The following is a 57,340-nucleotide window of genomic DNA, read 5'->3' as shown; positions in this document are numbered from 1 at the left end:
GCACGGTCACCTGGACGTCCTCAGTCCTGCCGATCGCCAGACTGCGGTAGGGCGCGGTGAGGAAGAAGTCGAACCCGGCTGCGCTGGATACCGCGGACCACAAACCGGCGGCCCGGATGCCGGTGGCCGACGCCGCCACGATGACCACCACGAGCGCCACCGCCGCGCTCGCGAGCGGCACGGTGACAGGTGCAGCGCTGACCAGGGCGCACAGGGCCAGCGGCGTGGCAGCGCAGGCGCCGATGACTACCGACCGGTGTCGGGCGATGAGCTGGTTGAGATCCATGCCTTCATGACGCCTCGACTGCGGCGGGGACGTCAAGGCTCTTGACGCGATCTGTATGCCGGGTCGTCAAGATCATGTCAACGACCGTCAGGGGGGCATCAAGGACAACCGCGCCGGGTCTCGGAAGTCCTTGAATGGGAACGTGATCGAGAACCTCCTGGCCGCTCTGCTCGGCATCGGCCTGCTCGCCTACCTCGGGTACGCCCTCGTCCGTCCGGAGCGCTTCTGATGTCCGACACGGTGAGCGGACTGCTCACGGTCGGCCTCCTCGTCCTGATGCTGGCGGTCGCCTACCACCCCGTCGGAGCCTGGCTCGCGGCGGTGTTCACGGACACCCGTCACTGGCGGCTGGAGCGCAGCGTCTACCGGCTGGTGAGGGTCGATGCCGACTCCGAACAGGGCTGGCGCGCCTACGCGACGAGCGTCGTCGTGTTCTCCGTCGTGGGGACGGTCGCCCTCTTCGCGCTGGTCGTCGCCCAGACCCACCTGCCGGGACGGCAGGGTTCGGCCGGCATGGGCCTGACGACAGCGCTCTGCACGGCAGTCTCGTTCGTCACCAACACCGACTGGCAGTCGTATGCCGGTGAGGTGGGCGCCACCCCGCTCCTCCAGACAGCCGGCCTGGCGGTCCAGAACTTCGTCTCTGCGGCGGTCGGCCTCGCGGTGGCGATCGCGCTGATGCGGGCCCTGGCCCGGCACAGCGTCGCGACCATCGGCAACTTCTGGGTCGACCTGGTGCGCGGTGTCGTCCGGGTCCTCCTGCCGGCCTCGCTCGTCGCCGCCGTCCTGCTGCTCGCCGGCGGCGTCATCCAGAACCTCAACGGTCCGACGACGGTCAAGGGCCTCGCCGGTGTCGCACAGGTTGTCCGTGGCGGCCTGGTCGCCTCACAGGAGGCGATCAAGGAGATCGGGACGAACGGCGGGGGCTACTTCAACGCCAACTCGGCCCACCCGTTCGAGAACCCCAACCCCCTCACCAACGTGTTCGAGATCTTCCTGCTGCTCGTCATCCCCTTCGCCCTGACGCGCACGTACGGGCTGGTCGTGGGCGACCGCCGTCAGGGGTGGGCGCTGGCCGGCTTCGCAGGCCTTCTCTGGGCCGGCGGGGTGGCCGTCACGACGTGGGCCGAGGTGCACGCCGCCGGCGCGGTGACCGGCTCCATGGAGGGCAAGGAGCAGCGGTTCGGAGTATGGGGCTCAACGCTTTTCGCCGCCTCGACCACCAGCACCTCCACCGGCTCGGTCAACTCGATGCACGAGAGCTACAGCCCGCTGGGCGGAGGGACCCTCGTGGCCAACATGGTCCTGGGCGAGATCTCGCCGGGCGGCGTCGGCTCCGGCCTCTACGGAATCGTCATCGTGGCGCTGCTCGCCGTGTTCGTGGCCGGCCTGATGGTCGGGCGCACTCCGGAGTACCTCGGCAAGGCGATCGGTCGGCGCGAGGTCACCTGCGCGGCGCTCTACGTCCTCGTCATGCCGGCGCTGGTGCTGGTCGGGACCGGACTGTCCCTTGCGATGGACGGTCCGAGGGCCGGGATGCTCGCCTCCGGGCCGCGCGGGCTCACCGAGGTCCTGTACGCGTACGCGTCCGCCGCGAACAACAACGGCAGCGCGTTCGCCGGCCTCGGGGCGGACACGCCCTGGTACAACCTGACGCTGGCCCTGTGCATGCTGCTCGGCCGGTTCGTCCCGATGGTGCTCGTGCTGCGCCTGTGCGGCCTGCTGGTCGAGCAGCGCAACCGTCCCGCCTCCCTCGGGACGATGCCCACCCACACCCCCCTCTTCGTCGGTCTGGTGACCGGCGTCGCGGTCATCCTCGCCGGGCTCACCTTCTTCCCGGCCCTGGCCCTGGGTCCGCTCGCTGAGGCCCTGTCATGACCGGCACCGTGCTGGCCACCGCTGGCCAGGCCTTCGCCAAGCTCAACCCGCGGCACCTCTGGCGGGCTCCGGTGATCTTCGTGGTGTGGGTCGGCTCGGTGCTCACCACCGGCCTGGCCGCCGTCGAACCCAGCGTCTTCAGCTGGTCGATCGCGTTCTGGTTGTGGGCCACGGTGCTCTTCGCCAACGCGGCAGAGGCGGTCGCCGAGGGCCGCGGCAAGGCGCAGGCTGCCAGCCTGCGGGCGGCGAAGCGCGAGACGACGGCTCGCCGTTTGCGAGCAGACGGCGAGGAGGAGACGGTGCCCGGCAGCGAGCTCACCATCGGCGACAGGGTCGTGGTCGACGCCGGGCAGGTCATCCCCGGAGACGGGGAGGTGGTGGAGGGCGTCGCCACCGTCGACGAGTCCGCCATCACGGGCGAGTCCGCGCCGGTGATCCGCGAGTCGGGGGGTGACAGGAGCGCCGTCACGGGCGGCACCACCGTGTTGTCCGACCGGATCGTCGTCCAGATCACGACGATGCCCGGGGAGAGCTTCATCGACCGCATGATCGCGCTCGTCGAGGGAGCCCAGCGCCAGAAGACCCCGAACGAGATCGCCCTCACGATCCTCCTGACGACCCTGACCATCGTCTTCCTCGTCACGGTGATGGCCCTGCAGCCGCTCGCGGTCTACTCAGGGCAGGCCCAGCCGGTCGTGGTCCTCGTGGCCCTGCTCGTCTGCCTCATCCCCACCACCATCGGCGCCCTGCTGTCCGCCATCGGCATCGCCGGGATGGACCGGCTGGTCCAGCGCAACGTGCTCGCCATGTCGGGGCGCGCCGTGGAGGCGGCCGGTGACGTCTCGACGCTGCTGCTCGACAAGACGGGGACCATCACCTTCGGCAACCGGCGGGCGACCGAGCTCCTCTCGGTGGGTGACGGGTCGGCGGGTGACGGGGCGGTGGGTGACGGCACCGACGTCCACGCCCTGCCCGACGCGGCATACCTGTCCTCACTGGCGGACTCCACGCCCGAGGGGAAGTCGATCGTGGACCTGGCCACGACGGAGTACGCCGTCAACGGAGGCCGCTCCGCGGGGGTCCTGGTGCGCGACGGGGCGCAGTTCGTCGAGTTCAGTGCGACGACGCGGATGTCAGGGGTCGACCTGCCCGACGGGGTGCGCATCCGCAAGGGTGCGGCCTCGGCGCTGCACGGCTGGGTGGAGGAGTCCGGTGGGAGCATCCCGTCCGCGGTGCGCGACATCGTCGACCGCATCAGCGCCTCCGGCGGGACACCCCTGGTCGTGGCCACCCGACACGGTGCCGATCCTGCTCGGGTCCTCGGTGTCGTCCACCTCAAGGACGTCGTGAAGCCGGGGATGCGAGAGCGCTTCGAGGTCCTGCGGCGCATGGGGATCCGCACCGTGATGATCACCGGTGACAACGCCCTCACCGCCGCCGCGATCGCGGGGGAGGCGGGCGTCGACGACTTCCTCGCGGAGGCCACTCCCGAGGACAAGCTGCGCCTGATCAGGCGTGAGCAGGAGGGTGGTCGCCTCGTCGCGATGACCGGCGACGGCACCAACGACGCGCCGGCACTGGCCCAGGCGGACGTCGGCGTCGCGATGAACTCCGGCACGTCCGCCGCCAAGGAGGCCGGCAACATGGTCGACCTGGACTCCGACCCGACCAAGCTCATCGAGGTGGTCGAGATCGGCAAGCAGCTGCTCATCACCCGCGGTGCGCTGACGACCTTCTCGATCGCCAACGACATCGCGAAGTACTTCGCCATCATCCCGGCGATGTTCGTCACGCTGTTCCCGGGCCTCGCCGCGCTCAACATCATGAGGTTGTCGTCCCCCCAGTCCGCGATGCTCTCGGCGGTCATCTTCAATGCCCTCATCATCCTGGCGCTGATTCCCTTGGCGCTCAAAGGCGTGCACTACACACCGGCCAGCGCCGCCGCCATGCTCCGACGCAACCTCCTGGTCTACGGCGTCGGCGGCGTCATCGCGCCCTTCATCGGTATCAAGGTGATCGACCTCGCGGTCTCCCTGCTGCCAGGTCTGGGGTGACCTGATGACCTCGTCACTGCGCAACCTCGTGGCCTCCCTGAGGATGTTGGGGGTCCTCACCCTCCTGCTCGGCGTCGTCTACCCCGCCGTCGTCTGGGGCATCGGCCGGGTCGCCTTCCCTGCCCAGGCCGACGGTTCGCTCGTGCGCCGGCACGGTGTCGTCGTCGGCTCCAGCCTGCTGGGTCAGCAGGTCACCGACCCGCGCTTCTTCCACGGCCGTCCGTCTGCCCCCGGGTATGCCGCCGGGGTCAGTGGCGGGTCGAACCTGGCCGGGACCTCGGCCGACCAGGTCAAGGCAGTGCGTGAGCGCTCCACGGCATACGGGGCAACGAGTTTCGGGGCCGTGCCGGCCGACGCGCTCACCGCCTCGGGCAGCGGTCTGGACCCGCACATCTCTCCCGACAACGCCCGCGCCCAGGCCAGTCGGGTGGCGGCCGCCAACGGCCTCGACCTCGCCGCGATGCTGCGACTGGTGGATGCGCACACCCAGGGCCGTTCGCTCGGCTTCCTCGGCGAACCCCGCGTGGACGTGCTCGAGCTGAACCTCGCCGTGCAGGCTGCGGCGGGGCGATGAGCCGACCGTCCTGCGCGCAGGCCGCGCGAGGGACGACAATCGGCTCATGAGCAGGGGAGTGCTGCGCGTCTACCTCGGGGCCGCGCCGGGCGTGGGGAAGACGGTCGCCATGCTCGCCGAAGGGCACCGTCGCCGGGACCGCGGCACCGACGTCGTCATCGGGATCTGCGAGAGCCACGGGCGGCCCTACACGGCGGCGCTGATGGACGGCCTGGAGCGGGTGCCGTTGCGCCCGGTGTCCTATCGCGACGGCATGTTCGAGGAGCTCGACGTGGCGGCCGTCCTCGCGCGGCGACCCGACGTGGTGCTCGTCGACGAGCTCGCCCACACCAACACCCCAGGCCCCGAGCACCCCAAGCGCTGGCAGGACGTCGAGGACCTGCTCGTCGCAGGCGTCGACGTGATCTCGACCGTCAACATCCAGCACCTGGAGTCGCTCAACGACGTCGTCGAGGCGATCACCGGGGTGCGGCAACGGGAGACCGTGCCCGACGAGGTGGTCCGGTCCGCCGACCAGATCGAGCTCGTCGACATGTCGCCCCAGGCGCTGCGCCGCCGGCTCGCCCACGGCAACGTGTATGCCGCGGAGCAGGTGGACTCCGCCCTGGCCAACTACTTCCGCGAGGGCAACCTCGCTGCCCTGCGCGAGCTGTCCTTGCTCTGGCTCGCCGACCGGGTCGAGGAGGGGCTCGACCGGTACCGGGCAGACCACGCGATCACCGAGCTGTGGCCCACCCGGGAGCGCGTCGTGGTCGCCCTCACCGGCGGACCGGAAGGGCGGACGCTGCTGCGCCGAGGCGCACAGATCGCGTCCCGCGCGGGCGGGGAGCTCCTTGCTGTCTACGTCACCCCTCCCGACGGCCTCGTGGACGCCAAGCTCGAAGCGCTGACCGACCTGCGCCAGCTCACCGTCGAGCTCGGCGGCACCTTCCACACTGTCAAGGGCCAGGACGTCGCCAGCGCGCTGCTCGAGTTCGCGCGAGGGGTTTCCGCCCGCCAGGTCGTCATCGGTGCCTCTCGCCGCCGCAGGTGGCAGGAGGTCCTGTCGACCGGGGTGGGTCGCCGTGTGGTCGAGGCCTCCGGGGACATCGACGTGCACCTGGTGACCCATGAGCTCACCCGCACCGAGCGGGCGCCGCTGCGCTTCGGCCCGGCGTTCGGGGCCCGCCGGACCGCCCTGGGCTGGACGATGGCTGTGGTCGGCACCGCCGGGCTGGCCGGCATACTCCAGGCGACGCCGGGGTGGCACGACCTGCCCCTGGAGGTGCTGCTCTTCCTGTTGCTCACGGTCCTCACCGCCCTGGTGGGAGGGCTCTGGCCCGCCCTTGCCGCAGCCGTCGTCAGCAGCCTGGCGATCAACTGGTTCTTCACCGAGCCGGTCCACACGCTCTCGATCTCCGACCCACAGAACCTGGTGGCGCTGCTGGTGTTCCTGCTCGTGGCCACCGCCGTCTCCTCGGTCGTCCACGTCAGCGAACGCCGGGCGGCCGCGGCCGACGAGGCGCGACGGGAAGCCGATGCCCTGGCGGCCTCGGCAGAATCCCTTCTGGGAGAACGCGACCAGCTCTCGGCCCTGCTCCGTCAGGCGGTCGACTTCTTCGCCGTCGACGGTGCGGCGGTCCTGCGCCGGGACAGCGTCCGCGACCCGTGGACCCTGGTCGAGGGGACCGACGGTTTCGATCTCGGTGCCGTCGCGAACGCCTCCGTGCGTGCCCCCGTCGACGACCAGCACGTCCTGGTCCTGCTGGGTCGCGTGCTCTCGGGGTCTGACCGTCGGCTCGTGTCGGCCTTCGCCTCGCGGGCGGGTGCGCTCCTGCACCGGGACGAGCTCGTGCGCCAGGCGCGGCAGGCTCGTGCCCTGGCCAAGGACAACCGCGCACGGACCGCCCTGCTGGCGGCCGTGTCCCACGACCTGCGGACGCCGCTGGCCAGCATCAAGGCCGCGTCCTCCAGCCTGCGCCAGGCTGACGTGGTCTTCAGCGACTCCGACCGGGCCGACCTGCTGGAGACCATCGAGGAGTCGACCGACCGTCTGACGGTCCTGGTCGCCAACCTCCTCGACATGTCCAGGCTGCAGAGCGGCTCGGTGGTGCCGCGGATGGGCCCCGTCGATGTCGACGAGGCCGTGTCACTGGCGGCCCGGCCGCTCCTGGACGGCGACCGGGTGCGCCTCAGCATGGATGGGGGGCTCCCGCCCGCGGCAGCAGACGCGGGCTTGCTCGACCGGGTGCTGGCCAATGTGCTGGAGAACGCCCTCAAGCACTCCTCGGCGGAGGTGGTCGTCCACGCGGGGGCGACGGGCAGCAGGCTGCAGATCCGGGTCGTCGACCGCGGCAAGGGCGTCCCGGAGGGTGCCAAGGACGCGATCTTCGCGCCCTTCCAGCGCTACGGCGACGCGCCCGCGGGCACCGGCGTGGGGCTGGGGCTGGCCGTGGCGAGAGGTCTCATGGAGGCGATGGGCGGCCAGATCGCCGCCGAGGACACCCCCGGGGGCGGCCTGACGATCGTCATGGAGCTGGACCGGTTCGCACCTGCTGAGAGGATGCCGCGGTGACCTCCATCCTGGTCGTGGACGACGAGCCCCACCTGGTCCGCACGGTGGCCATCAACCTGAGGGCGCGCGACTACTCGGTGGAGACTGCCGGCGACGGGCGCACGGCGCTGCAGGCCTTCCACGACGAGCGGCCCGACCTGATCGTGCTCGACCTCGGACTGCCGGACCTCGACGGCGTGGAGGTGCTGCGCAGGGTCCGGCAGACCTCGGACGTGCCTGTGATCGTCCTGTCGGCGCGGGCGGACTCGGTCGACAAGGTGGAGGCCCTCGACCTCGGCGCCGACGACTACGTCACCAAGCCGTTCGCCATGGACGAGCTCCTGGCGAGGGTGCGGGTCGCGCTGAGGCGCCGGGGTGAGGCGCCCGAGTCCACGGTGGCACCTGTGCGGACGCCGCACTTCTCCCTGGACTTCGCCGAGCGCCGTGCCGTCGTCGGCGGCGTCGAGGTCCGGCTGACGCCGACGGAGTGGAGCCTGCTGGAGACGTTGGCCCGCCGTCCGGGGCACCTCGTCAGCCAGAAGGACCTGCTGCGCGAGGTGTGGGGTCCGAGCTACGGCCGCGAGTCCAACTACCTCCGGGTCTATGCCAACCAGCTTCGCCGCAAGCTCGAACCGGATCCGGCCAGGCCTCGCTACGTGCTGACCGAACCCGGTCAGGGCTACCGCTTGGTCGTGACCGCGTGAGGATACCGGTCGACCTGGCCCACATGCTGGATTGCCTCTCCGTGGTGGCCTAGTCCGTTCGGCCAGATCTCCGCAGGCCAAACGTGCCAACCACCGTTCGATACCTATCCCCACCCCCCCTGCCCGCACGTATGTTGCCGTTCGCCCAAGTTTCGTCGTGAGGAAGGTGGCTCCGTGTCCAGACTGCAGTCGGCGGCTGGCCGTGTCCCCCAGAGCTGGTCGTTCGGTCAGTGGCCCCTCCGTCGGAAACTGGCCGCGGCCATCGTCCTGCCCGTGCTGCTGGCCTTCGTCTTCGGTGGCCTGCGCGTCAAGAACGACTTCGACTCCTCACGCAGCCTTTCGCAGGCCGCGGACAACGTCCTGGTCATCCGCCCCGTCGTCGAGTACAACCTCGCGGTCCAGGGCCTCGCCGCGTCCGACGGCGTCGGTGGTGCCGGGGTCGCAGCCGCCGTCACGAAGTACCAGTCCGCTGCCGCGAACCTGCGCAACGCCATCACGGCCAACGGCGTCCCTGACTCGGTGAAGGCCAGCATCACGAGCGCCCTGTCGCTCGGGCAGGCAGTGCGCACCGCCAAGACGCAGAACGGGTTCACCGACACCGTCATCGACAAGTCCGGCAACACCGCGACGCTGATGGCCACGGTCGTCAGCGACCTCGGCCTCAGCAACGACCCGGCCTCGGCCAGGCTCGTCGTGGCCCTGCAGGACGCCATCGCCGCGCAGCGCGCCATGACCGGGCAGCAGCTCAACCTCGCCAACACCGACGACGCCGCCGCCAACCTTCGCGCCATCGGTCAGGTCGGTGCGGAGACCGCGGCCCTGACGCGACTCCAGTCGGCCACGAGCGCAGACCAGGCCGGCCAGGTCCGCCAGCTCCTCAACGAGAACGGACGCCGCGGCTACACGCTCCAGCAGGAGTCCCCTGACAAGGCTCAGATCCTCGGGCTAGCCCCCATCATCGAGTCCAGCAACGCGGGCTACAGCAAGCTCATGCAAGGGCAGCTGACGGCGCTGGAGTCCACCCTGCGTCAGCGCGCTGCGGCGGACCGCAGCAGTGCCATCTTCAACGCCCTCGTCGTGATCGTGGCGCTGGCCCTGGCTCTGGCTCTCGTGCTGGCCCTCATCCGCTCCCTGCTCATCCCGATCCGCGCGGTGCGCCAGGGCGCCCTCGACGTCGCCAACGCGCGGCTGCCCGAAGCAGTTGCAGCCGTGCGTGACGGCGGCGACCTCCCGGAGTTCGTGCCGATCCCCGTGCACACCACCGAGGAGATGGGCCAGCTGGCCCGCGCCGTGGACGACCTCCACACCCAGGCGCGCTCCCTGGCCGGTGAGCAGGCGCGTCTGCGCGTCCAGGTCGGCAACATGTTCGAGACGCTGTCGCGTCGGAGCACGTCCCTCATCGACCAGCAGCTCAGCCTCATCGAGCGACTCGAGAGCGACGAGGAAGACCCCAAGCGTCTGCAGAGCCTGTTCCGCCTCGACCACCTCGCGGCCCGTATGCGCCGCAACAGCGACTCGCTCCTGGTGCTGGCTGGTACGTCCACCCGCCGTGGTGTGTCCGGCTCCGTCTCGGTGTCCGACGCTGTGCGCGCCGCCGTGTCCGAGGTCGAGAACTACGAGCGCATCGACATCGGTGACACCTCGAACGACCACGTCCTGGGTGCGGTCGGCTCGGACCTGATCCACCTCGTCGCCGAGATCGTCGACAACGCCCTCTCGTACTCGCCGCCCACCTCGCGTGTGTCGATCCGTGGTGCCCGCACGCCGGAAGGTGGCCTCCTGATCGAGGTCTCCGACCGTGGCCTCGGTATGCCGCCCAAGGACCTTGCCGCTCTCAACGACCAGCTCGCAAACGGCGGCGACATCACCGCGGACACCGCCCGTCGCATGGGTCTGTTCGTGGTCGGGAGCCTGGCGAAGCGGCACGGCATCGCCGTGCGGTTGCGCCGCAACGGTGACGACAAGCAGGGCATCACGGTGTCCGTTCACCTGCCGGCCGCCCTGCTGGCCGACAGCAGCCGTGGCGAGCGCCCCGCCCGTCCCGTTGCCGCCCCCGCGGGTGCCGACACCCCGCAGGTTCCCTCCGTCGCGACCCCGACCTCGGCTGTCGGTGGGACGACGAAGTCCGGCCTCCCCACCCGGGTCCGCGGCGCCAGCGGTGCCACGCCCAGCCCGGTGCCGGGTGCAGCCAAGAAGGTGCTGCCCACGCGGACCCCTGGGGCTCACGGTCCCGGTGCCGCGAATGGCATACAGACGCCTGCCAAGCCCGTCATCGAGGGCGCCGAGGCACGGGTCGACGAGAAGTCGTCCACCAACGGCCACGGCGTCGACGACAAGGTCCTCAACGGCTCGTCGGACAAGCCGGCAGTGAACGGCAGCTCGGCTGAGGACGCTCGTCCGACGGAGGCTGTCGCGACCGACGCCGCGGCATCGGCCCCCGAGGTCGCGCCGGCCCCCGAGGTCGCGCCGGCCCCCGAGGCCACCGTTGGCGATGGCCCGGACGCTACGGACGCTCCTGCGGCCCAGGCGTCGTCCGAGCCGCAGCGTTCGGCGGCCGGCCTGCCTGTCCGCAAGCCGCGGGCCACGGGGATCACCGAGTACCGCGAGTTCGAGGACGCTCCGTCCGCGGCGTCCGACGGGACCTCGGACGCGTCAGCGGACCAGGGTGGCGCCAAGTCGGCCGCTCCGGCCGCCAAGGCGAGCCGACTCAGCTGGCTCCCCGGCCGCAAGGCTGCCGCCGAGGCAGCCCGGCTCGAAGCCGAGGCAGAGCCGCGCCAGATGCCGTCCAACCTGTCGGCCTGGCTCGACCACCGCGCCAAGATCGTCGAGGCCGGCAAGGCCCGCGAGCTCGGGGCAGATGCCCCTGCGGCGGACGCCGACACCGCAGCGCAGACCGACGCGGTCGCCTCCAACTCGGTCGCCGCCGACTCGGTCGCCGCCGACTCGGGCATCTCCGACTCGGTCGAGGCGGTCGACTCGATCGGCTCGGCTGACGCCACCACCGATCTGCACGTGCCGGCCGAGTGGGTGGCCGAGGTCGCCGTCGCCGAGGCCGTTGCCGAGACTGACTCGGGTGTCGACCACGGCTCCGACGCGATCCTCGACGACGCCTCCGACAAGGCTTCCGACGATGACTCCGACGATGACTCCGACAGGGCGTCGGACGATGGCTCCCAACCCACGGACGACGCCCCGGCTGAGATTTCCGCCGAGGTGACGGCACCGGTCGACAGCATCGCCGTCGTCGAGGCGCCGACCACCGGACCGGCTGACACCACGCCGCTGCCCACCCGCGTCCCCGGGGCCACGTCCGCAGCTGCGGCCCAGGCCATCCCGACCGAGGTCACCAGCTCGCGGCCGGCCATGCGGGCGCACAACACGTCGTTCTTCGGGGCTCGTCGGGCCCGCGAGGCGGCCCCCGCCGCGTCGCTGGACGAGGAGCCTTCCGCAGAAGCCGACGTCATGACACCGGAGCCCGTGCTTGACGTAGTGACCGAGCCGGTCGCCGTCGTCGAGGCAGCCCCCGAGGTCACGGAGACCGCCGATATCACCCAGGTCGCCGAGGTCGCGGAGGTCGCGGAGGTCACCGAGGCCGCCCCCCAGGCCGACGAGGGCACCGAGGTCGTCGCGTCCACCGAGCCCGAGGCGGTCGAGTCTGAGCGTGTCGAGTCCGAGGGTGTCGAGTCCGAGGGTGTCGAGTCCGAGGATGGCGCCCCGCGCACCAACCTCAACGACACCCCCATCTTCCGGGCGATGATGTCGCGCTGGCTGACCGACGACACGTCCGTGCCCGCTGCCGCGGCATGGTCGACCAACGAGGCGGACAAGGCATGGTCCGCCGCAGCACGAAACGAGGAGACCGAACCCCTGAAAGAGTCCGCAGCCGGCCTCCCCATGCGACGCCCGGGCAGCTACCTGGTCCCCGGCGCCCTTGATGAGGTCGACGACAACCCCGCTGCCCCTGCAGCATCGCGACGCGATCCCGAGGCGATCCGTCGCAACCTCAACCGCCACAAGAACGGTGTGAGCTCCGCACGCACCGAGGCACAAGATGGAACACACCGAGAGGAAGCCGATGTACACCACTGACGCCATGGCCCAGCCCAAGGGCGAGTACGACTGGCTCGTGGCCAAGTTCACGACGGAGACCCCTGGCGTGTCACACGCCATCCTGGTGTCCGCCGACGGGCTCCCCATGGCCGCCAGCGAGCAGCTGCCCATCGACCGCGCCGAGCAGATGGCCGCAGTCGCGTCGGGGATGGCCAGCCTGGCATCGGGTGCCGCGCGCCTGTTCCAGGGCGGGACGGTGCTGCAGTCCGTCATCGAGATGGAGCTGGGCTACCTGCTCCTCATGAGCGTCGGCGACGGCTCGCACCTGGCAGCACTCACCAGCACCGAGTCTGACATCGGTCAGGTCGGCTACGAGATGGCGGTCCTGGTCGACCGCGTCGGCAAGATGATCGACGCGTCGGCCCGGACCCCGATGTCGGGCTAGACCCATGGCGCCAGACGGACGCGAAGTGTCGGCAGGCCCTCGCCTGGTACGGCCGTACGCGCTGACGTCCGGACGCACCGAGTCCGTGGTCGACCTTCCCATCGAGGCCACGTTCGAGGTGCTTCCCTCCGGACGCACCGCGACCTGGCCCGAGGGCGACCTCTCGGGGCGGATCATCGAGCTGTGCACGGCCAAGGAGTCGGTGGCCGAGGTCTCCGCAAAACTCCACATCCCCCTCGGCGTCGCCCGGGTGCTGCTGGGTGACCTGGTCACCGCCGGGCACCTCAAGACGCGCACGACCATCTCCGAGTACACGACATCCGACGAACGACGTGAACTGATTGAAAGGACACTCAGTGGACTACGCGCCCTCTAACCGCAACAGCGCCTCGACGAAGATTGTCGTGGCCGGCGGCTTCGGCGTCGGCAAGACCACCTTCGTTGGTGCCGTCTCCGAGATCGACCCCCTGCGCACCGAGGCTCTCGTCACCAACGAGTCCGAGGGCCAGGACGACATCTCCAAGGTGCAGCAGAAGCACACCACCACGGTGGCCATGGACTTCGGCCGCATCACCTTGGCCGAGAACCTGGTGCTGTACCTGTTCGGCACTCCTGGCCAGCGCCGGTTCTGGTTCATGTGGGACGACCTGGTCAAGGGTGCCATCGGTGCGGTCGTGCTGGTCGACGTCCGCCGCCTCGACGACAGCTTCGCCGCGGTGGACTACTTCGAGGCCAAGGGTCTGCCGTTCATCGTCGCTCTCAACCAGTTCGACGGGTCGCAGGAGTTCGGTCCCGACGAGATCCGCGAAGCCCTCGCGATCCCGTCGCACATCCCCGTCATCGCGGTCGACGCCCGTGACCGCGAGTCCGCCAAGCGGGCCCTGGTCCGCATCACGGAGTTCGCCCTGACGCAGCTCACCGGGGTGTCCGCCTCCGCCTGAGCCGAGTGCGTCTCCGGACGCGATGTTCGCCCCACGCCGGGTGCCCTGCGACGCAGCGGCACCCGGCGTGGTCGTGTCTACCGCCCCGTCAGGACCCCGGCGAGCCGCTCGACATCGTCCGGCCCCTCGAGGTCGGGCAGGCCCACGAAGACGGTCTGCACACCGCGCGACGCCAGCGCGACGAAGCGCTCGTGGTGCTGGGCCACCTCTCCCGCGTGATGGCGTCTCGCGTAGGTCGCAGCCGGGGTGCGACCACGCAACCGTTCGACCCTGCGCCAGGTGTCGTCGCGGTCGCGGCCGACGATGGGCAGGTCCAGCACGGTCACCGCCACGTCGTCAGGGTCCCGGCCCACGGTGCGGCAGTGGCTGCGCAGCACCTCGAGCTTGCGCTCGAGGGTGGGCAGGTCGCTGGGCAGGTTGCACGCGTCCGCGAGCTCCGCGGCGATGCGCAGGGTGCGCCGCTCACCGGCGCCGCCCACGATGATCTGTGGCTGGCCCACGGGGCGCGGGTATGCCGTGGTCTCGGGCAACGTGACGCGCTTTCCCTGGTGGGCCTTGGTGCCCTTGCCCCACAGTGCGCGGATCGTCTCGATCGAGGCCTCGAGCTGGTCGAGTCGCTCGGCGGGCGGGGGGAACGGCAGGCCGAACGCGAGGTGCTCGCGCTCCCACCAGCCCGCCCCCAGGCCCACGAAGGCCCTGCCCCCTGAAAGGACGTCAAGCGTCGCAACGGTTTTCGCGATGATGCCCGGGGCGCGGAAGGTGACGGGCGAGACGAGAGTGCCCAGCCGCAGCCGGGTGTCCAGGCCGGCGAGCAGTCCCAGGGTCACCCACGGCTCGGGGATGGGCTCCCACGCCCGGTCCACCTGGGGGATCTGGATGAGATGGTCCATCAACGCGATGCCGCTGAAGCCGAAGTGGTCCGCGGCCAGGACGACAGACCGAAGCCAGCCGGTCGGATCGGCGCCCCAGGGGAAGCGTGACAGCTGGATCACGACGTCCAGCCCGAGATCGCCCGCACCGGCCGTGGGGCCGGTCGGTGGCGTCGACCGCGGCACCGTCGACCGAGGCGCCGTCGAACTCGGGGATGCCGCCGCCGGCGCGCTCTCGGCGTCCGCGGCGGGTCCGGCCACGACGAGGACCGCGTCCCAGCCCTCCTCCGCGACCGCCGCCCGCACCAGACCGAAGCCGGCGAGCTGTCGGCCCAGGACAGCCGCCGGGACGGGTCGGTCGCGCCGGGAGTTCCGCTCGCGGCACACCGCGGGATCGGTGTCGAAAAGCACTGCAACACAGGGAAGTCCGGCGGCGCGCCCTTGTTCGCGCAGACGCTCGCGGAGGTCCGGGTCGAGGCCGAGGGTGTCCACGAGGACGGTGAGTCCGCGCCGGGCCCGCGCCGCAACGACCTGGTGCAGGATGGCGAAGGCGTCGGCCGAGGCGTCGAGGTCGAACTCGCCACTGCCCACCACCGCCCGCAGGGCATCCGACGAGACGATCTCCTGCTGCCGGTAGCGCTGCGCCGCCCAGGTCGACTTGCCGGCCCCGCTGGGGCCGACGAGCACGACGAGCGCCGGGTCGGGCAGCGTTGGGCCGGGCGGCGCGGGCCCTGCGCTCAGGCCTCTGCCCTCGGGGCGTGGCTCACCAGGCCGACGAGGTTGCCCTCGCTGTCGCGGATGAAGGCCATCCACTCGTCGCTGCCCGCCGGGCCCAGGCTGTCGTCCGTGTGGCTGAAGATCACGTGCGGCTCGGACTCGACGACGACGCCGTCGGCGCGGAGCTCCTCGACGCGGGTCGGGACGTCGTCGACCGCGAGGTAGAGCAGGGCCGAGCTGACGCCCTCCTCGAGGAGAAGCCTGGTGTCGCCGAGGCCGAAGAACAGCAGCCCCGGGGGGTCGAACCGGGCCAGGGGCGGCGACCCGAGCAGGCGCTCGTAGAAGGCTCCCGCTCGGTCCAGGTCCTCGGCGTGCTGGGCCACCTGTGCCAGTCCCGTCCCACCTGTCACCGCACCCACCTCCTGGGCGTGAATCTACTGCCGGACGGTGCGTCGCCGCTCGAGGATGACGGCGGCGACCTCCTCCGGTCGGGTCTCGGGCAGCCAGTGGCCGGCGTCCAGCTCGGTGAAGGTGTAGTCGGCAGCCACGTGGTCGCGAGTGCGCTCGGCGGCCGCTCGGCCCAGTGCGACGTCGTGACGGCCCCAGACGTAGGCCGTCGGAGTCGAGATCCGGGCGGCCGCTCGGGACTCCTCAGATGTCTTGCGGCGCAACGGGATCGCGCGGTACCACGCAAGCCCACCGCGGGCCATGCCCGGGCGGCGGAACCGCGCGGCATACCTCTGCACGTCCGGCTCGGGAAGGCCTGAGCGACGCAGCGCGGCGGGCAGTCGACGGCGCAGGACCAGCTCGGGCACGGTCGGGACCTGGAAGGCGGCCATGTACCAGCTCCGCCGCGCCTGGTCTGCGTGGCGCAGGGCCCAGGCGAGGGCGCGGTGATGGGGGGTCGAGACGACGGTGAGGCTGAGCAGGCGCTCGGGGTGGCGCTCGGCGAAAGCCCAGGCCACCGCACCGCCCCAGTCGTGGCCGACCAGGTGGACGCGGGTCTGACCCAGCTCGTCGAGCAGGGCTCGCACGTCGTCCACGAGCTCGGGCATGCGGTAGGCCTCGCGGCCCCGGGGGTGGGCTCCGGGGGAGTAGCCGCGCTGGTCGAAGGCCACCACGCGCAGGCCCTCGACGGTGAGCAGAGGCGTCACCTTCGACCACGCCTGCCGGTCCTGCGGCCACCCGTGCAGGAGGACCACGACCTCGTCCCCGATGCCGCTGTCCGAGACGTCGAACACCAGGCCGTCCCGCGAGAACTGCTCCATCCGGCGAACCTACCCGCGGGACCGGGGACGGACGAAGCCGCCATGATGGAGACGTGCCGACGTTCCACTTCCACCACCAGTGGCGCCTGCCGGCCGCCCCCGAGCGGGTCTACGAGGCCCTCGCGGACGTGGAGCGGTATGCCGTGTGGTGGCCGCAGGTCCGCTCGGCCGAACGCCTCGACGAGCACTCCGGGCGCACCGACATCCGCAGCTTCCTGCCCTACACGCTGCACCTGGTCCTGCGCCGCGAGGTGGAGGACCCGTCCACCGGTCACCTGCGGGTCGGGGTGAGCGGCGACCTCGAGGGATGGTGCGAGTGGCGAGTGCGCGCTGATCCCGAGGTCGCCACGATCGCCGAGTTCGACCAGGAGGCGGTCCTCACCCCGGCCCTGTTGGCCCGGACGGCGCAGGTCACCGGACCCCTGCTGCGCGCCAACCACGGCTGGATGATGCGTTCGGGGCGGGCCGGGCTGGCGGCCTACCTGTCGGCGCGTCCGTAGCCGGCGCGTCGCAAGCCGAGGCGTCCCGACCACCGCGACCCGTCGTCCTCGCGCGGACGACGGTGGGGGAGACTGGGGTGTGACCAGACCAGCCGCGCAGTTCCCCCTCGGAGGCCGTCGGGCGTGGCTGGTGTACGGCGCGTCCGTGGCGGTCTACATCCTGGCGGTGTTCCACCGCAGCTCGCTCGGCGTGGCGGGGCTGCTGGCGAGCGAGCGCTTCCACATCGCGGCCACCCAGCTGTCGGTGTTCACGATGGTGCAGCTGCTCGTCTACGCGGCGATGCAGATCCCGGTGGGCGCGCTGCTCGACCGGTTCGGGCCTAAGCGGCTGCTGTTGTGCGGCGTCACCCTGATGACGGTCGCGCAGCTGGGCTTCGCCTTCGCCGACTCGTTCGCCGTGGGGGTGGGTGCCCGGGTCCTCGTCGGGATCGGCGACGCGATGGTCTTCATCCCGCTGCTGCGACTCGTGGCCCTGTGGTTCCCCCCGATGCGCATCCCGATGGTCTCCCAGCTGACTGGTCTGCTCGGCCAGCTGGGGGCGCTGACGGCGGCGACGCCCCTCGTCTACGCGCTCCACCAGTGGGGTTGGACGCCTTCCTACGCCGGTGCCGCGCTGTTCGGCGTCGTCCTGGCGGCGATCGTCCTCCTCGTCGTGCGCGACTCCCCGAACCCCGACCACGAGCTCGACGAGGTCAAGGTCAGGGCACTGGCTCGCAGCGTGCGGGCCGCGTGGCGCACCCCCGGCACGCGGCTCGGCCTGTGGTCCCACTTCTCCGCCCAGTTCGGAGCGACGGTTTTCGCGCTGCTGTGGGGCTACCCGTTCCTGGTGGCCGGCCAGGGGCTGTCACCGAAGGTGGCCGGCATCCTGCTGATGCTGATGACCGTGACGACGGTGGTGACCAGCCCGCTGATCGGGGGCTTCGTCACCAAGTACCCGTTCTCCCGGTCGACCCTCATCCTCGGGATCGTCTTCTCGATCATGACCGTCTGGGCGGTCGTCCTGCTCTGGCCGGGGCGGGCGCCGCTGCCCTTGCTGGTGCTGCTCGTCATCGTCACGGCCGCCGGTGGTCCCGGATCGCTCGTCGGGTTCGACCTCGCACGCACCTTCAACCCGCCTCCGCGGCTCGGCAGCGCCACGGGGATCGTCAACGTCGGGGGCTTCCTCGCCTCCCTGTCGACCGTGACGCTGATCGGCATCATCCTCGACCGCGTGGCCCCCGGCGGCCCGAGCACCTACACCGTGGACACCTTCCGCGCCGCCATGTCTGTGCAGTACCTCGTCTGGGGTGCCGGCGTCATCCAGATCCTGCGGTACCGCCGCAAGACGCGTCGCGCCCTGCTCGAGAACGACCCCGACGCCTATGCCGCGCTGCGGGCCGGCGAGTCCATCACCCCCTGATCCCGGGCCTCTCACCTGCGAAAACGTGGAATTCGTTACCGATTCGTGATGGATTCTGGACAGATGATCGAAGGATTGCCGCAGCCTGCTGAAAAACATCGGTGTAACTCCCCGAACCACATGAGTGTCATTTCGCCCACGGGCCGGTAAGGCGTGGGATCTGTGTGACGAGAGTGCTCAGTGTGAAAAGGCGGCCTTAGTCTCGTGCGGCAGTCCCCACCCGTCCGGACACCGACCTCGAGAGGCATCCCCCGTGCTGAACGCCCACCCCGCACGTCGCGCGCTGCGCACCGGCGCGGTCCTCTCCATCGTGGGGATCCTGGCGGTCAGCAGTGCCATGTCCGCCTCTGCCGACCGTGGTCCGGTGTACCCGTCCAAGGCGCAGGTGGACCGGGCGAAGTCGGCTGTCGTCACCACGTCCGGCGAGGTCGCGAGCCTGGATGCGCAGTATGCCGCGGCGAGCGCCCAGCTCACGCAGGTGCAGGACAGTGCCGCGGCGGCCGCGGAGGCCTACAACGGGGCCCGCTACGCGCTCGACCAGCGGACGGCGGAGACCACCGCGGCGAAGAAGCGCGCCGCCCAGGCCCAGCAGCTCGCGGACGCCGCGGGCCTGCAGGTGCGTCGCTACGCCGCCACCGTCTACCAGCAGGGCGGCAACCTCGGTGAGCTCGAGGCCTACCTGTCCAGCACGGGCCCCCAGGACCTGATGGACCGAGCCACCGCCATCCAGGCCGTGAGCGACGCCAGGACGCGCACCCTCCAGCAGGCGGCTGCCTCGTCGATCGTCGCCGACACCATGCGTCAGCAGGCCGCCCAGGCCGAGGCGGCGCAGGCCAAGGCGGCAGCCGACGCCCAGGCCGCTCGCAACGCGGCGCAGGCCCGGGCGGACCAGGCGCAGGCGGCAACGGTCCAGATCCAGCAGCAGCAGCAGGCCCTCACCGTGCAGCTCGCCACCCTCCGCAAGACCTCGGTCGCCCTCGAGAAGCAGCGTCAGGACGGTCTCGCCGCGGCGGCCGCCGCGCGCGCCGCTGCCGCTGAGGCCGCGCGGCAGGCCCGCCTCGCCGCCGATCGCGCCAGGGCAGCCCGCAACGCCGCCGAGCGCAAGGCCGCCCAGCAGGCCGCCGCTCGCGCCGCTGCCGAGGCGGCGCGCCAGCGGGCGGCCGCCGAAGCGGCCCAGCAGGCCGCCCAGCAAGCTGCGCAGAACAAGCCCACCCCCAGGCCGCAGCCGGAGAACCCCCCGCCACCGCCGCCGTTGTCCACCGACGGTGGAGTTTCCGCGGTGCTCGCCTACGCCCGGGCCCAGGTCGGCAAGCCCTACGGATGGGGTGGCAGCGGTCCGGACTCGTTCGACTGCTCCGGCCTGACGATGCGCGCCTGGGAGCAGGCGGGGGTGAGCCTGCCCCACTACACGGGTGCGCAGTGGGACCAGACGTCGCGCGTCGCCATCAGTGACCTGCGCCCAGGCGACCTGGTCTTCTACGGCACCGACGGATCGTCGAGCCACCACGTGGGTCTCTACGTCGGCGACGGCCAGATGATCGAGGCTCCGCACGCGGGGGCCTACGTCCGGTACGCGTCGATCTACCGGTCGGACCTCATCTCCTACGGCGGCCGGCCCTAGCCTCGCCCCGCGGCAGCCCCACTCTCGCAGGGCGAGGGAGTCACGTGGTGGGTGACTTGGCCTCGGACATCGGCTCGGCGGAGACGTCGGGCATGCGCCAGCGAGCCGTGGTCATGCCGGCCTCCCTGGCTCGCTCGATGGCCTCGCGCACGACCTGCTCGGCCTCCTCGCGACCCGCCCAGTGGGCGCCCTCGACGGACTTGCCGGGCTCGAGGTCCTTGTAGGTCTCGAAGAAATGCTGGATCTCGAGGCGGTCGAAGCTGCTGACCTGCTCGAGCTCGGTGATGTGGGCCTGGCGGGGGTCGCCCGCCGGGACGCAGAGGATCTTGTCGTCGCCGCCGGCCTCGTCGCGCATGTGGAACATGCCGATCGGACGGACCCGCACGAGGCAGCCCGGGAAGGTGGGCTCCTCGAGCAGCACGAGCGCGTCGAGCGGGTCGCTGTCCTCGCCGAGGCTGTCCTCGACGTAGCCGTAGTCGGCCGGGTAGCGGGTGGAGGTGAACAGCAGGCGGTCCAGCCGGATCCGGCCCGTCTCGTGGTCGACCTCGTACTTGTTGCGGTGCCCCTGCGGGATCTCGATGGTGACGTCGAACTCCACGACGATGTCCCTTTCGTAGTGCGCATGCCTGGACGTGGTGCGCGTTCCTATGACCTAGGCTCGCCGCTAAGTGTTCCGTATGACGCAAGTCCAGTGCTGAGGGGGTCGAGTGCGTCGCATCCTGGCCGCCCTCCTGGCCTTCGTCGTGCTCGCGGGGACCTATGTGACCCTGGACGTGTTCGACCTCGTGCCCGGCATCCTGACCCGCGCCCAGCCGCAGGCCACGCCCACGGTGGTCCCCCCGTCCGGGGCCGGGACGCCGACCACCGTCGCGGTGCCCACCGTCGACGCCGGCGCCCAGCCGCTGCAACCCGCCTCGGCCAGCGCCCGCATCCCCGACCCGACAGCACTGGCCAAGGCGCTCGCGGCCGTCGTCGCGGACCCGGCACTACGGCCGGGTCCGGGCGTCGTGGTCCGTGACGCCTTCACCGGTCAGACGCTGCTGAGCAAGGCCGCGTCCAGGGCCCGGGTGCCCGCCTCGACGGCCAAGCTCCTGACTGCCCTCGCGGTCGACACGACGCTCAACCCGCTGGACACCCTCCCCACGACCGTGGTGCAGGGGACCCGGCCGGACCAGATCGTGCTGGTCGCGGGCGGTGACACGATGCTGGCCACGGGCAAGGGAGTCCCCACCGCCGTCGAAGGTCGTGCCGGCCTGGCAGACCTGGCCGAACAGGTCGCCTCGTCGCTGCAGGGGGCAGGGACCACGCAGGTCACCCTCCGCCTCGACACGACCTACGCCAAGGGTCCGCGCTGGGCCCCGGGGTGGAACCCGGTGGACGTGACGGACGGCTACACCGGTGGGGTCTCGATGCTCGGACTCGCGGGCCAGCGGGCCAGGCCGTTCAAGCCTGCTCCGCGCGACCCCGAGGCGGCGACCGCCGCGGCCTTCGTGGGCGCCCTGGCCAAGGTCGGGATCTCGGCCACCCTCGCCCCGGAGTCCACGTGGTCCACCCAGGTCCCCAAGGGCGCCACCGAGCTGGGGCGGGTGGAGTCGGCGCCCATCGGCGAGATCCTCGCTCTCGCCCTGGACGACAGCGACAATGCGCTCACCGAGGGGCTGGCGCGTCAGGCAGCCGTGAAGGCGGGGGGTGCGGCGACCTTCGCGTCCGCCGTCGCCTTCGTGCGCAGAACCGTCGAGGCGCGCGGGATCGACCTGACGGGTGCCGTGCTCAAGGACACCAGTGGGCTCACCGCGGGGCAGGCGATCCCGCCGCAGGTGCTCTCCGACGTGCTCCAGCTCGGGGCTGACGGGTCCGTGCCGGCGATGCAGGACACCATCTCCCGGCTGCCCGTGGCGGGCTTGACGGGCACCTTGGCGGACCGGTTCCACGCGAAGAGCACACGGGCCGTCGCCGGCCTGGCGCGCGCGAAGACCGGCACCCTCACCGGAGTCAGCGCGATGGCCGGCACCGTCATCGACGCCGACGGCCGGGTGCTGTCCTTCGTCGTCCAGGCCGACGGCATCCCGGCAGGGGTCGGAACGCTCAACGCCCGGGCTGCGTTGGACCGCTTCGTGGCGGTGCTCGCGGCCTGCGGGTGTCCCTGACCTACCGTGAGGGGATGACCGTGTCGCAGTCAGCAGCTCCGAAGACCACCCGCTACGTCGACTGGCAGTTCGCCAAGGCGACCGGCACGCGGCTGGTGCCTGCCGGACCCAAGGTGACGGGCGCGCAGGCGGCGGAGGTCGTCGCGTCCGTCCGGGCCGCCGCCCACCGCGCCCAGCAGCCCGTCGCGGAGACCGCTCGACTGCACGCCCCGGGCGACGCCCCCGGTCCCGTCATCGTCGACCGGCCCACCTGGATCTCGCTGAACGCCGACTCGATGTCGGCCCTCATGGACCCCGTCTTCGGCAAGCTCGTCGACGGCCAGAAGACACCGCCGAACAACGCCATCAAGGCCATCGGCGGCAAGGTCACCGGCGGCGAGGCCGGAGCGCTGCTCGCCTTCATGTCGAGCAAGGTCCTCGGTCAGTACGACCTCGCGCCGGGCGGCACACCCCAGCTCATGCTCGTCGCGCCCAACCTCGTCCAGGTCGAGCGCGAGCTCGGCCTCGACCCCGCCGACTTCCGGCTCTGGGTCTGCATGCACGAGGAGACCCACCGCGTGCAGTTCACCGCGGTCCCGTGGCTGCGCGACCACATGATCACCAGGGTCCGGACCCTCGCGAACGACCTGATGCCCGATCCTGAGACTCTGCAGGAGACGCTCTCGCGACTGGGCAAGCAGCTCCCCGACGCCCTCAAGAGCGGTGGCGCCGGCCTCACCGACCTCATCGCGTCGCCGCAGCAGCGTGCCGAGCTCGCCGGGGTCACCGCCGTCATGTCGCTGCTCGAAGGCCATGCCGACGTCGTGATGGACGAGGTCGGCCCCCAGGTCATCCCTTCGGTCGCGCACATCCGGAGCACCTTCAACGAGCGCCGCAAGGGCGTCGGCGCCTTCGACCGGGTGCTGCGGCGGCTGCTCGGTCTCGAGGCCAAGATGCGCCAGTACCGCGACGGAGCGGTCTTCGTCCGGGAGGTCACGGCGGCAGTCGGCACCGACGGCTTCAATCGCATCTGGGAGTCTCCCGAGACGCTCCCCCTGCCGGCCGAGATCGCCACGCCCTCGGCGTGGGTCGCGCGGGTCCACGGCTGACCGGATGCTGGCACGGACGCCCACCGTGGCCCCCTTGCCCCACGGGAGCCCGGGGTGACGGGACCGCACCCGGCCACCGCCGCGATCCGCGTCGCCGTCCGCGCCACCCTGGCCGAGTGCCAGCCGGGCGACCTGGTCCTCGTCGCCTGCAGCGGGGGCGCCGACTCGCTCGCGCTCGCGGCCGCGGTGGCCTTCGAGGCGCCCCGGCTGGCGGTCCGGGCCGGCGCGATCCTGGTCGACCACGGGCTGGCGGGGGAGTCGGCGTCGGTCACCACCCGGGCCGCGGAGCAGTGTGACGACCTGGGCCTGGCCCCGGTGATCCTGGCCCCCGTGCAGGTGGTCCCCGGCGCGGACGGCCTCGAGGCCGCTGCCCGCGACGCGCGCTACGCAGCCCTCGACGCCGCCGCCGACCAGCACGGTGCCCGCCTCGTCCTGCTCGGGCACACCCTGGACGACCAGGCGGAGCAGGTGCTGCTCGGCCTCGCCCGGGGCTCAGGTACCAGGTCCCTCGCCGGTATGCCGCGGGCCCGCGGCCGCTTCCGGCGTCCCCTCCTCGGGGTCACCAGCGCCCAGACGCGCGCCTCCTGCGCCGCGGAGCACCTCACCTGGTGGGACGACCCGATGAACGACGACCCGGCCTACACCCGGGTGCGGGCTCGCCGGGCGCTGGTGGACCTCGAACGTGACCTCGGTCCGGGAGTGGCCGCAGCACTCGCGCGCACGGCCGACCAGCTCCGAGAGGATGCCGACCACCTCGACGACCTCGCCGAAGCCGCCCTCGCCACCCTCCTCGACCTCCACCCCGAACCGGGGTTCTCGGTGGGGGTGGAGGACCTGCTCGACCTGCCCCAACCCGTCCGGACCCGGGTCTGGCGGCGCCTCGTGGTCGCGGCTGGTGCGCCGGCCGGACAGGTGAGCACCCGGCATACCGAGGCGTGTGACGCGCTGCTCACCCGCTGGCACGGACAGGGTCCGGTGAGCCTTCCCGGCCCCCTGGAGGCGACCCGCTCGGGCGGCCGGGTATCCATCGCCCCACCTGCTCGGGTTGAATAGGCCCGCACCCGCCGACAACCGAGGGAGTTTGAGCCGTGGACGCTGCCCACATGGGAGCCGATCTCGAGAAGGTCCTCATCACGGAGGAGGAGATCCACGCCAGGCTCGAGGAGCTCGCGAGCGAGATCTGGGCGGAGTATGCCGACAAGGACCTGCTGCTCGTCGGCGTCCTCAAGGGTGCGGTGATGGTGATGGCCGACCTGTCGCGCGCGCTGCCGGGCACCGCCCCGGTCGACTGGATGGCCGTGTCGTCGTACGGGTCGGGCACGAAGTCCTCAGGCGTGGTCCGCATCCTCAAGGACCTCGACACCGACATCACCGGCAAGCACGTCCTCATCGTCGAGGACATCGTCGACTCCGGGCTGACCCTGTCCTGGATCAAGGCCAACCTCGAGTCCCGTTCGCCGGCGTCGGTGGAGATCTGCACCCTGCTGCGCAAGCCCGCGGCGGCCAAGGTCGAGATCGACGTGAAGTGGGTCGGCTTCGACATCCCCAACGAGTTCGTCGTGGGATACGGCCTCGACTACGCCGAGAAGTACCGCAACCTGCGTGAGGTGGGGACCCTCGCCCCACACGTCTACGCCTGAGGCGCGAGCCCGGAAGACCCTGAAGACGCCCTGAGGCGTCTGCGGCACCCGGAACACTCCGCCCATCCGGGTCGTTGACCAGCACGAGCCACCGGAGCACTGCGTAGTACCGTCGTGGTAGAGCCGAGCCCACGCCGGGCGACGGCACCCAGCGTCAGCGAGCAGGAGGAAACGGGGCTGCCAGCCCCGCTACACACATGGATTTCAAGCGCATCCTTCGGGCCCCGTTGTTCTGGGTCGTCGCCGTCATCGCGATCACGCTGATGGTCTTCAGCCTCAGCGACGCCGGTGGTTACACGCGGATCGACACCTCTGCGGCCCAGCAGCTCATCACCGAGAAGAAGGTCGACCGGGCTGTCATCACGAACAACGAGGTGCTCGACCTCGACCTCAAGAAGGGTGTGACCTACTCCGACGGCAAGGGCATCAAGGACGCCAGCAAGGTCCGCACCCAGTACGTCAACGCTGCCGGTCCCACCCTGGTCAAGCTCCTCGGCGACAACCCCCCGCCCGGAGGCACGGACCAGGTCATCAAGGACACCAACCCGCTGCTGTCGCTGCTGGGCTCGCTGCTGCCGATCATCATCCTGCTCGGCCTCTTCTGGTTCCTCATGAACCAGATGCAGGGTGGCGGTTCGCGGGTGATGCAGTTCGGCAAGTCCAAGGCCAAGCTCGCCAGCAAGGACACCCCCAAGGTGACCTTCGCGGACGTCGCCGGGGCCGACGAGGCGGTCGAGGAGCTGCACGAGATCAAGGAGTTCCTGGCCGAGCCCGCGAAGTTCCTCGCGGTGGGCGCCAAGATCCCCAAGGGTGTGCTGCTCTACGGCCCTCCCGGCACGGGCAAGACCCTGCTGGCCCGCGCCGTCGCCGGTGAGGCGGGCGTGCCGTTCTACTCCATCTCCGGTTCGGACTTCGTCGAGATGTTCGTCGGTGTCGGTGCGAGCCGGGTGCGTGACCTGTTCGAGCAGGCCAAGGCCAACGCTCCCGCGATCGTCTTCGTCGACGAGATCGACGCCGTGGGGCGGCACCGCGGCGCCGGCCTCGGTGGCGGGCACGACGAGCGCGAGCAGACCCTCAACCAGCTGCTCGTCGAGATGGACGGGTTCGACGTCAAGACCAACGTCATCCTCATCGCGGCGACCAACCGCCCCGACATCCTCGACCCGGCCCTGCTGCGTCCCGGCCGGTTCGACCGCCAGATCGCGGTCGAGGCCCCGGACATGATCGGCCGGCACCGCATCCTCGAGGTGCACTCGCAGGGCAAGCCGATGGCCACCGGGGTCGACCTGCTGGCCGTCGCCCGCCGGACCCCCGGCTTCACCGGCGCCGACCTCGCGAACGTGCTCAACGAGGCCGCTCTGCTCACGGCCCGCAGCGACGGCAAGCTCATCGACGACGCCGCCCTCGACGAGGCCATCGACCGCGTCATCGCCGGCCCGCAGAAGCGCACCCGGATCATGTCCGCCAAGGAGCGCAAGATCACCGCCTACCACGAGGGTGGGCACGCGATCGTGGCTGCGGCGATGAACCACCTCGACCCCGTGACCAAGGTGACGATCCTGCCCCGTGGCCGGGCGCTCGGCTACACGATGGTGATGCCGACGGACGACAAGTACTCCACGACCCGCAACGAGATCCTCGACCAGCTGTCCTACGCGATGGGTGGTCGGGTGGCCGAGGAGGTCGTCTTCCACGACCCCACCACCGGTGCCTCGAACGACATCGAGAAGGCCACCGGTATGGCGCGGAAGATGGTCACCGAGTACGGCATGAGCGAGCGCGTCGGGGCCATCAAGCTGGGGCAGTCCCAGGGCGAGGTCTTCCTCGGCCGGGACATGGGCCACCAGCGCGACTACTCCGAGGAGGTCGCCAGCATCGTCGACGAGGAGGTGCGCAAGCTCATCGACGCCGCCCACGACGAGGCCTGGCACGTCATCAACGACAACCGCGACATCCTCGACCGGCTGGTCCTCGACCTGCTCGAGCACGAGACGCTCAATGCCAAGGAGCTCGCGGCCATCTTCGGGCCCATCCGCAAGCGCCCGGTGCGTCCGACCTGGCTCTCCAGCGAGACCCGCTTCCTGTCCGACCAGCCGCCCGTGCTGACCCCGGCCGAGAGGGCCGCCCAGAACGGCTCGGCCCCGGTCCTGGAGTCCGCGGGCACCAACCGGCAGACCGCCGAGGCGATCGACAAGGCTGCCGAGGCCGGCGCGGTCAAGTCCCACGAGGAGCACCCGCCCACCCAGGTCATCGAAGTCCCCGAGGGTGGCCAGGTCGATCCGAATGGCCTCTGAGGGCAAGTTTCACGTGGTCGACCAGCCGCGTGCGGAGGCGGCCGTCCGCGAGCTGCTGATCGCCATCGGCGAGGACCCGGACCGCGAGGGTCTCGTCGAGACCCCGGCCCGGGTGGCCAGGGCCTACGGCGAGTTCTTCGCCGGGCTGTCCCTGGACGCCGCGAGCGTCCTCGCGAAGACGTTCCAGATCGAGCACGAGGAGATGATCCTGGTGCGTGACATCGAGGTGTACTCGATGTGCGAGCACCATCTCGTGCCCTTCCACGGGGTGGCCCATGTCGGCTACATCCCGGCCAAGGACGGCCGGGTGACCGGACTGTCCAAGCTGGCGCGCCTCGTCGAGATGTATGCCCGGCGGCCCCAGGTGCAGGAGCGGCTGACGACCCAGGTCGCCGACTCGCTCGTCACCCACCTGGGCGCCCAGGGCGTGATCGTCATCGTGGAGTGCGAGCACCTGTGCATGTCCATGCGCGGCATCCGCAAGCCGGGGTCCCGGACCATCACCTCCGCCGTCCGCGGCCAGCTGCGGGACCCGGCCACCAGGGCCGAGGCCATGGCGCTCCTGCTGGGAGGCAAGCGGTGAGGGGACGCGAACTCGCGCGGCCCACCCCTTCCAAGCTTCCCGGCATACTCGCGGCGTCCAAGGCACCGCGACTGCTGGGGAACCTCACCTACCTCATCGGCACGGTCGACCTGCTGACGGGGCTGGCGCACTCGTGGCGGGTGCACCTGCACGGTCTGACCGAGATGCTCCCGGGGGCGCTGTCCGACGCGGCCGCCGCGGCCACCGTCGTGTCCGGCATCTTCCTCGTCGTGCTCGGGCACTCGCTCAAGCGGCGCAAGCGTCGAGCCTGGCGGGCGGCCATCGGGCTGCTGGCCCTGTCGGCCGGGCTGCACACCATCAAGACCGAGCCCGTCGCCGCGGCGATCGCCGTCGTGGGGCTCTTGCTGCTGGTGCGCTACCGCGGGGAGTTCCGCGCCCTGGGTGACCCCACCACGCGGTGGCGCGCGGTGCGCGCGTTCGTGGTGCTGCTCACGGTGTCGGTCGTGACGGGCAGCCTCGTCCTGTGGCTCAACCGGCACATGATCGTCGGTGGCTTCCCCGGCCTGTGGAACCTCGCCCAGGAGCTGGTACTGGGCATGGTGGGGGCCAACGGACCGCTGGTGTTCACCCGAGACCGAGCCTCCGACATCGTCGGTTCGCTGCTGCTGGGGCTCGGCCTGATGACGATGCTCACGACCGTCTACCTCGCGCTGCGTCCCCCGGAGCCGATGCCGTCGCTGACGCCCGACGACGAAGCCAGGCTCCGCGCCCTCGTCGACCGGCACGGCGACTCGCTGGCCTATTTCAACACCCGGCGGGACAAGTCGGTGATCTGGTCGTCGAGCGGCAAGGCGGCCATCGCCTACCGCGTGGTGTCGGGCGTGATGCTGGCCAGCGGGGACCCCGTCGGGGACCCCGAGGCGTGGCCCGGGGCGATGCACGCGTTCCTGGCGGAGGCCGACGCGCACGCGTGGACGCCGGCCGTGCTGGGGTGCTCCGAGCACGCCGGCACGATCTGGGTGCGCGAGACCGGCTTCACCGCGCTCGAGCTCGGTGACGAGGCCGTCGTCGACGCCTCGGCGTTCACCCTCGCGGGTCGGCCGATGCGCAACGTGCGGCAGATGGTGGGTCGGGTCGCCCGCGCCGGGTATGACGTGCAGGTGTGTCGCGTCCGCGACGTCAGCCCCGACGTGCGTGACCGGGCGATGAGGGATGCCGCCGCGTGGCGCTCCAGCGCCACGGAGCGGGGGTTCTCGATGGCCCTGGGCCGGTTGCTCGACGACGACGACCCTGAGTGCGTGTTCGTCGTGGCGCGGCAGGACGGGGTCGTGCGAGCGTTCCTCCAGTTCGTGCCGTGGGGTGCCGACGGGATGTCCCTCGACGTCATGCGGCGCGACGCCAGCGCCGACGCGGGGGTCAACGAGCTCATGATCACCGAGGCGCTCGCGGCAGCGCCGGGGATGGGCGTCAAGCGGGTGTCCCTGAACTTCGCGGCCTTCCGCTCGGTGCTGGAACGCGGTGGCAAGCTGGGCGCCGGCCCGATCCTGCGGATGTGGCGGCGGTTGCTGCTCTTCGCGTCGCGCTGGCTCCAGATCGAGAGCCTCTACCGGTTCAACGCGAAGTTCCAGCCGCAGTGGCAGCCTCGGTTCCTCGTCTACCCCTCGGCGTCCGACCTGCCGCGGGTCGGTCTCGCCGCCCTCGAGGCGGAGGCGTTCCTCACCTGGCCGACGCTCAGCTGGCTCGGTGGCCGGGGATGAGCACGCCCCCGACCGTCGCCTGGCCGCTGCGCCGGTCCGACGGCCTGCCGGTCGTCATGGGGGTGGTCAACGTGACCCCCGACTCGTTCAGTGACGGTGGTCAGTGGTTCGAGCCGTCGGCCGCGATCGAGCACGGTCGCGAGCTGATGTCCCAGGGAGCCGACATCGTGGACGTCGGCGGGGAGTCGACCCGGCCGGGGGCCGAGCGCCCCTCGGTGGCCGAGGAGCGGCGTCGGGTGCTGCCCGTCGTGACCGCCCTTGCCGCCGCGGGTGCCGTCGTGTCGGTCGACACGATGCGCGCCGAGGTGGCTGCGGACGCCCTTGCCGCGGGAGCGGCGATCGTCAACGACGTGAGCGGTGGGATGGCCGATCCCGAGATGGCCGGGATGGTCGCCGAGGCGGGCGTGCCGTTCGTGGCGATGCACTGGCGGGGGCACAGCGCCGACATGCAGTCCCGCGCCGTCTACGGCGACGTGGTCGGTGAGGTGGTGGCCGAGCTGTCCCGTCGGGCGGACGAGCTGGTGGCTGCCGGGATCGCCGCCGACCGGATCGTGCTCGACCCCGGCTTCGGGTTCGCCAAGCTCACCGGGCACAACTGGTCCCTGCTGCGCGGGCTGGACCGACTGCTGGCGCTCGACCACCCCATCCTGGTCGGCACCTCGCGCAAGACCTTCCTCGGCCGGATCGGGGTGCCGGCCGGTGGGCAGCCGAGGCCACCGCTGGACCGCGACCCGGCCACGGCCGCGACGTCGATGCATGCCGCTCGGCTCGGCGCGTGGGGCGTGCGGGTCCACCACATCCCCTCCACCCTCGACGCCATGCGGGTCGCCCGCGCCATCCAGGAGGCCCAGTGACGCGGGCGACATCGACCAGAGGTGCAGCGATGACGCGGGTGCAGCGATGACGGATCAGATTGTCCTGAAAGGGATCTCCGCCCGCGGGCACCACGGCGTCCTGGACTTCGAGAAGCGTGACGGCCAGACCTTCGTCGTCGACGTGACCATGCACCTCGACCTCGGGCCCGCGGGCACCAGCGACGACCTGGCCGACACCGTCAACTACGCCGAGGTCGCCGGCGACGTCGTGGCCCTCATCGAGGGCGACTCCCTCGACCTCATCGAGGCCCTGGCGTCGCGGATCGCCGACAGGGTGCTCCTGCGGCCGCTCGTCGAGGCCGTCGAGGTCGTCGTCCACAAGCCCGAAGCCCCCGTGGGGCACCCGTTCACCGACGTGCAGGTGCGGGTGAACCGCGAGCGTCGGGCGCAGGTCGTCATCGCGATGGGCTCCAACATCGGCGACTCCGTCGAGACGCTGCACGACGCGGCGATCTCCCTGTACGGCCTGATCGACATCGTCGAGGTCTCCTCGGTCGTCGAGACCGACCCGGTCGGCGGCCCCGAGCAGCCGGCCTACCTCAACGCCGTGGTGACGGGCACGACCCACCTCGCCCCCTCGTCGCTCCTGGCCGCCCTGCACGACATCGAGCGGGCCCACGGGCGCACCCGCGAGATCCCCTGGGGGCCAAGGACCCTGGACCTCGACCTCATCCAGTACGGCGACCCCGTGTTCGACACCGACATCGTCATGGAGAGCCCGACCCTCACCCTGCCGCACCCCCGGGCCCACGAACGCGGCTTCGTGCTGGTGCCCTGGTTGCAGGCCGACTCCGAGGCGGTGCTGCGGGTGGGCGGCCAGGTCCGCCGGGTGGCCGACCTGGTGAGCGGGATGGACGTGTCCGGCGTCCGACCGGGACCGGACGTCGACCTGCTGGAGGGGCCGTGGTGAACGAGGGTCGCGGGCTGCGCTGGGCGCAGCTCGCCGCGATCGTCGCCGTGGTCGGGCTGTTGTCGTGGGTCGGCTGGCGGCTCTACCTCAACAACGGGCACCTGCTCGGACCAGCGTCGTGGGTGTCGGCGGTCATGATCGTCGCGATGGCGTTCCTCGTCGTCGCCGCCGGGCTACCGGTGCGGCGCTTCCTGCGGGGCGAGGCCCGCAAGTCGCTGAGCCCCATCAGGGCCGCGCGCACCCTCGTGCTCGCCCAGGCCGCGGCCCTCACCGGGGCAGGGGTGCTCGGGTGGTATGCCGCGCAGGTGGCGCACGCCCTCGCCGAGCTGGACCTGCCTGGCTACCGCAGCCTGCTGTGGAAGCTGCTGGCCCTCTGCTTCGCGTCGGCGGTGCTCATGACGGCCGGGATGGTCACGCAGCGGATGTGTCGCGTCGACCCGTCCGGGGACCCGGACCGCGACCCGCACTCCTGACCGCCGGGCGGGACCGGGGCGCTACTTGTCGACGTCGCCCACGACGAAGAACATCGAGCCGAGGATCGCGACCATGTCCGCGATGAGGTTGCCGGGCAGCACCTCGGCCAGGACGGCCACGTTGTTGAACGAGGCGGAACGCAGCTTGAGCCGCCACGGGGTCTTCTCCCCGCGGGAGACGAGGTAGTAGCCGTTGAAGCCGAGGGGGTTCTCGGTGGCGGTGTAGAGATCGCCCTCGGGGACCTTGAGCACCTTGGGCAGCTTGACGTTCACCGGACCCTGGGGGAGCGTGCGCAGTCGGTCCAGACAGGCCTCCGCGAGGTCGAGGCTGACGTGCACCTGTTCGAGCAGGACCTCGAGGCGGGCGAGGCAGTCCCCGGCTGTGCGCGTCACCACGCGACCCGGGCCGCCCGGCGCGAACAGCTCGTCGTACGCCAGGTAGGGCTCGTCGCGCCGCAGGTCCATGTCGACCCCGGCCGCACGCGCGATCGGCCCCGAGACCCCATACGCCGCAACCACTTCCGGCGACACCACGCCGACCCCCCGGGTCCGCGCCTCGAGGATCTCGTTGCCCACGATGAGCGCCTCGAGGTCGGGCAGCCGCCCGCGGACCGCTGACACGGCATACGCGACGCGGTCGAGCCAGCCCGCGGGGAGGTCCTCCTTGAGGCCGCCCACGCGGTTGAACATGTAGTGCATCCGCCCGCCCGACGCCTCCTCCATGACTGCCTGGAGCTCCTCGCGCTCGCGGAAGGCGTAGAAGATCGGCGTGATCGCGCCGAGCTCGAGCGGGTAGGAGCCGAGGAACATCAGGTGGTTGAGCACCCGGTTGAGCTCGGCCAGGAGGGTGCGGGCCCACACCGCGCGCGGCGGCACCTCCATGCCGAGCATCCGCTCGACGCCGAGCACGACCCCGAGCTCGGAGGAGAACGCGGACAGCCAGTCGTGCCGGTTGGCCAGGACGATGATCTGGCGGTAGTCGCGGACCTCGAACAGCTTCTCCGCGCCGCGGTGCATGTACCCCACGATCGGCTCGGCCGAGACGATGCGCTCCCCGTCGACGACGATCCGCAGGCGCAGGACACCATGGGTCGCGGGGTGCTGCGGGCCGATGTTGAGCACCATGTCGGCGGTGGCCAGGCTGCCCGCGCCCATGCCGACGGTGAGCTCGCGCCGGCCTTGCGTCGTGGTCACCTCGCCAGTCTGCCGTATGCCGCGTGGTCACCGCCGCGGGCAGTCAGGCGTCGCGTCAGGCGGGGCAGCCGGGGATGTTCTGGATCGAGGTGGCCCGGCCCTCGGCGTCGAGCTGGACCAGCACGGTGTTCTCGCGGTCGGCCAGGCCCGTGAGCGCCGTGGGGTCGATCGACTTGGTCTGGATCGGCTGGTCGTGGGCGATGCAGTGGTTGTAGAGGATCCGCGCTCCGTTGACCACGGGGATCGTGTAGGTCAGCTTGGCGTTCTGGTTCGTGTAGGGCACGGCGCCGACGAAAGGCCCGGTGGGGACGCCGGTCTGGGCCAGCTTGGCGTCGGACAGCCCCGTCCACGTCAACCGGTCCAGCTCGAGGACCGTGGTGCCGGCGACAGTGCTCACCTTCCTCACGAAGCCGAAGTCGAAGGCGCGGCCCTTGACGTCAGACGTGGGCACCGTGGGGGTGGACGGGCCGCCCGGGCCCTTGGCGGTCACGGTGGGGGTGACGGTCACGGTGACGTCGGGTGCAGGGGCCCCTGACCCGCAGGCGGACAGCAGGGCACCGGCCGCCAGGGCGGCCAGGGCCGCCGCGGTGGTGGCGCGCAGGTGGTGCTGGTGCTTCATGGGGACGACGGTCCTTTCGAGTGACAGCAACAGCAAAGTCTGCCCTCGATGGAGCGCCTGACAAAACGCGGCGATCTGCGGCAGGCTGACGGCGTGCCCATCCAGCCCACTGTCGATGCCGCCGACTTCCTCGATCTGGGCGACCCAGCGGTCGTCGCGGACCCCTACCCGCACCTCGCGGCCCTGCGCTCGACCGCCCCGGTGGCCTGGCACAGCGGCCTGGGGGTCTGGCTGGCGAGCGGCCACGCCGAGGCCGGAGCGGTGCTGCGCGACCGACGCCTGGGCCGGGTCTTCGCACCCCGCACCCCCGAGGCCGACTGGGACACCTTCAACTGGCTGCACGCCGACTCGATCCTCGACAGCGAGCCCCCGAAGCACACCCGCCTGCGCCGCCTCGTCGCCGGTGCCTTCGGGCGGGGCCATGTGCAGCGCCTGGCTCCCCGCATCCGGGCGCTGGCCGAGGGACTCCTGGCAGACCTGCCCGATGGGCAGTTCGACGTCATCGAGCACTATGCCGAGCCGTTGCCCGTCCTGGTGATCGCCGAGCTGCTCGGCGTCCCCGAGTCGGACCGGCACCACCTGCGTCCCTGGTCGCAGGCCATCGTGCGGATGTACGAGGTGGGCCGGACCCCCGCGGACGAGGCGGCGGCGCGCGAGGCCTGCGGTGCGTTCGCGGCATACGTCGAGGAGCTCGCGGCGCAGCGCGCCCAGGCGCCGGGTGACGACCTGCTGAGCGACCTCGTCACGGCGCGCGACGGGTCGGACCGGCTCTCGGCACACGAGCTGGTCGCCACGGCAGTGCTGCTGCTCAACGCGGGTCACGAGGCCAGCGTGAACGGCTTCGGCAACGGTCTGCACTCGTGGCTCACCGCGGGCGACCGGCAGGGGCTGGACGTCGCGGACGACGCGGCGGTGTCGCGCATGGTCGAGGAGTTCCTGCGCCACGACTCGCCCCTGCACCTGTTCGAGCGGACCGCCAAGGAGCCGGCCGAGGTGGCCGGGGTGCTGCTCGAGCCGGGCGACAAGGTGGCGGCGCTGCTCGGGGCGGCCAACCGCGATCCCGCGGTGTTCGCCGACCCCGACCGGTTCGATGCCCAGCGCGACCCCAACCCGCACCTGGCGTTCGGCGCCGGGATCCACTTCTGCATCGGCGCCCCGCTGGCCAGGCTGGAGCTCGAGATCTCGGTGCGCACCATGCTGGCCCGTTTCCCGGACCTCGAGGTGGCCGAAGCCCTGCGTCGGCCGACGTTCGTGCTGCGCGGGTTCGAGCGGCTGGTGGTCAGCCCACGCGCTTGACCGCCCACAGGAAGTCGCCGAAGCCGCCCGGCGCCGTCAGTGCCGCTGCGGCCGACGACGAGGCCAGCGCCTGCAGATAGCCCTGCGGGTCGCGCCTGGCCAGCTCGTGGGCGGGGGTGCCACCATCCACTCCGAGCCCGCGCAGGGCCGTGCGCTGGTCGAGCAGCTCGTCGTGGTCGAGGGTGTCCATGGCCACGTGCGCGGTGAGGTCGCAGGTCCCGTCCGGCACCGGCGCCACCTGCTGGCCGCGTCGGTATGCCGCGAGGGTGCCCCCCGCAGGCCGGTCGCCGCCGCGGTGCCCGTAGTCGACGGCCACGAGGACCCCTCGGTCGACCCGGCTGACGAGCTCTGCCCAGGCGAGGTCGCGGGGCAGGCCGACCTCGACCCTGGATCCGGGTGCGGAGGTCTCCCAGTGGGTCTGCGCCCAGGTGAGGTCGTGGCCGCTGACGGTCGGGCCGAGGGCCTCCTGACCCGTGTCGACGTCCACCTGCACCCGGCGCAGCACCCCGTCGTCGTCGACCTCGGCCACCGGGCACGGCACGACGTCGAGCCACTCGTGCGCGAACACGAGCGCGCCGTCCAGGTCGCGCAGCTCGTGCGGCAGGGCCCGACCGCCGGGCGTGACGTGCCACTCGACGGCGGGATCGAGGGACTCGGGCCGGGTCACCACGTCGACCCCGGTGAGGCGCAGCGCCGGGTCCGCGGCAGCCACGTGGGTGAGCAGCTCACCGCGCCCCGCCCCGATGTCGACGACGTGGGTCAGGCCGTTCTCCCGCGCCAGCTGGGCCACCGCTCCCGCGAGGACCTCGCCGAGCGCGCCGTGCGTGGCCGTCGTGAAGTGGCCGGCAGGGCCCGAAGCGGCGCGGTAAAAGCCGTCGGGACCGTAGAGGGCGCCCTGCCAGGCCACCTGCCAGTCGAGGAGGGTCACCGGGCCAACCTAGTGCGGGTCGGGCGGTCCGGCACCCGCCAAACCGCGTGCCGGACCGCAGGTCAAACCGCGTGCCGACCTCCTCCCCGTGAGGGATAGGTTGGGCGCGTGACTTCGGCCGACGAGCGTCCCGCCCGACTCGACGTCGGCGTGGTCGGCGCCGGACGCGTGGGTGCCGTCCTGGGGGCGGCCCTGCAGCGGGTCGGCCACCGCGTGGTCGCCGTCTCGGGCGTGAGCGAGCAGTCCCGCACGCGCGCCGCCCAGCTGCTGCCCGGCATCCCCGTCGTGTCCCCGGAGGACGTCGTGCGGCGGTCCGAGCTCGTGCTGCTCGCGGTCCCCGACGACGCCCTGGCGGACCTCGTCGCGGGGCTGAGTGCGACCCGGGCCTGGCAGGCCGGCCAGCTCGTCGCGCACACCTCGGGCCGACACGGGCTCGAGGTGTACGCGCCGGCCCTCGACCAGCACGTGCTCGGGCTGGCCCTGCACCCGGCGATGACCTTCACCGGCACCGGCCTGGACCTCGAACGCCTCGTGGAGTGCTGCTTCGGGGTGACCGCTCCCGAGCCGCTGCGGCCGGTCGCCGAGGCGCTCGTCCTCGAGATCGGCGCCGAGCCGGTCTGGATCGAGGAGCCCGACCGGCCGCTCTACCACGCGGCCCTCGCGCACGGGGCCAACCACCTCGTCACGCTGGTCGCCCAGTCGCTGCAGGCGTTGCGGGCGGCGGGGGTCGAGAAGCCGTCCAGGGTGCTCGGACCCCTGGTCTCCGCCGCGCTCGACAACGCCCTGCGCGCAGGTGACGCTGCCCTCACCGGCCCCGTCGCGCGGGGGGATGCGGGTACCGTTGCCGAGCACCTGCGACAACTGCAGCACGTCAGCCCCGACATCAGACCCACCTACCTCGCGCTCGCGCGGGCCACCGCCGAGCGAGCCCTGGCCAGCGGCCGGCTCAAGCCCCACGTGGCCGAGCCACTGTTGGACATCCTCGCGACCGACCAGGAGCGATAAGTGAGCGAACACCCCGGTATGCCGTCTGCCTCGCTGGCCGCCGTCGTGACGGCTGGTGCCGAACCCGTGGTGGCGCGCACCCGCGACGAGCTGCGGACCGCCAGGCGACGACTCACCGACGGCGACGTCGCGGTGGTCATGACGATGGGCGCCCTGCACGAGGGGCACGCGACGCTCATCGAGACGGCTCGTCGGCGTGCCGCCCACGTGGTCGTCACGATCTTCCTGAACCCCCTGCAGTTCGGGCCGCGGGAGGACCTGTCGCGCTACCCCCGGACCTTCGACAGCGATATGGAGATCTGTCGCCGGGCGGGGGTGGATGTCGTGTTCGCACCGACCCCGGACGTCATCTACGAGGACGGCGACCCCGGTGTGCGCGTCTCGGCGGGACCGCTGGGCAACGTGCTGGAGGGGCAGGCCCGCCCGGGCCACTTCGACGGGATGCTCACCGTGGTCGCCAAGCTGCTGCACCTCACCCGGGCCGACTCCGCCTACTTCGGGCAGAAGGACGCCCAGCAGCTGCTGCTCATCCGGCGGATGGTGCGCGACCTCGACTTCCCGGTGAAAGTCGTCTCGGTGCCGACCGTGCGCGAGTCCGACGGGCTGGCCATGAGCAGCCGCAACACCTACCTCACCGCCTCCGACCGCGAGACGGCGCTGTGCCTGTCCCAGGCGCTGCGGGCCGGTGCGGCCGCGGCACCCGAGGGACCTTCGGCGATCCGCCGGGCGGCTCGCACCGTCCTGGTGCGCGAGCCGCTGGCGCTGATCGACTACCTCGTCCTCGTGCACCCCTCGACCCTGGAGGACGTGCCCGAGTGGTACCGCGGCGAGGCGCTCCTCGCCGTCGCCGGCCGGGTGGGCACCACCAGGCTGATCGACAACCTGCCCATCTCGGTCGGACCCGGCGGAGGGGCGCTCGAGGTCTTCTCCGACGTCGACTCCGCCGGCAGCTGACGCCCCGGGCCGAGGACCCCGAGGCCCCACACATCGAGGAACGTGCACATGCAGCGCTTCATGCTCTACGCCAAGATCCACCGGGCCACGGTGACCCAGGCGGACCTGCACTACGTCGGGTCGCTCACCATCGACCGCGACCTCATGGACGCTGCGGGCCTGCTCCCGGGTGAGCAGGTCGACGTCGTGGACGTCGACAACGGCAACCGGCTGACCACCTACGCCATCGAGGGCGAGCGCGGTTCCGGCATCGTCTGCATCAACGGTGCGGCGGCCCGGCTCATCTCGCCCGGCGACACCGTCATCATCATCGCGTACGCCGCCATGGACGACCACGAGGCGAGGACCTTCGAGCCCGAGGTCGTCTTCGTCGACAAGGACAACAAGATCGTCGAGATCGGCCACGACGGCGGCGACGTGCCCGACGGCTTCGGGTTGAGGACCTCAGCGGTCACCCGGCGCCACCATGACTGACGGTCCGGGACTGCGGATCCCGCGCCGGCTGGTGGCCGCGGAACCCGGCTGGACGACGTCGGCGGACGTCATCGTGGTGGGCTCCGGCATCGCCGGCCTCACGACGGCCCTGCGCCTGCGGCAGCGGGTGGACCGGGTGCTCCTGGTGACCAAGACCGTGCTCCACGAGGGGTCGACGCAGTGGGCCCAGGGCGGCATCGCGGCGGCCCTCGACCCGGGCGACTCACCGCAGGAGCACCTGCACGACACCCTGGTGGCGGGGTGCGGGATCTGCGACGTCCCCGCCGTCACGGCCCTCGTCCACGAGGGTCCCGAACGGGTCCGCGAGCTGGTGGCCCTGGGCGCCGAGTTCGACCTCGACGACGCCGGCGAGCTCAAGCTGACCCGTGAGGGTGGCCACCACAAGGACCGGATCGCGCATGCCGGCGGGGACGCCACGGGCAAGGAGATCTCCCGGGCCCTGATCGCCGCCCTGCACCGTGTCCAGGACGACCCGGGCATCGAGGTCATCGAGCACGCCCTCGTCGTGGACCTGCTCCAGGACGAGGAGTCGCGCGTCTGCGGCGTGACGCTGCACGTCATCGGCGAGGGACAGATGGACGGCGTCGGCGCCGCCAGGTCACGGGCCGTCGTGCTCGCCACCGGGGGCCTGGGCCAGGTGTACTCCGCGACGACCAACCCCTCGGTCGCCACGGGCGACGGCATGGCGGCCGCCCTGCGAGCCGGAGCGGTGATGGCGGACGTCGAGTTCGTGCAGTTCCACCCCACCGTGCTGTGGCTGGGCCCGGGGTCGCGCGGCCAGCAGCCGCTCATCTCCGAGGCCGTGCGCGGCGAAGGGGCCTTCCTCGTCGACCGTGACGGAGTGCGGTTCATGCAGGGGCGTCACCCGCTGGCCGACCTGGCACCGCGTGACGTGGTGTCGCGGGCGATCGTCGACCGGATGCTCGAGACCGGCGAGGACCACGTGTTCCTCGACGCCCGGCACCTGGGTCGGGAGTTCCTCGAGGAGCGCTTCCCCTCCATCGTGGCGCGGTGTCGTGAGCTCGGCTTCGACCCGGCGACCGAGCTGCTGCCGGTCGCCCCGGCGCAGCACTACGCCAGCGGCGGCGTGCGCACCGACCTGGTCGGGCGCTCCACCCTCGACGGCCTCTACGCCTGTGGCGAGGTCTCCTGCACGGGAGTCCATGGCGCCAACCGACTGGCGTCGAACTCGCTCCTGGAGGGTCTGGTCTTCGCCCACCGCATCGCCGACGACATCAGCGAGCGGATGGCGGGTGGCCAGCTGCCGCAGGCGGATCCGGCGGTCGAGGCGACCGATGGCACCCTGGCCACGGGGACGGCCCCGGCCGACGAGGTGGCCCCGGGCGAGGACGCGGCCCTGCTCGACGGTTCGGCCCGGGTGCAGGTGCAGGCCGCGATGACGGCAGGGTCCGGAGCCGTGCGCTCGGCCGAGTCGCTGGCCACCACGGCGCTCGCCCTGCAAGGACTCGCGCTCGCCGCCACCTCCAGCGAGCCCGGCCCGGAGTCGTGGGAGACCACCAACCTGCTCCACATCGGCCAGGTGCTGACCCTTGCGGCGTCGCTGCGCGAGGAGACCCGTGGCGGTCACCTGCGCAGCGACCATCCGAGCCAGGTCGACCCCCGCTGGCGCGGGCACACCCTCGTCGTGCGGGGCTCCGACGGCACACTCTCGACCACCTTCGAACCCGTTCCCGAACAGGATCTCGCATGACCCACGCGCCCACCGGCGACCTGCGTTTCCCCGAGGCCGACGCGCTGGCGGTCATCCGCACCGCCCTCACCGAGGACCTCGGTGGACCCGACGGGGTCGACGTCACGACGATGGCGACCATCCCCGCCGCCCAGGTGAGCAGGGCGGCCGTGGTCGCGCGCGAGGACGGCACCCTGGCCGGCATACCGCTCATCGGCCTGGTCTTCGACGAGGTGGCCAGGCGGATGGGCGCCGAGCCGCTGCGCACGACGACGCAGCACCGGGACGGTGACCTCGTGAGCAAGGGGGACGTGGTCGCCACGCTGGCCGGCTCGACCCAGGTGACCCTCGTCGGCGAGCGGACGATGCTGAACCTGCTGTGCCGCTTGTCCGGGATCGCGACCTCCACCCACGCGTGGGCGGAGCGCCTCGAGGGCACGGGCGCCACCGTCCTCGACACCCGCAAGACGACCCCGGGGCTGCGAGCCCTCGAGAAGTACGCCGTCCGCGCGGGGGGCGGCACGAACAAGCGCATGGGCCTGTTCGACGTGGCCATGATCAAGGACAACCACAAGCTCGCCGCAGGCTCGCTGAGCAAGGCGTATGCCGCGGTGCGGGCGAAGTTCCCCGACGTCCCGATCCAGGTCGAGGTCACCACCACCGCCGAGGCGCTCGAGTCGGTGCGGGTCGGGGCGCGGTTCCTGTTGTGCGACAACATGTCCGTCGACCTGCTGCGTGAGACGGTGGGTGCGGTGCGCGCCACCGGCGAGGACGTCGAGCTCGAAGCCACCGGTGGGCTCACCCTGCGGGTCGCACGCGAGTACGCCGAGACGGGTGTCGACTACCTCAGCGTCGGCGCCCTGACCCACTCCTCGCCGATCCTCGACCTGGCCCTCGACCTCACCGACGGCTGAGCCCGTCGGCCGGGTCCGCCCTGCGAGGCACGCGCTGGCGGTAGGTACCCTTTGCGGGTGAGCCAGACCCCCAGCGCGACCGACGCCACGAGCATGGCGACAGACGCCACCCCCGTGGCGGCCCTGACGGATGCCGACCTGCCGGAGCAGATGAAGGTGCGTCGGGAGAAGCGGGACCGGTTGCTGGCCGAGGGCAGGCAGGCCTTCCCGGTCCAGGTGCCGCGCACCCACACGCTCGAGGAGGTCCGGCAGCAGTGGGGCCACCTCGAGACCGGCGAGGAGACCCAGGACGTGGTGGGCGTCGCCGGACGCGTCATCTTCATCCGCAACACCGGCAAGCTCGCCTTCGCCACCCTGCAGGAGGGGATCGGCACACGGCTGCAGGTCATGCTCAGCCTCGCAGAGGTCGGGGAGGAGGCCCTCGCCGACTGGAAGGCTAACGTCGACCTCGGAGACCACGTGTTCGTCGAGGGCCGGGTGATCTCCTCGCGTCGCGGCGAGCTGTCGGTCATGGCCACCCGCTGGGAGATGGCGTCCAAGGCGCTGCGCCCGTTGCCGGTGCTGCACAAGGACCTCTCCGAGGAGTCGCGGGTGCGCCAGCGCTATGCGGACCTCATCGTCCGGCAGCAGGCGCGCGACATGGTGCGCACCAAGGCGCGTGCACTGTCCGCGATCCGCGGGGTCCTCGAGGCCCAGGGCTACCTCGAGGTCGAGACGCCCGTGCTCCAGCTCATCCACGGCGGGGCCGCGGCCCGGCCTTTCAGGACCCATCTCAATGCCTTCGACCAGGCGATGACGCTGCGCATCGCGCTGGAGCTCAACCTCAAGAAGGCGGTGGTCGGCGGAGTCGACCGTGTCTACGAGATGGGCCGCATCTTCCGCAACGAGGGCGTCGACGCCACCCACAGCCCCGAGTTCACGATGCTCGAGGCCTACCAGGCCTATGGCGACCAGACGAGCATCGCCGCCCTCATGCGCGACGTCTTCCTCGGCGTCGCCGACGCGCTCGGCTCGCGCCAGGTCGAGACCGCCGCGGGCACCGTGGACCTCGACGGCGAGTGGCGCTGGCTGCCCGTCTACCAGGGGGTCTCCGAGGCGGTGGGTGAGACGGTCACCATCGACACCGACGTCGAGACCCTGCGTGGGTATGCCGCGAAGCACGACGTGGCGATCGACCCCTCGTGGGACAAGGACAAGGTCTTCCTCGAGCTGCTGGGCGAGCTGGTCGAGCCGCGTCTGCTGCAGCCGACGTTCCTGTGCGACTACCCGGCGATTGCCCAGCCGCTGGCCCGCCCGCACCGCACCGAGCCCGGGCTGATCGAGGCCTGGGACCTCATCATCGCCGGGGTCGAGCGGGGGACCGGCTTCTCCGAGCTCATCGACCCGGTGGTCCAGCGCGAGGTGCTCACCGCACAGTCGGTCAAGGCGGCCGGGGGCGACCCCGAGGCGATGCAGCTCGACGAGGACTTCCTGCGAGCCCTGGAGTACGGCGCCCCGCCGATGGGCGGACTGGGTTTCGGGGTCGACCGCCTCGTCATGCTGTTCGCCGACGCCAACATCCGCGAGACGATCCTGTTCCCGCACCTCAAGCCGGAGGGGTCGAGATGAGCGGGATCTGGCCCTACGTCGCCGCCCTGATCCCGTCGGCCGGCGTGGGGTTCCTCTTCTGGCTGGTCATCAAGAACATGATCGAGGGCGACCGCAAGGAACGCCTCGCGCATTCCCAATGGGAGGCCCAGCGCGGCGGGGGCGATGAGGGAAAGGCCGATTCAGGGCCCTCGGCGAATGGCGAGAAGATTTCCTGAGAACGTTTTGTCGGGGTGACTTTCGGGGAGTCCGGACAATGTTTGGGAAATGGCCTGTCGAGCCACTATCTTTGACGTACTCCCTTTTCATTGTTTGCCGAGAGGAATCTCCATGGCCCAGCGCGTGAGCATTGTGCTCGAGGACGACATCGACGGTTCGGTCGCAGAGGAGACGGTGACTTTCGCCCTCGACGGCGTCACCTACGAGATCGACCTCAGCAGCAAGAACGCTGCCGGGCTGCGTGATGCGTTGGCGCCGTATGTCGGTCATGCGCGTCGGGCGGCCGGCCGACGCACCGCGGGGCGGACCTCTGGTGGCCGTGGATCCGGCAAGCGCGACCTCGGCGACGTGCGCGAGTGGGCCCGCTCCAACGGGCACAAGGTCAGTGACCGCGGGCGCATTTCCGCCGAGGTGCAGGCCGCCTACGACAAGGCGCACTGACCCTGGAGGTAAGGCACGTCCCGGAGGGTTCTGCGGCACGTCCGGGCGTAGCCGGAGATTCGGTATTGTCCTGGAGCTGGCGCGATATTGTCGAAAAGCAGCGCGCCGGAATCGACGCGTTGCATGACTGGCGCGAACGCCTGAGCATCTCAACGGCTCGGCAGTATGCCGCCGTCGTACCCGACTCGATGCCTTCGGCGTTCGTCCTCCAGTGGACCCTCGAGGCGGCCGCCGAGGCCGGGGTGCACGCTGCGCGACATCATCCCTGGGTCGTCCACCCCGTCGAGTCGGGACTGAGCTTCGAGCTCCAGCCGAGCCAGCTGTACCCGGTCGCGGCCCAGTTCGAGCGTCCTCGGGTGACGACTGAGCCCCTGGACGACCGGCTGGAAGCCGCGCGCGCGGCATACCGGGTCGATGCGCTGGAGCTCGCGCTCGGCTACCGGTCGCCGGTGCGGCTCGGTCAGCACACCCGGCGCGCCATGGTCGACGACGTGTGGGCCATGACCCTGGCGCGAGCCAGCGGCCAGCGACCGCCCGCCCGTGGGTCGTGCTGCTTCATCTACGTGCTGCCGGGCGTGCACGAGTGCTCGGGCTGCCCGCGGCTGGCAGGCGCCTAGTCCAGCAGGCGCCTAGTCCAAGCCGCCTAGTCCAGCAGGTGGGCCAGCAGGTCGCCCTCGGAGTCGAGCCGGTCCAGCACCTGGTCGAACATCAGCTGCTCGAACTTCGCCCCGCCCGCTCCGGCCTCGACCTCGTCCCACGAGCGCGGAGCCGCGACCGTGGGTGTCTCCTTGCCCCGCAGGGAGTACGGGCACACCGTCGTCTTCGCCGCGACGTTCTGGCTCCAGTCGAGGAAGATCTTGCCCGGCCGCAGGGACTTGGTCATCTTCCAGACGATGAGGTCGGGGTGCTTCTTCGTGAGCTCCTGCGCGAGCTGCTGAGCGAGGTCGCGGGTCTGGTCGGAGGTGAGGTCGCCGGGCAGGCCGGCATAGAGCTGCATCCCCTTGCTGCCACTCGTGACCGGGTAGAGGTCGAGCCCCAGGGCGCCGAGCCGGTCGCGGACCATCAGCGCGACCTGGGCGCACTCCTTCAGCCCTGCCGGCGCGCCCGGGTCGAGGTCGATGACGAGCCGGTCGGGGTTCTGGCGCTCGTCGTCGTGCACGCGCCACTGGGGTATGTGCAGCTCGATCGAGTTGAGGTTGACCAGGTAGGTGAGCTGGGCGAGGTCCTCGACCATCGGGTACGTCACCGTGTCGATCGTGACCCGGGGCAGCCACTGCGGGGCGCCCGACGGCAGGTTCTTCTCGAAGAAGCTCTGGTCGCCGGTCCCGTGCGGCCAGCGCACCCGCGTCACCGGACGGTCGGCCAGGAGCGGCAGCAGCACCTCCGAGACCTGCGCGTAGTAGTTGAGGACCTCCCCCTTGGTGGTCTCGGTGGAGGGGAAGAGGAGCTTGTCGAGGCTGGTGAGCTTGAGCGTCCGTCCCGCCACCTCGACCCGCGTCGCCTGCGGAACGTAGCGCTCAGCCACCGTCCACCTCCTGGAGGTCCTCGGGGGTCAGGTCGGAGCGGATGCCGAGGTATGCCGGCTGCCGGAGCCTGCCGTCCCGGGTCACCTCCAGGGTGCGAGCCTCGACCACCACGACCGGATCGACCCAGGTCGCACCGACCCTGTCGATGCGGGGCACCTCGTCACTGAACGGTGAGTCCTGCCGGGTGTGCGGCGCCAGCGCCTCGGCGAGCTGGGTGGCCGCGCGACCGGCGATGCCGCTGCCCATCCGCCCGGCGAACCGCCAGCCTCCGCCACCGTCGGGGACGCCGAGCAGCACCGCCCCGATCCGCCCCGAGTCGTTGGTCTTCTCGGATCGCCACCCGCCGACGACGGCGGACAGGGTGGTCCGGTGCGGGGACTTCAGCCAGTCGGTGGAGCGGCGGCCGGGCAGGTAGGGCGCCGAGAGCCGCTTGCTGACGACGCCTTCGAGTCCCTGCTCGAGGGTGGCACCGAAGAGCTCCTGGCCGTCCTCGTAGACGGGAGGGACCTGCCAGTGCCGACCCGAGAGGTCGAGTCGTTCGAGGAGCTCACGCCGGGCCGAGAGTGGTTGGGCGGTGAGGTCGGATCCGTACAGCCGCAGCAGGTCGAAGATCATCAGCGTCACCGGCCGCACCGTGGCCAGCCGCTCGGCCTTGCGGCGGTCGCGCACGTGCATCCGGTCGGCCAGGGCGCCGAACGAAGGGCGCCCGTCCTGCAGCGCCACGACCTCGCCGTCCAGCAGCATGTCGTCATAGGAGGAGGCGAGGCCGGCCAGCTCGGGATAGCTGACCGTCACGTCGTTGCCGATGCGCGAGGTGAGGGTGAGCGCGCCGTCCCGCACGTCGGCGAGCACCCGCATACCGTCCCACTTCACCTCGTGGATCCAGTCGTCCCCGACGGGGATGCTCGGGGCGGGACTGGCCAGCATGGGGCGCATGGGGCCATCCTGACGCATAGGCTGGTTTCCACGTGCGAAGCCCGAGAGGCCACGGCGATGCCAGCGGCACGAGTGCAGCCCGACGACAGGGGAGGACCACCCAGCATGCGAGCGATCTGGAAGGGCGCGGTGTCATTCGGCCTGGTGAACGTGCCGATCCGTCTCTACTCCGCCACCGAGAACCATGACGTGCAGTTCCGGCAGGTGCACCGCGAGGACGGCGGCCGGATCAAGTACCAGCGCATCTGCAGCATCGACGGCGAGATCGTGTCCTACGACGACATCGCCAAGGGCTACGAGACCGAGGACGGCGAGATGGTCGTCCTCACCGACGAGGACTTCAAGGAGCTGCCGGCGACGAGCAGCAAGGAGATCTCGGTCGAGAAGTTCGTCCCCGCGGAGCAGATCGACCCGATGCTCTATGACAAGTCCTACTACCTCGAGCCCGACAAGGCCTCGACCAAGCCGTACATCCTGCTTCGCGACGCCTTGGAGAAGGAGAACCGCGTCGCGGTCGTGACCGTGTCGATCCGCACCCGCATGACGATGGCGGTGCTGCGGGTCCACGAGGGCGTCATCCTGATGCAGACGATGTTGTGGCCGGACGAGATCCGCAAGCCCGACTTCGCGACCCTCGACGGGGAGAGCAAGGCCACCAAGCAGGAGCTGGCCATGGCCGACCTGCTGATCGAGCAGCTCGCCGGGGACTACCAGCCGGACGACTACGAGGACGACTACGCCTCGGCCCTGCAGGCGCTGGTGAAGGCCAAGGTCGAAGGCGGCGAGGTGCAGTTCGCGCCCGAGTCCAAGGACGAGTCGGGCGAGGTGGTCGACCTGCTGGCCGCCCTCAAGAAGTCGGTGGACAAGGCCAAGGCGTCGCGCGGGGAGGCGACGTCCGGCAGCGCCAAGCCGGCCGCCAAGGCCTCTGCCAAGAAGACCGCCGCGAAGAAGGCCGCCAAGAAGGCCAGCTGAGAGGTCTGCTGGCGGTCAGGCCATGATGGGGCCATGCCCGAAGGCCACACCCTGTTCGCGCTGGCGCGCGACCTCGACGCGGCATACCGGGGGACGCGGCCGACGGTGACCAGCCCGCAGGGGAAGTTCGCGGCGGGCGCCGCACTGCTGTCGGGACGCACCTTCGTCCACGCGACTTCCTGGGGCAAGCACTTGTTCGCCGAGTTCGAGGAGGACGCGTGGCTGCACGTGCACCTCGGCCTCATCGGCACCTTCAGCATCGACGACCGGCCGTATGCCGGGGAGGTGCCGGTCGTGGGTCAGGTCCGGCTGCGGCTGGCCACCGACGAGCACGTCGCCGACCTGCGCGGCCCCAACCTGTGTGCGGTGATCACGCCGGACCGCGTGGAGGCGGTCATGGCCCGTCTCGGCCCCGATCCCCTTCGCCCGGAACCGGATCCCGAGATGGCCTGGCGCAAGATCTCGCGCAGCTCCAAGTCGATCGCCGAGCTGCTGATGGACCAGTCCGTGCTGGCGGGCATCGGCAACGTGTACCGCAGCGAGGTCCTGTTCCGGCAGCGGGTCGACCCGTTCCGGCCGGGCCGGGAAATCCGTCGTACGACCTGGGACGCCATCTGGCTCGACCTCGTCGACCTGCTGCCGCTCGGGGTGGCGACCGGCAAGATCGTGACCGTCGTCGAGCAGGTCGAGCAGGTCCGGGCCGCGCTGGCGGTGGGCGACGTGGACCGGCTCACCGAGCGCACGTCCTACGTCTATCGCCGCGCGGGTGAGCCGTGCCGGGTCTGCGGCTCGCGGATCCGCACCCGCGTGGTCGCCGGCCGCAACCTGTTCTGGTGCGGTCGCTGCCAACGTCGCCGTTGACAGTCCCCTTCGTCCCGGGCCCGCGTCCCTGAGCGTGGGCAGCTCACTGGGGGTGGGCGGTCCACCGTCCGGCGAGTCCGAGGGCGAGGAGCAGCAGGAGTGCCGCCAACCCCGCGAAGGCGACGCTGACCTCGACGTTCCGCTCCTGCACGTCGACGTGCTTGGGCAGGTCGTTCAGGACGCCCTGCAGCTGGCCGGCATCGCTGGCCTTGAAGTACTCCCCACCGGTGATCTGGGCCACCGTCTGCAGCGCGGCCTCGTCGACGACGAGGAAGTTGCGCCCTCCCGGCCCGAGGCCGCCGCCGAACCCGCTGGGCGGCCCGTCGAACAGCCCTCCTCCCAGCTGGTCGCGCGTGCAGACCATCTGGGTCGGGTCGGTGGTGCCGAAGCCGATCGGGTAGACGCGCACCCCGCGCGCCGCGGCCTGCACCGCTGCTTCCTGGGGAGTCACGCCACGGGTGTTGGCGCCGTCGGTCAGCAGGACGACGATCTCGGGGACGGTCTTGCCCCTGGGTGTCGGCGACCCCGGCGTCGTGCCCGGGGTCGTGCCGCTCGTGTCGGCGGGCGCGACGTCGTGGTTGATCTCGGCGATCGCGTCGATCGACTTGAGGATCGCGGCGCCGATCGTGGTCCCGCGACCTGTGGTCAGCCCGTCGACGGCGTGCAGGAGGTCGTCGTGGTTGGTCGTCGGCGCGACGGCCACCTGGGCGAAACCCGAGAACACGACCAGTCCGATCCGGGTGCGGTCGTCCTGTGCGTCGATGAACTTGCGCACCGCATCCTGAGCCGCCGCAAGGCGGTTGGGGCTGACGTCCGTGGCGCACATCGAGCCCGACACGTCGACGGCCAGGATGACGGCGGAGCTCGAGATCGGCACCTGGGCGCGCACCTGCGGTCGGCCCGCGGCGAGACCGAGCAGGGCCAGGCTGGCCAGGATCAGGGCCAGCGGCACGTGTCGTCGCCACGTCCGCTGGCGGGGCAGCGCGCTGCGGATCAGGGCGACGTTGGAGAACCGGACGGCGGCGCGCCGCCGCCGGCGCAGCTGCCACAGGTATGCCGCGACGAGCAGCGGGATCGTCACCAGCCCGAGCAGGGCGACGGGGAGGGCGAAGGACACGGCTAGACCACCCGCCCCGACCGCAGGACCGAGACCGACGCTCCCAGCAGGAGCAGGACGGCGGCGAAGGCGGCGAACCACGAGGTGATCTCATGGCGTTCCGTGCGGGCAGTCCACGCCAGGTTGATGGAGCTGTACACCTTGCTGAGTGAGGGCGCGTCGGTGGCGGCGTAGTAGGTGCCGTCGGTGGTCTTCGCGATCGCCTGGAGGGTGGCCTCGTCGAGCCTGGTCGAGATCTGGAACCCGTCCACCTCGAGGACCGTGCCCTGGGGGCTGCCCAGCCCGACCGGGTAGATCCGCACCCCGGCCGTCGAGGCCAGCTGGGCCAGGACGAGCGGGTCGGGGTCGGTGGTGTTCTCCCCGTCGGAGAGCAGCACGACGGCGGCCGACCCGTAGTAGCCCAGGTCATGGCCCCCGGCGGCGCCGTCCTGGCCGCTCTGGTCGACGCTGACAGGTTTCCCTGCGATGGCGCTGATGGCCGAGACGATGCCGCGCCCGAGCGCCGTGCCGCCCTGCGGGACCAGCCGGTCGATGGCGGCCAGCACCTGAGCACGGTCGTCGGTCGGCTGTTGCGAGATGACGGCCGAGTCACCGAAAGCCACGACCCCCAGCCGGATCGACGACGGCTGCTTCGCCACGAAGGTGCGGGCGGCGGCCTTGGCGGCATCGAGGCGGGTCGGTGCGAGGTCCTTGGCGGCCATGCTCGTCGACACGTCGAAGGCCAGGATGACGGTGCCCTCACGGTGTGGCTCGGACACGGTCGCCGAGGGCCGCGCCAGCGAGGCGAGCAACAGCGTCAGGGCGCCGATCAGGAGGACCGGCGCGACGTGACGCCAGCGGTCCGGACGCTGCATCCCGGTGGCCACCAGGCCCTCGGCGGCCAGCTGCGCGCGTCGGCTGTCGCGGCGCCGCAGCTGCGATCGGTACGCGACAACCAGGACCGGCACCGCGAGCAGCGACAGCAGCAGCCTCGGCCATTCGAAGGTCATCGGCGCCTCCGTCGGCGCAGCTCGGAGATCCGGGCCAGTGCCCTGACCAGGTCGTCGTCCGTCGCGACCGGGTGGATCTCGGTCCCCGACCGGCGAGCTGCCGCGACCAGGGCAGCCTGTCGCTCCCGGGCCGCAGCGGCCAACCGCTCGCGGAACGCCGGGTCGTCGGTGTCGACGAAGATCTGTTCGCCCGTCTCGGCGTCCTCGACGTAGACCATCCCGACCGCAGGCAGCTGGGACTCGCGCGGGTCGACCACCTGGATGGCCACCACGTCATGCCGTCGGGTCAGCAACGACAGCGGCTGCTCCCAGCCTGGCTGGGTGATGAAGTCCGAGACGATGACGAGCAACGAGCGGCGCCGCGCCAGCCCGAGGGCCGCGCGGAGCAGCCGGGACAGGTCGGTGGTCTCCCTGGGGCGGACTGCGTCGGGCGGTCGCAGCAGGGCCTGGCTGATGCGCAGGACCTGGTTGCGACCGTGCCCGGGAGGGATCGTCTCGACGGTGCCGTCGAAGAACGCCGCGCCGACGCGGTTGCCGCCCCGGACCAGGATGTGCGCGACCGTCGTCGCGATCTCGGCCAGCACCAACGACTTCTGACGGTCCACCGGTCCGAAGCCCATCGACGCCGAACGGTCGAGCAGCAGCCACGCCGTGACCTCCCGGTCCTCGACGTACTCACGGACGTACGGCGTGTCCATCCGGGCGGTGACGTTCCAGTCGATGTGCCGAAGGTCGTCGCCCGGCTCGTACTCGCGCAGGTCGGTGAAGTCGACGCCCGTCCCCCGGAACAGCGTCCGGTAGTCGCCCTGGAGCCGTCCGTCGAGGCGGCGCACCACGCGCCACTCGAGCCGCCGGAGCAGGCGCTCGGCGGTCAGTGGCCCGGGACTCGGCGGTCCCGGGGCGACGGGGTCAGGGTTCAGCGGGGTCCGGCGGCCCATGGCGCCTCGGAGGGGGGCTGGGTCGGCTGACGGCGCTCGCGCAGCGGCATGTCCGGCATCGTCACCGCGTCCAGGACCGGACTCAGCACTTCGTCAGCCCCGATGCCCTCGGCCAGGGCCTCGTAGGACAGCACCAGGCGGTGGCGCATCACGTCACGGGCCAGGTCGCGGACGTCCTGCGGCCGGGCGAAGTCCCGACCACGCAGGAACGCCAGTGCCTTGGCCGCGAGCACCAGGTTGATGGATGCGCGGGGGCTGGCTCCGAACGACAGGTACCGCGCCAGGTCGGGCAGCCCCACCGCTGCGGGGGTGCGGGTCGCGCCCACCAGCCGCACGGCATACTCGATCACCGCGGGGTCGACGTAGACGGCGTCCGCCCGCTTCTGGAACTCCACCAGCTGTCCCGGCTCGAGCACCTTCTGCGCGGCCTCGAACGTCGTCGTCATCCGCTCGACGACGACGAACTCCTCTGAGGCAGTGGGGTATCCGACGAGCGCCTTGAGCATGAACCGGTCCACCTGCGCCTCGGGGAGCGCGTAGGTGCCCTCGGACTCGATGGGGTTCTGGGTCGCCATGACCAGGAACGGGTCGGGCGCCCTGAACGTCTCCCGCCCGATGGTGACCTGACGCTCCTGCATGACCTCGAGCAGGGCGCTCTGCACCTTGGCGGGCGCGCGGTTGATCTCGTCGGCCAGCACGAGGTTCGCGAACACCGGGCCCAGCGAGACCTGGAACTCGCCGTCCCTCTGGTTGTAGATGCGGGTGCCGATGATGTCGGCGGGCACCAGGTCGGGAGTGAACTGGATCCGCTGGAACTCGCCGCCGATCGCCTGCGCGAGCGTCTTGATCGCCATGGTCTTGGCCAGTCCCGGGACGCCCTCGACGAGCAGGTGGCCACGAGCAAGCAGGGCGACGAGCATCCGTTCGAGCAGGACGTCCTGCCCGACGATGGTCTTCTTCACCTCGTAGAGGGCCCTCTCCAGTGGGTGCTGTCGGCCGAGCTCGGAGTGCTGCGGGTCCATGCCCTCTCCTTCGGTGCGTTGCTCTCACGCGTGCAGATGCTGCTGCTGGGGGCTACTGCGGGGGGCTGCCGGCGACACTCCCAGCGGTGGCGATGGGCACGGCGAAACCGATGCCGACGAAGAAGTTCTGTTCGGAGGGGTTCGCCAGGCCGGTGACGATCCCGACGACGTGGCCGGCCCTGTCGAGCAGCGGGCCGCCGGAGTTGCCGGGGTTGACGGCGGCGTCGAACTGGATGAGTCCCGCGAGGGTGCGGTTGGCGCCCACCTGGATCGTCCGATCCAGCGCTGACACGACTCCGGCGGACAGGGACCCGGTGAGGCCGAGGGGATGACCGAGGGCGAACACCGGGTCGCCGACCTGCTCACCACCGCCCAGGACCGCGGGGACGACGACCCCGGGTAGCCGATCCGGGGTGAGCACGGCGATGTCCGACGCGCGGTCGCGGTGGTCGACGGTCGCGCCCGAGGTGCTGCCGTCGGAGAACTTCAGCTGGATGCTCTTGGCTCCGTCGACCACGTGCAGCGCGGTGAGGACGGCCCCTGCCGCGTTGACCACCACGCCGGCGCCGTTGCTGTGCAGCGCTCCTTTGCTGCTGGTGCGATCGGCGGAGATCGTCACCAGTGAGGGCAACGCCACCCGGTATGCCGCCGCCGCGTCCGGCGGTGCCTTGGCGGCGTCCGCCTTCGCCCTGGCGAGGCCGTCCTTGACGGCCTTGTCCACGGCGCCGGCCGTGATCGGCGACGGCCCCGACCCTCTCATCACTGCGAGAGCGGCCAGCGAGAACATCGCCAGCACCACGATCGCGGCGAGCAGCCACCGGTGCTCGCGCAGTCGGTCGGCTGCACGTCGCACTGGAAGTCGTCCTGGAAGTTGTTGCGCGAGTAAGTGCTGCGCGTCTGGTCCCCTTCGGACGCGCGGGGTCTCGTCGACCCCATCCCGCGGTGGCTCGACGACCAGAGGCGACCCCACCCGGTCCACCTTTCGCAGCGTACGTCCGATCTCGCCGCCGCGATACGGGAGTCAGGGATTCAGGGCCAACTCTCAGGTTCGGTCCAGCGCGGGTCGTAGATTTGCCGGCATGGACAACGTCGTCTCCACGGTCGAGGAACTGCGCGTGCTCCAGCTCGACCGGATGCGCTGGAGCCTGGCGCACGCCTACCAGAACGTGCCCCACTACCGGGCGGCCTTCGACGCGGCCGGGGTCCGCCCCGACGACCTGCACGAGCTGGCCGACCTGGCCCGGTTCCCGTTCACGGCCAAGGCGGACCTGCGGGAGAACTACCCCTTCGGGATGTTCGCGGTGCCACGCGACCAGGTCGTCCGGGTCCATGCCTCCAGCGGCACGACCGGAAAGCCCACGGTGGTGGGCTACACCCGCGACGACATCGACATGTGGGCCGAGGTGATGGCGCGCTCGATCGAAGCCGCCGGAGGCCGCCCCGGCGACCTGCTGCACGTCATCTACGGCTACGGGCTGTTCACCGGCGGGCTGGGGGCGCACTACGGCGCGGAGCGGCTCGGGTGCACCGTGGTGCCCGTCAGTGGCGGCATGACCGAGCGGCAGGTCCAGCTCATCCAGGACTTCAAGCCCCGGATCGTCATGGTCACGCCGTCCTACTTCCTGTCGATCCTCGACGAGCTGGAGGCGCAGGGGATCGACCCCAAGGAGACCTCGCTCGAGATCGGGATCTTCGGGGCCGAGCCGTGGACCGAGCAGATGCGCGAGGAGGTCCAGCGCCGCAGCAACATCCGTGCCGTCGACATCTACGGCCTGTCGGAGGTCATCGGGCCGGGGGTGTCGCAGGAGTCGGGCCTGACCCAGGACGGCCTGCACATCTGGGAGGACCACTTCTACCCCGAGGTCGTCGACCCGCTGACGGGTGAGGTGCTGCCCGACGGCGAGGAGGGTGAGCTCGTCTTCACCTCGCTGACGAAGCAGGCCATGCCGGTGGTGCGCTATCGCACGCGGGACCTGACGACGTTGCTGCCGGGCACGGCATACCCCCAGTTCCGCAGGATGGCCAAGATCACCGGACGAAGCGACGACATGATGATCGTGCGCGGGGTCAACGTGTTCCCCTCGCAGATCGAGGAGCACCTGCTCACCGTCGAGGGACTCACGCCGCACTACCTGTGCGTCCTGACCCGGCCCGGCCGGATGGACGAGCTCACGGTGCAGGTCGAGGCGGCGTCGCAGGCCTCGACCGACGACGAGCGCGCGCGCATGGCCGGCGACCTGCAGCGGCGGGTCAAGGACCGCGTCGGCGTGACGATCCGGGTCGAGGTCCTCGCGCCGCACGCCCTCGAACGATCGCTGGGCAAGGCGAAGCGGATCAGCGACCAGCGCCCCCGCTGAGCACCCTTGAGCGCCGTCTGTGCCCTGGTTGAGCGCAAGTCTGTGCACAGATGACTAGGCGACTGCGCATGGAGCGGGTCAGCGGGAGGCGGTCGGAAGGTCTGTGCACAGACCTCTGGTTTCGCCTGCAGCGGACAAGCGGCCCCGAAGGCTCGTAATCGTGTAATCATCATTACATGGCAACGAAGACCACAGCAGAGGCGTGGCTGGCCGGCCGCCTCCCGACCGACTGGTTCACCGGCCCCGTCGAGGTCACCCGCGACCGCGACGAGCTCATCATCATCGGCACCCTCGCCGAGCCCGACCTGGACGGCGACGTCGACGACACCGACCGCACCATCGCCGCCCGCGGCCGGATCAAGTCGTTCCGCGAGGACACCCGCGAACGACGCATCGAGATCGCCCGCGAGCTCGAGCACCTCAGCGGCCGGAAGGTCTCCTGGGGTGTACGGGTCGGCGAGACCGAGGCGCTCTTCACCCATCTCGCAGCGCCCGTCATGACGCGACTGCGCCAGCCCGAACGCAAGGTGCTCGACACCCTCGTCGACGCCGGGGTCGCCAAGAGCCGCTCGGAGGCGCTCGCCTGGTGCGTCAGGCTCGTCGCCGACAAGTCGGACAGCTGGCTGGGCGAGCTCCGCGAGGCCATGGCGCACGTGGACGAGGTCCGCAAGAAGGGCCCCGACGCCTGACCGGCGGGGTCCGGTATGCCGCGTGGCGGGCGGCGCGGCATACCGGCGGTTCCGTCCGCCCACGGCGAACATGAGCCGACTCCGCTCAGGGCGGGGAACAGGCGAGGAACGCCCCGCGTTCCTTCATCGAGTCGTGTGAGAGAGCTTGTTTCCGTCCCGATCGGGTATCGGTGCACGGAAGGCGTACGCCGTGGCCTCGTAGCACGGATAGCATCGAGGTGATCTCGATAGGCAGGAGCAGAAGATGTTTGAACGGTTCACCGACCGGGCCCGTCGGGTGGTCGTGCTTGCGCAGGAGGAAGCGCGCATGCTCAACCACAACTACATCGGCACGGAGCACATCCTGCTCGGTCTCATCCACGAGGGTGAAGGCGTCGCCTCCAAGGCTCTGGAGAGCCTCGGCATTTCGCTGGAGTCGGTCCGCGAGCAGGTGCAGGAGATCATCGGCCAGGGCCAGCAGGCCCCCAGCGGCCACATCCCCTTCACGCCCCGCGCGAAGAAGGTCCTCGAGCTGAGCCTGCGCGAGGCGCTGCAGCTCGGCCACAACTACATCGGCACCGAGCACATCCTGCTCGGCCTGATCCGCGAGGGCGAAGGCGTCGCCGCCCAGGTCCTCGTCAAGCTGGGTGCCGACCTGAACCGCGTGCGGCAGCAGGTCATCCAGCTCATCTCCGGGTACCAGGGCAAGGAAGGTGGCTCGGGGGCCGGCATGACGGGCAGCGTGCAGCAGGAGGGGACCCCAGCGGGTTCGCTCGTGCTGGACCAGTTCGGCCGCAACCTCACGATGGCGGCCCGCGAGGGCAAGCTCGACCCGGTCATCGGGCGTGAGAAGGAGATCGAGCGCGTCATGCAGGTGCTGTCCCGCCGCACCAAGAACAACCCTGTCCTCATCGGCGAGCCCGGCGTCGGCAAGACCGCCGTCGTGGAGGGACTCGCCCAGGACATCGTCAAGGGCGAGGTGCCCGAGACCCTCAAGGACAAGCAGCTCTACACCCTCGACCTCGGCGCGCTCGTGGCCGGCAGCCGCTACCGCGGTGACTTCGAGGAGCGGCTGAAGAAGGTCCTCAAGGAGATCCGCACCCGCGGCGACATCATCCTGTTCATCGACGAGATCCACACCCTGGTGGGTGCGGGTGCCGCCGAGGGCGCGATCGACGCCGCCAGCATCCTCAAGCCGATGCTGGCCCGCGGTGAGCTCCAGACCATCGGCGCCACCACGCTCGACGAGTACCGCAAGCACATCGAGAAGGACTCGGCCCTCGAGCGCCGGTTCCAGCCGATCCAGGTCGCCGAGCCCACGCTGAGCCACGCGATCGAGATCCTCAAGGGCCTGCGCGACCGCTACGAGGCGCACCACCGGGTGTCCATCACCGACGGCGCCCTCGTGTCCGCGGCCAACCTCGCCGACCGGTACATCAACGACCGGTTCCTGCCCGACAAGGCGATCGACCTCATCGACGAGGCGGGCGCGCGGTTGCGCATCCGCCGGATGACCGCTCCGCCGGACCTGCGCGAGTTCGACGAGAAGATCGCGGCCGTGCGGCTCGAGAAGGAGTCCGCCATCGACGGCCAGGACTTCGAGAAGGCCGCGCACCTGCGCGACGACGAGAAGAAGCTGCTCACCGCCAAGGCCGAGCGCGAGACGCAGTGGAAGTCCGGCGACATGGACGTCGTGGCCGAGGTCGACGAGGAGCTGATCGCCGAGGTCCTCGCCGCCAGCACCGGCATCCCGGTCTTCAAGCTCACCGAGGAGGAGTCCAGCCGACTGCTCCACATGGAGGACGAGCTGCACAAGCGCGTGGTCGGCATGGATGACGCCATCAAGGCGATGTCCCAGGCGATCCGTCGCACCCGTGCGGGTCTGAAGGACCCGCGTCGCCCCGGTGGCTCGTTCATCTTCGCCGGGCCCACGGGTGTCGGTAAGACCGAGCTCGCCAAGACGCTCGCCGAGTTCCTCTTCGGTGACGAGGACAGCCTCATCCAGCTCGACATGTCCGAGTTCTCCGAGAAGCACACCGTCTCGCGGCTGTTCGGCTCACCTCCCGGCTACGTCGGCTACGAAGAGGGTGGCCAGCTGACGGAGAAGGTCCGCCGCAAGCCGTTCTCCGTCGTGCTGTTCGACGAGGTCGAGAAGGCCCACCCCGACATCTTCAACACGCTGTTGCAGGTGCTCGAGGACGGCCGGCTCACCGACTCCCAGGGTCGGATGGTCGACTTCAAGAACACCGTCATCATCATGACGACCAACCTCGGCACCCGGGACATCACCAAGGGCTCGCTCGGCTTCTCGGCCGGAGCGGACACCCGCAGTGACTACGACCGGATGAAGAACAAGGTCACGGACGAGCTCAAGCAGCACTTCCGGCCCGAGTTCCTCAACCGCGTGGACGACATCATCGTCTTCCCCCAGCTCACGCAGGAAGAGATCGTGATGATCGTCGACCTCGAGATCGCCAAGCTGGACAAGCGGCTCAAGGACAAGGACATGGGCATCGAGCTCACCATCGAGGCCAAGAACCTGCTGGCCAAGAAGGGCTACGACCCCGTGCTCGGTGCGCGCCCGCTGCGTCGCACCATCCAGCGCGAGATCGAGGACGTGCTGTCCGAGAAGATCCTCTACGGCGAGCTCAAGTCCGGCGAGCTCGTGCTCGTCGGAGCCGACGGCGAGGGCAAGAGCGGCACGTTCACCTTCGTCGGCACGCCGCACCCGGGCAGCATCGAGCTCCCCGTCGTGCAGACCGTGGGCGACTCGGCCGACGCCGGCTGAGGCACGCAGGACCAACTGATGCGGTATGCCGCGTGGTGACCACGCGGCATACCCATCACGCAAGGGGAGGCACCCGATCGGGTGCCTCCCCTTGCGCGTGCTGGGCCTCCAGGCCCCGCACGCCGCGGGCAGTCCGCGCGGGCCGGACAGGCCCATCGGTGGGCCTGTCCGGCCTGTCGTGGTCCCGGCATTACTCTGGAGCGCGTGTCCGAGTCCTCCCTGCCCCGCCGCTCGCTCCTCTTCGGCCTGCTCGCCGC

54 protein-coding genes (2 of these 54 cut by a window edge) are annotated in these 57,340 nt (G+C 71.0%); 39 read left to right on the top strand and 15 right to left on the bottom strand.

Features of this window, described 5'->3' with window-relative positions:
- Positions 1-286, bottom strand: partial view of a DUF4118 domain-containing protein gene (locus BJ986_RS05205; RefSeq protein WP_179421023.1) — the 5' end (the start) only. 458 nt of this gene lie to the left of the window's left edge; 286 of the gene's 744 nt are visible here — the first part of the coding sequence; it begins with the start codon at positions 284-286; its stop codon lies beyond the left edge, outside the window.
- Positions 287-416: 130 nt separating this feature from the next.
- On the opposite strand from BJ986_RS05205, the gene kdpF reads away from it, so the two are divergent.
- From kdpF to BJ986_RS05155, 10 genes are all read left to right on the top strand, one after another.
- A complete protein-coding gene (gene kdpF, locus BJ986_RS16025) occupies positions 417-515 on the top strand; it encodes a K(+)-transporting ATPase subunit F (protein ID WP_202881181.1) in 99 nt (32 codons plus the stop codon).
- Complete coding sequence (gene kdpA / locus BJ986_RS05195; RefSeq protein ID WP_179421021.1) at positions 515-2,164, top strand: potassium-transporting ATPase subunit KdpA; 1,650 nt, start codon at positions 515-517, stop codon at positions 2,162-2,164. The genes kdpF and kdpA overlap by 1 nt, the downstream gene beginning before the upstream one ends.
- Positions 2,161-4,218, top strand: coding sequence for a potassium-transporting ATPase subunit KdpB (gene kdpB, locus BJ986_RS05190; RefSeq protein ID WP_179421020.1), 2,058 nt, complete (start codon positions 2,161-2,163; stop codon positions 4,216-4,218). The genes kdpA and kdpB overlap by 4 nt, the downstream gene beginning before the upstream one ends.
- A gap of 4 nt (positions 4,219-4,222) precedes the next feature.
- Entirely contained in the window at positions 4,223-4,792 is a 570-nt protein-coding gene (gene kdpC / locus BJ986_RS05185) for a K(+)-transporting ATPase subunit C (protein WP_179421019.1), read from the top strand.
- Positions 4,793-4,838: 46 nt separating this feature from the next.
- Positions 4,839-7,346, top strand: coding sequence for a DUF4118 domain-containing protein (locus tag BJ986_RS05180; protein ID WP_179421018.1), 2,508 nt, complete (start codon positions 4,839-4,841; stop codon positions 7,344-7,346).
- Positions 7,343-8,029: a response regulator gene (locus tag BJ986_RS05175; protein ID WP_179421017.1), complete on the top strand. Its 687-nt coding sequence runs from the start codon at positions 7,343-7,345 to the stop codon at positions 8,027-8,029. Before BJ986_RS05180 ends, BJ986_RS05175 begins: the two co-directional genes overlap by 4 nt.
- Positions 8,030-8,203: 174 nt before the next feature.
- Positions 8,204-12,118 (top strand): ATP-binding protein, encoded by a 3,915-nt coding sequence (locus tag BJ986_RS05170; protein ID WP_179421016.1) that lies wholly within the window; start codon positions 8,204-8,206, stop codon positions 12,116-12,118.
- Positions 12,105-12,524: a roadblock/LC7 domain-containing protein gene (locus BJ986_RS05165; RefSeq protein ID WP_272955369.1), complete on the top strand. Its 420-nt coding sequence runs from the start codon at positions 12,105-12,107 to the stop codon at positions 12,522-12,524. Before BJ986_RS05170 ends, BJ986_RS05165 begins: the two co-directional genes overlap by 14 nt.
- A gap of 4 nt (positions 12,525-12,528) precedes the next feature.
- On the top strand, positions 12,529-12,900 hold the full coding sequence (locus BJ986_RS05160) for a DUF742 domain-containing protein (protein ID WP_179421015.1): 372 nt from the start codon (positions 12,529-12,531) through the stop codon (positions 12,898-12,900).
- A complete protein-coding gene (locus BJ986_RS05155; protein ID WP_179421014.1) occupies positions 12,881-13,465 on the top strand; it encodes an ATP/GTP-binding protein in 585 nt (194 codons plus the stop codon). Before BJ986_RS05160 ends, BJ986_RS05155 begins: the two co-directional genes overlap by 20 nt.
- A gap of 77 nt (positions 13,466-13,542) precedes the next feature.
- On the opposite strand, the gene BJ986_RS05150 is transcribed toward BJ986_RS05155, so the two are convergent.
- Genes BJ986_RS05150 through BJ986_RS05140 form a run of 3 tightly spaced genes read right to left on the bottom strand, consistent with a single transcriptional unit; the run spans position 13,543 to position 16,319 of the window.
- Positions 13,543-15,021, bottom strand: coding sequence for an LLM class flavin-dependent oxidoreductase (locus BJ986_RS05150; RefSeq protein ID WP_337794861.1), 1,479 nt, complete (start codon positions 15,019-15,021; stop codon positions 13,543-13,545).
- Between the two features lie 50 nt (positions 15,022-15,071).
- Positions 15,072-15,461, bottom strand: coding sequence for a VOC family protein (locus tag BJ986_RS05145; RefSeq protein WP_337794860.1), 390 nt, complete (start codon positions 15,459-15,461; stop codon positions 15,072-15,074).
- A 24-nt stretch (positions 15,462-15,485) separates the two neighbouring features.
- A complete protein-coding gene (locus BJ986_RS05140) occupies positions 15,486-16,319 on the bottom strand; it encodes an alpha/beta fold hydrolase (protein WP_179421013.1) in 834 nt (277 codons plus the stop codon).
- 53 nt (positions 16,320-16,372) lie between these two features.
- On the opposite strand from BJ986_RS05140, the gene BJ986_RS05135 reads away from it, so the two are divergent.
- From BJ986_RS05135 to BJ986_RS16590, 3 genes are all read left to right on the top strand, one after another.
- Positions 16,373-16,819 (top strand): SRPBCC family protein, encoded by a 447-nt coding sequence (locus BJ986_RS05135; protein ID WP_179421012.1) that lies wholly within the window; start codon positions 16,373-16,375, stop codon positions 16,817-16,819.
- Between the two features lie 79 nt (positions 16,820-16,898).
- Positions 16,899-18,218: an MFS transporter gene (locus BJ986_RS05130; protein ID WP_337794859.1), complete on the top strand. Its 1,320-nt coding sequence runs from the start codon at positions 16,899-16,901 to the stop codon at positions 18,216-18,218.
- 253 nt (positions 18,219-18,471) lie between these two features.
- On the top strand, positions 18,472-19,839 hold the full coding sequence (locus BJ986_RS16590; protein ID WP_179421011.1) for an NlpC/P60 family protein: 1,368 nt from the start codon (positions 18,472-18,474) through the stop codon (positions 19,837-19,839).
- 40 nt (positions 19,840-19,879) lie between these two features.
- On the opposite strand, the gene BJ986_RS05120 is transcribed toward BJ986_RS16590, so the two are convergent.
- Positions 19,880-20,437 (bottom strand): inorganic diphosphatase, encoded by a 558-nt coding sequence (locus BJ986_RS05120; RefSeq protein WP_179421010.1) that lies wholly within the window; start codon positions 20,435-20,437, stop codon positions 19,880-19,882.
- A gap of 109 nt (positions 20,438-20,546) precedes the next feature.
- On the opposite strand from BJ986_RS05120, the gene dacB reads away from it, so the two are divergent.
- The 10 genes from dacB (at position 20,547) to BJ986_RS05070 (ending at position 31,567) form a co-directional block, all read left to right on the top strand.
- Positions 20,547-21,986 (top strand): D-alanyl-D-alanine carboxypeptidase/D-alanyl-D-alanine endopeptidase, encoded by a 1,440-nt coding sequence (gene dacB, locus BJ986_RS05115; protein WP_179421009.1) that lies wholly within the window; start codon positions 20,547-20,549, stop codon positions 21,984-21,986.
- A 14-nt stretch (positions 21,987-22,000) separates the two neighbouring features.
- Positions 22,001-23,074 carry a zinc-dependent metalloprotease gene (locus BJ986_RS05110; protein ID WP_179421008.1) on the top strand — a complete coding sequence of 358 codons (1,074 nt, stop codon included), beginning with the start codon at positions 22,001-22,003 and terminating at the stop codon, positions 23,072-23,074.
- A gap of 54 nt (positions 23,075-23,128) precedes the next feature.
- Positions 23,129-24,127, top strand: a complete 999-nt coding sequence (gene tilS / locus BJ986_RS05105) for a tRNA lysidine(34) synthetase TilS (protein WP_179421007.1) — start codon at positions 23,129-23,131, stop codon at positions 24,125-24,127.
- 35 nt (positions 24,128-24,162) lie between these two features.
- Positions 24,163-24,714 (top strand): hypoxanthine phosphoribosyltransferase, encoded by a 552-nt coding sequence (gene hpt, locus BJ986_RS05100; RefSeq protein WP_179421006.1) that lies wholly within the window; start codon positions 24,163-24,165, stop codon positions 24,712-24,714.
- 197 nt (positions 24,715-24,911) lie between these two features.
- The gene (gene ftsH / locus BJ986_RS05095) at positions 24,912-27,008 is read left to right on the top strand and encodes an ATP-dependent zinc metalloprotease FtsH (protein WP_179421005.1); all 2,097 of its coding nucleotides are present in this window, start codon (positions 24,912-24,914) and stop codon (positions 27,006-27,008) included.
- Positions 26,998-27,591, top strand: a complete 594-nt coding sequence (gene folE / locus BJ986_RS05090) for a GTP cyclohydrolase I FolE (RefSeq protein ID WP_179421004.1) — start codon at positions 26,998-27,000, stop codon at positions 27,589-27,591. The genes ftsH and folE overlap by 11 nt, the downstream gene beginning before the upstream one ends.
- Entirely contained in the window at positions 27,588-29,309 is a 1,722-nt protein-coding gene (locus tag BJ986_RS05085) for a phosphatidylglycerol lysyltransferase domain-containing protein (RefSeq protein WP_202881178.1), read from the top strand. Before folE ends, BJ986_RS05085 begins: the two co-directional genes overlap by 4 nt.
- Positions 29,306-30,163 (top strand): dihydropteroate synthase, encoded by an 858-nt coding sequence (gene folP / locus BJ986_RS05080; protein ID WP_202881177.1) that lies wholly within the window; start codon positions 29,306-29,308, stop codon positions 30,161-30,163. The genes BJ986_RS05085 and folP overlap by 4 nt, the downstream gene beginning before the upstream one ends.
- A 46-nt stretch (positions 30,164-30,209) precedes the next feature.
- The gene (gene folK, locus BJ986_RS05075) at positions 30,210-31,094 is read left to right on the top strand and encodes a 2-amino-4-hydroxy-6-hydroxymethyldihydropteridine diphosphokinase (protein ID WP_179421003.1); all 885 of its coding nucleotides are present in this window, start codon (positions 30,210-30,212) and stop codon (positions 31,092-31,094) included.
- Positions 31,091-31,567, top strand: coding sequence for a DUF3180 family protein (locus BJ986_RS05070; RefSeq protein WP_179421002.1), 477 nt, complete (start codon positions 31,091-31,093; stop codon positions 31,565-31,567). Before folK ends, BJ986_RS05070 begins: the two co-directional genes overlap by 4 nt.
- A gap of 21 nt (positions 31,568-31,588) precedes the next feature.
- Here the strand turns inward: BJ986_RS05070 and BJ986_RS05065 are convergent, their stop codons facing one another.
- Together BJ986_RS05065 and BJ986_RS05060 are read right to left on the bottom strand one after the other, a co-directional pair.
- Entirely contained in the window at positions 31,589-32,722 is a 1,134-nt protein-coding gene (locus BJ986_RS05065) for an NADH-quinone oxidoreductase subunit D (RefSeq protein WP_179423503.1), read from the bottom strand.
- A gap of 94 nt (positions 32,723-32,816) precedes the next feature.
- The gene (locus tag BJ986_RS05060; RefSeq protein WP_179421001.1) at positions 32,817-33,380 is read right to left on the bottom strand and encodes a hypothetical protein; all 564 of its coding nucleotides are present in this window, start codon (positions 33,378-33,380) and stop codon (positions 32,817-32,819) included.
- Between the two features lie 93 nt (positions 33,381-33,473).
- Between BJ986_RS05060 and BJ986_RS05055 the strand changes: the two genes are divergently transcribed.
- Positions 33,474-34,676: a cytochrome P450 gene (locus BJ986_RS05055; RefSeq protein ID WP_337794857.1), complete on the top strand. Its 1,203-nt coding sequence runs from the start codon at positions 33,474-33,476 to the stop codon at positions 34,674-34,676.
- Here BJ986_RS05055 and BJ986_RS16740 read toward each other — a convergent pair.
- Positions 34,660-35,604: an SAM-dependent methyltransferase gene (locus tag BJ986_RS16740; RefSeq protein ID WP_179420999.1), complete on the bottom strand. Its 945-nt coding sequence runs from the start codon at positions 35,602-35,604 to the stop codon at positions 34,660-34,662. The genes BJ986_RS05055 and BJ986_RS16740 overlap by 17 nt on opposite strands.
- A 108-nt stretch (positions 35,605-35,712) precedes the next feature.
- Here BJ986_RS16740 and BJ986_RS05045 point away from each other — a divergent pair, with 108 nt between their 5' ends.
- The 9 genes from BJ986_RS05045 to BJ986_RS16020 all read left to right on the top strand — a co-directional run bounded on the left by BJ986_RS05045 (position 35,713) and on the right by BJ986_RS16020 (position 43,526).
- Complete coding sequence (locus BJ986_RS05045; RefSeq protein ID WP_179420998.1) at positions 35,713-36,609, top strand: DUF2520 domain-containing protein; 897 nt, start codon at positions 35,713-35,715, stop codon at positions 36,607-36,609.
- 18 nt (positions 36,610-36,627) lie between these two features.
- Complete coding sequence (panC, locus tag BJ986_RS05040) at positions 36,628-37,563, top strand: pantoate--beta-alanine ligase (protein WP_179423501.1); 936 nt, start codon at positions 36,628-36,630, stop codon at positions 37,561-37,563.
- A gap of 48 nt (positions 37,564-37,611) precedes the next feature.
- A complete protein-coding gene (gene panD, locus BJ986_RS05035; RefSeq protein WP_179420997.1) occupies positions 37,612-38,037 on the top strand; it encodes an aspartate 1-decarboxylase in 426 nt (141 codons plus the stop codon).
- Positions 38,030-39,769: an L-aspartate oxidase gene (locus tag BJ986_RS05030; RefSeq protein ID WP_179420996.1), complete on the top strand. Its 1,740-nt coding sequence runs from the start codon at positions 38,030-38,032 to the stop codon at positions 39,767-39,769. The genes panD and BJ986_RS05030 overlap by 8 nt, the downstream gene beginning before the upstream one ends.
- A complete protein-coding gene (gene nadC / locus BJ986_RS05025; RefSeq protein WP_179420995.1) occupies positions 39,766-40,662 on the top strand; it encodes a carboxylating nicotinate-nucleotide diphosphorylase in 897 nt (298 codons plus the stop codon). Before BJ986_RS05030 ends, nadC begins: the two co-directional genes overlap by 4 nt.
- 93 nt (positions 40,663-40,755) lie before the next feature.
- Entirely contained in the window at positions 40,756-42,270 is a 1,515-nt protein-coding gene (gene lysS, locus BJ986_RS05020) for a lysine--tRNA ligase (protein ID WP_179423499.1), read from the top strand.
- Complete coding sequence (locus BJ986_RS05015) at positions 42,267-42,467, top strand: hypothetical protein (protein WP_179420994.1); 201 nt, start codon at positions 42,267-42,269, stop codon at positions 42,465-42,467. The genes lysS and BJ986_RS05015 overlap by 4 nt, the downstream gene beginning before the upstream one ends.
- Positions 42,468-42,579: 112 nt before the next feature.
- On the top strand, positions 42,580-42,909 hold the full coding sequence (locus tag BJ986_RS05010) for a histone-like nucleoid-structuring protein Lsr2 (RefSeq protein ID WP_179420993.1): 330 nt from the start codon (positions 42,580-42,582) through the stop codon (positions 42,907-42,909).
- Positions 42,910-43,028: 119 nt separating this feature from the next.
- On the top strand, positions 43,029-43,526 hold the full coding sequence (locus BJ986_RS16020) for a (2Fe-2S)-binding protein (protein ID WP_202881176.1): 498 nt from the start codon (positions 43,029-43,031) through the stop codon (positions 43,524-43,526).
- A gap of 26 nt (positions 43,527-43,552) precedes the next feature.
- Here the strand turns inward: BJ986_RS16020 and ligD (BJ986_RS05000) are convergent, their stop codons facing one another.
- Together ligD (BJ986_RS05000) and ligD (BJ986_RS04995) are read right to left on the bottom strand one after the other, a co-directional pair.
- Entirely contained in the window at positions 43,553-44,434 is an 882-nt protein-coding gene (gene ligD / locus BJ986_RS05000; RefSeq protein WP_179420992.1) for a non-homologous end-joining DNA ligase, read from the bottom strand.
- Positions 44,427-45,371, bottom strand: coding sequence for a non-homologous end-joining DNA ligase (gene ligD, locus BJ986_RS04995; RefSeq protein WP_179420991.1), 945 nt, complete (start codon positions 45,369-45,371; stop codon positions 44,427-44,429). The genes ligD (BJ986_RS05000) and ligD (BJ986_RS04995) overlap by 8 nt, the downstream gene beginning before the upstream one ends.
- Before the next feature lie 105 nt (positions 45,372-45,476).
- Here ligD (BJ986_RS04995) and ku point away from each other — a divergent pair, with 105 nt between their 5' ends.
- Positions 45,477-46,343 carry a non-homologous end joining protein Ku gene (ku, locus tag BJ986_RS04990; RefSeq protein ID WP_179420990.1) on the top strand — a complete coding sequence of 289 codons (867 nt, stop codon included), beginning with the start codon at positions 45,477-45,479 and terminating at the stop codon, positions 46,341-46,343.
- A 33-nt stretch (positions 46,344-46,376) separates the two neighbouring features.
- On the top strand, positions 46,377-47,204 hold the full coding sequence (locus BJ986_RS04985) for an Fpg/Nei family DNA glycosylase (RefSeq protein WP_179420989.1): 828 nt from the start codon (positions 46,377-46,379) through the stop codon (positions 47,202-47,204).
- A 43-nt stretch (positions 47,205-47,247) separates the two neighbouring features.
- On the opposite strand, the gene BJ986_RS04980 is transcribed toward BJ986_RS04985, so the two are convergent.
- Genes BJ986_RS04980 through BJ986_RS04960 form a run of 5 tightly spaced genes read right to left on the bottom strand, consistent with a single transcriptional unit; the run spans position 47,248 to position 52,123 of the window.
- The gene (locus BJ986_RS04980) at positions 47,248-48,321 is read right to left on the bottom strand and encodes a VWA domain-containing protein (RefSeq protein ID WP_179420988.1); all 1,074 of its coding nucleotides are present in this window, start codon (positions 48,319-48,321) and stop codon (positions 47,248-47,250) included.
- Positions 48,322-48,323: 2 nt separating this feature from the next.
- A complete protein-coding gene (locus tag BJ986_RS04975; protein WP_179420987.1) occupies positions 48,324-49,310 on the bottom strand; it encodes a VWA domain-containing protein in 987 nt (328 codons plus the stop codon).
- A complete protein-coding gene (locus BJ986_RS04970) occupies positions 49,307-50,248 on the bottom strand; it encodes a DUF58 domain-containing protein (protein ID WP_179420986.1) in 942 nt (313 codons plus the stop codon). Before BJ986_RS04970 ends, BJ986_RS04975 begins: the two co-directional genes overlap by 4 nt.
- Positions 50,227-51,270 carry an AAA family ATPase gene (locus BJ986_RS04965; protein WP_179420985.1) on the bottom strand — a complete coding sequence of 348 codons (1,044 nt, stop codon included), beginning with the start codon at positions 51,268-51,270 and terminating at the stop codon, positions 50,227-50,229. Before BJ986_RS04965 ends, BJ986_RS04970 begins: the two co-directional genes overlap by 22 nt.
- 52 nt (positions 51,271-51,322) lie before the next feature.
- On the bottom strand, positions 51,323-52,123 hold the full coding sequence (locus BJ986_RS04960) for a S1C family serine protease (protein WP_337794856.1): 801 nt from the start codon (positions 52,121-52,123) through the stop codon (positions 51,323-51,325).
- Positions 52,124-52,349: 226 nt separating this feature from the next.
- Between BJ986_RS04960 and paaK the strand changes: the two genes are divergently transcribed.
- The 4 genes from paaK to BJ986_RS16735 form a co-directional block, all read left to right on the top strand.
- The gene (paaK, locus tag BJ986_RS04955) at positions 52,350-53,627 is read left to right on the top strand and encodes a phenylacetate--CoA ligase PaaK (RefSeq protein WP_179420984.1); all 1,278 of its coding nucleotides are present in this window, start codon (positions 52,350-52,352) and stop codon (positions 53,625-53,627) included.
- Positions 53,628-53,803: 176 nt separating this feature from the next.
- The gene (locus BJ986_RS04950) at positions 53,804-54,316 is read left to right on the top strand and encodes a hypothetical protein (protein WP_179420983.1); all 513 of its coding nucleotides are present in this window, start codon (positions 53,804-53,806) and stop codon (positions 54,314-54,316) included.
- A 244-nt stretch (positions 54,317-54,560) separates the two neighbouring features.
- Positions 54,561-57,083 carry an ATP-dependent Clp protease ATP-binding subunit gene (locus BJ986_RS04945; protein WP_179420982.1) on the top strand — a complete coding sequence of 841 codons (2,523 nt, stop codon included), beginning with the start codon at positions 54,561-54,563 and terminating at the stop codon, positions 57,081-57,083.
- Between the two features lie 204 nt (positions 57,084-57,287).
- A protein-coding gene (locus BJ986_RS16735; RefSeq protein ID WP_337794855.1) for an LCP family protein crosses the window boundary here: on the top strand, positions 57,288-57,340 show its 5' portion. It continues 1,120 nt past the right edge of the window; only the first 53 of its 1,173 coding nucleotides appear in the window; the start codon lies at positions 57,288-57,290; its stop codon lies off the right edge, out of view.

The sequence above is a fragment of the Pedococcus badiiscoriae genome (assembly GCF_013408925.1).
Lineage (GTDB): Bacteria > Actinomycetota > Actinomycetes > Actinomycetales > Dermatophilaceae > Pedococcus > Pedococcus badiiscoriae.
Note: the sequence above shows the minus strand (reverse complement) of the source record. Positions and strands in the feature narration are given on the sequence as shown.

Coding starts and splice junctions, on each gene's coding strand:
- kdpA (WP_179421021.1), top strand. CDS start 515: ATGTCCGACACGGTGAGCGGACTGCTCACGGTCGGCCTCCTCGTCCTG.
- kdpB (WP_179421020.1), top strand. CDS start 2,161: ATGACCGGCACCGTGCTGGCCACCGCTGGCCAGGCCTTCGCCAAGCTC.
- kdpC (WP_179421019.1), top strand. CDS start 4,223: ATGACCTCGTCACTGCGCAACCTCGTGGCCTCCCTGAGGATGTTGGGG.
- BJ986_RS05180 (WP_179421018.1), top strand. CDS start 4,839: ATGAGCAGGGGAGTGCTGCGCGTCTACCTCGGGGCCGCGCCGGGCGTG.
- BJ986_RS05165 (WP_272955369.1), top strand. CDS start 12,105: ATGTACACCACTGACGCCATGGCCCAGCCCAAGGGCGAGTACGACTGG.
- BJ986_RS05160 (WP_179421015.1), top strand. CDS start 12,529: ATGGCGCCAGACGGACGCGAAGTGTCGGCAGGCCCTCGCCTGGTACGG.
- BJ986_RS05140 (WP_179421013.1), bottom strand. CDS start 16,319: ATGGAGCAGTTCTCGCGGGACGGCCTGGTGTTCGACGTCTCGGACAGC.
- BJ986_RS05110 (WP_179421008.1), top strand. CDS start 22,001: ATGACCGTGTCGCAGTCAGCAGCTCCGAAGACCACCCGCTACGTCGAC.
- ftsH (WP_179421005.1), top strand. CDS start 24,912: ATGGATTTCAAGCGCATCCTTCGGGCCCCGTTGTTCTGGGTCGTCGCC.
- folE (WP_179421004.1), top strand. CDS start 26,998: ATGGCCTCTGAGGGCAAGTTTCACGTGGTCGACCAGCCGCGTGCGGAG.
- folP (WP_202881177.1), top strand. CDS start 29,306: ATGAGCACGCCCCCGACCGTCGCCTGGCCGCTGCGCCGGTCCGACGGC.
- folK (WP_179421003.1), top strand. CDS start 30,210: ATGACGGATCAGATTGTCCTGAAAGGGATCTCCGCCCGCGGGCACCAC.
- BJ986_RS05065 (WP_179423503.1), bottom strand. CDS start 32,722: ATGGGCGCGGGCAGCCTGGCCACCGCCGACATGGTGCTCAACATCGGC.
- BJ986_RS05060 (WP_179421001.1), bottom strand. CDS start 33,380: ATGAAGCACCAGCACCACCTGCGCGCCACCACCGCGGCGGCCCTGGCC.
- panC (WP_179423501.1), top strand. CDS start 36,628: ATGCCGTCTGCCTCGCTGGCCGCCGTCGTGACGGCTGGTGCCGAACCC.
- panD (WP_179420997.1), top strand. CDS start 37,612: ATGCAGCGCTTCATGCTCTACGCCAAGATCCACCGGGCCACGGTGACC.
- BJ986_RS05030 (WP_179420996.1), top strand. CDS start 38,030: ATGACTGACGGTCCGGGACTGCGGATCCCGCGCCGGCTGGTGGCCGCG.
- nadC (WP_179420995.1), top strand. CDS start 39,766: ATGACCCACGCGCCCACCGGCGACCTGCGTTTCCCCGAGGCCGACGCG.
- lysS (WP_179423499.1), top strand. CDS start 40,756: ATGGCGACAGACGCCACCCCCGTGGCGGCCCTGACGGATGCCGACCTG.
- BJ986_RS05015 (WP_179420994.1), top strand. CDS start 42,267: ATGAGCGGGATCTGGCCCTACGTCGCCGCCCTGATCCCGTCGGCCGGC.
- BJ986_RS05010 (WP_179420993.1), top strand. CDS start 42,580: ATGGCCCAGCGCGTGAGCATTGTGCTCGAGGACGACATCGACGGTTCG.
- ligD (WP_179420991.1), bottom strand. CDS start 45,371: ATGCGCCCCATGCTGGCCAGTCCCGCCCCGAGCATCCCCGTCGGGGAC.
- ku (WP_179420990.1), top strand. CDS start 45,477: ATGCGAGCGATCTGGAAGGGCGCGGTGTCATTCGGCCTGGTGAACGTG.
- BJ986_RS04985 (WP_179420989.1), top strand. CDS start 46,377: ATGCCCGAAGGCCACACCCTGTTCGCGCTGGCGCGCGACCTCGACGCG.
- BJ986_RS04975 (WP_179420987.1), bottom strand. CDS start 49,310: ATGACCTTCGAATGGCCGAGGCTGCTGCTGTCGCTGCTCGCGGTGCCG.
- BJ986_RS04970 (WP_179420986.1), bottom strand. CDS start 50,248: ATGGGCCGCCGGACCCCGCTGAACCCTGACCCCGTCGCCCCGGGACCG.
- BJ986_RS04965 (WP_179420985.1), bottom strand. CDS start 51,270: ATGGACCCGCAGCACTCCGAGCTCGGCCGACAGCACCCACTGGAGAGG.
- paaK (WP_179420984.1), top strand. CDS start 52,350: ATGGACAACGTCGTCTCCACGGTCGAGGAACTGCGCGTGCTCCAGCTC.
- BJ986_RS04950 (WP_179420983.1), top strand. CDS start 53,804: ATGGCAACGAAGACCACAGCAGAGGCGTGGCTGGCCGGCCGCCTCCCG.
- BJ986_RS04945 (WP_179420982.1), top strand. CDS start 54,561: ATGTTTGAACGGTTCACCGACCGGGCCCGTCGGGTGGTCGTGCTTGCG.